We start from the raw sequence: 55,776 nt of genomic DNA, 5'->3' as shown, positions 1-55,776 counted from the left end.
CGGCCGCGCCGCCGGGGACGCTCGCGAGATGGAACACCGCATCGACGGGCGTCGCATAGGCCCGCGCGCGGGTCGCTGGATCGGCGATGCTGCCGCCGATCTGTGCGATGCGATCGTCTTCGGGTGGTGCGTCAAAGCGCAGGTCCATCAGCGTGAGCTTCGTCACGCGCGCGCCGTTGAGTCCGTCGGCGAGCAGGCGCTTGACGAGCGCCTGCCCGACGAAGCCTTGCGCGCCGGTCACGACGGCATGGGTCATTTCGCACCCCCCTTGCGGAACGGCAGCGTCGCGAGGAACGCGAGCTTCGATGGCCCGAGCATCTTGAGCCCCGCGCGGGCCGAGGCGGCGTCGAGCCGCGCCTGCATCGGCATCGTGCCGAAGCTCTTGCCTTTGATGACGAGCTCGTCGCCGACGCGCTCCATCGCTTCGACGTGCATCAGCTCTTCGTTGGCAGGGCCGCGCAGGACCATGCCGGACGGCCGGCCCCCGGAAGGCCGGCCCCCGGCCTTCGCGTTCGCCATCCCCGTGTCGTGCCGCGCGCCCGCGGCGACGCTCGCGAAGTCCATGCCGAGCTGCTCGAACATCCTCATCGCGGTCGCACGCCCCGCGCCGTAGACGCCGCCGCCCGGATGCTGGAACGGCCCCGCGAGATAAAGCCGCTCGACGCCAGGGACGGTGAACTGACCGAGGTCGGGCGTCGGCCTATGACCGGCGCTCTGATAGAAGTACGGCGCGACGCCGTGCACGTCGCCGCGCATCATGCTGTTCGGGCTCGAGCGTTCGAGATCGACGGGGCTCACGATGCTGCGCGCGATGATGTTCTCGCTCGTCAGGTTCGAGACGTACTTGCGATAGTGCGCAAGCGACAGGTCGCCGATCTCCTCCTTGAACTCGTCCCAGTGCTTACCGGCCCAGCGCGGGTCTTTCACCGTGTAGGGCGCGAACGTGATCCCATGGAACATGCCCGCGCCGGGCGGCACGCGCGTTTTGTCGCCGATGCTCTCGTCGCCGCCCGCGCAGAGGCGACGCTCGGTGATGAGGCCGCGCTTCAAGTCGTCGAAGTCGGCGAGCATCTCGTCGAGCTTGTCGGTGGCCATGAATTCGAGCATGGTCGCGTAGCCGACTTCCTCGCCCGCGTGGAAGCGCGCGTTTTCCTTCAAGTCGTAGTGGCTGACCATGATCGAGAAGGGCGCGAGCGTGGCGCGCTCGGCGCGCTGCATGACGGGCTCGGGCACCCCTTCGACGAACTTGCGGATCACGTGCGGATGGATCGCGCCGATCACGGCGTCTTTCGCGGCGATCATCTCACCGTCTGCGAGCTCGACGCCGATCGCGCGGCCGCCGCTCGTGAGAATCCGCGCGACCTCGGCATTGCAGCGCACCTCGCCGCCATGGGACTCGATGCAGCGCACGAGCGCTTCAGTCAGCTTGCCGCTGCCGCCGACGGGCTGCGATACGCCATAGGTGTGGATGATGCCCGGCATCAGCAGCACGCCCATGCCGGTGCCGAGCTCGTTGGGCGCCTGCAGGTTCTCGCTGACGAGCCGCAGCAGATGGATCTTGATCTTGTCGCTCTCGTAGAGCTGGTTGACGAGATCGAGGCAGTCGCGGTTCATGTAGTCGAGCATGAGCCGGCCTTCGTTGCTGCGGTCGAGCATCGCGACGAGCTCGCCGAGCGGAGGCGGCGGCGCGTAGAGGCCCGGCATGAACACCTGCAGCACCTGCTGGCTCATCTTCACGAAACTGCGGTACGTCTCGGCATCCTTTTGCGAAACCTTGGCGAAGCATTCGCAGGTCTTGTCGATGTCCTTGTAGGTGAAGAGCGCCGACTGGTCGGGGAAGATCGTCGCGTGCGGCACCGGCGAGTAGTGGTAATTCAAGCCGTGCTTGTCGATCAGGCCGAGCTCGTCCTGCCGCAGCATCGGATTGCCCTGAATCATGATGTGCACGCTCGAATGCTCGTCGTGCCAGTAGCCGGGCGTGTTGAGCTGGCGCGTGCTGACGCCGCCGCCGGGCCACGCCTTGCGTTCGAGCACGAGCACCTTCTTGCCGGCCTTCGCGAGATAGGCCGCGGCGACGAGGCCGTTGTGGCCGGCGCCCATCGCGACGATGTCGTAGGTCTGGCTCATGCTGCGGCTCCTGTTTGCGCATGCGCGCCGGTGTGTTCCGCCGAGGCCGAGGCGGCTTGCACGAAGCGATGGTCGATCGCGCCGAAGATCGATTGGCCGTCCTCGCCGAACATCTCGAAGCGCAGGCGTTCTCCGAAGCGCAGCCAGGGCGTCGTCGATTCGCCGGTCGCGAGCACTTCGATCGCGCGCCGCTCGGCGAGGCACGCGGAGCCGACGCTGCGATAGTCGGCGTTCGAGAACGTGCCCGTGCCGAGGATCGTGCCGGCGCGCAGGTTGCGGTTGTAGGCCATGTAGGCGATCAGCTCGTGGAAGCCGAAGCTCATTTCGCGGCCGTTCGGATGGCCGAATGCTTCGCCGTTGCGATGCACGTGCAAGTCGAGATGGACGCGTCCGTCACGCCATGCGTCGCCGAGTTCGCCGGGCGTCACCGCGACCGGCGCGAAGGCGGTGGCCGGTTTCGCGAGGATGAAGCCGAAGCCCATCCCCAGCTCGCGGAACAAGTGCTTGCGCATGCTGACGTCGTTGAAGAGCACGAAGAGGCGGACCTTCGAGAGCGCAGCGTCTTTTGTCGTGCCCATCGGCGTGTCGGCGAGCACGGCGCCGATCTCGCCTTCGAAGTCGCAGTTGTCGGCTTCGCCGGGGAACGGGTAGTCGTCGTGCGGCCCCGCGAAATCGTCGCCCTGGCGCTGGATCAGGATCGGAACCGATGGGTCCGATTTTTTCTCGGGGTGGTAGGCCTGCGTCATGATCCGGCCGTGGTTCAGGAACGCCGAGGCGTCGACGAACTGATGCGTGCGCGGCAGCGGCGCAGTGCAGGCGCTCGGATCGAACGGGAATGCGTCGGCAGCGTGACCGCTGTTGAGCGCTTCGTAAAGCGAGGCGAGCGCGGGCGCGGCGCGGTCCCAGTCGTCGAGTGCGGCACGCAGGGTTGGCGCGATCGCGCCTGCGTGGACCGCTTGCTTCAAGTCGCGCGACACGACTGTCAGTGCGCCGTCGGGATGGCTGCTTTTCAGCGACGCGAGTTTCATGGCGTCTGTCTCCTTGGTTTTATCGGAGCGGACGGCCGCCGTCGACGGGCAGCACGCATCCGGTTGTGAAGCGCAAATCGCGCGCCGCGGCGAGCACCGCTTGCGCGATCTCCTCGGGCTGCGCGAGCCGGCCGAGCGGCGTGCGGCTCGCCTGCTCGTCGCGCCATGCGGCGTCCATCGATTTGACGAACTCCGTATCGACGAGGCCGGGCGAAACGGACACGACGCGAATTCCCGGCGATAGCGCCCGCGCGAGCGATTTCGTGAGGTTGTCGAGCGCCGCTTTCGACGCGCAATAGATCACGTTGCTGCCCATCGCCGTTTGCGCGGCGATGGACGAGATGTTGACGACCACGCCGCCGCCCGGCGCGTCGCTCTTCGCGAGCAGAGGACGCAGCGCGCGCACCATCGCGAACGGGCCGCGGACGTTGGTTGCGAGCACGTCGTCGATCAGGGCGTCGTCGAGGCCGTCCAGATCGTCGTGCGCGACGAAGCGCGTGGTGCCCGCGCAGTTGACGAGCACGTCGCAGCGCCCGTGGCGTTCGCCGATATCGGCGGCGAGGCGGGCGAGCGCCGCGCTGTCGGTGACGGGCGCGGCGAGCGCGCAATGGCCGCTGCCGGGGAGCGTTTCGACGAGTGCGAGCGCCGCGTCGGCCGAGCTGCGGTAGCCGGCCGCAATGCGATAGCCGGCTGCGGCGAGCGTGCGGCAGATCTGCGCGCCGAGGCCGCCTGTTGCGCCGGTCACGACCGCGACCGGCTGCGTGCCTTTGCCGATGTCGCCATGCATCGTCGTCATCGTCATGTTCGTCAAGCCTGCTTGCCGAGACGGCGCACGCGGATGTCCGCCTGCTCCTTGTGACCGGAGAAGTGTTCGAGCGCGCAGAGCCGCGAGCACACCTCGCCGATCTGCACGGAGGCTTCGTCGGTCAGGATGCGCTGATAGCTGTGCGTCTTGATGAACTTGCCGACCCACAGGCCGCCCGTGTAGCGGCCCGCGCCCATCGTCGGCAGCGTGTGGTTGGTGCCGATCACCTTGTCGCCGTACGAGACGTTGGTGCGATGGCCGAGGAACAGCGCGCCGTAGTTCGTCATCCGCGTGAGGAACCAGTCGGGGTCGCGCGTCATCACCTGGACGTGCTCGGAGCAGAGGCGTTCTGCTTCCTGGAGCATTTCCTCGTCTGTGTCGCAGAGGATGATCTCGCCGTAGTCGCGCCACGCGATGCTTGCGACCGGCGCCGTATCGAGCCGCGCGAGCACCGCTTCGATCGCGGCAGGCAATTCCGCCGCGATCTTCCTGCTCGTCGTGATGCAGTAGGCGGGGGAGGTCGGACCATGCTCGGCTTGGCCGAGCAAATCGACGGCGACGAGTTCGGCATCGACCGTGTCGTCGCAGATCACGAGCGTTTCGGTCGGGCCCGCGAAGAGGTCGATGCCGACGCGGCCGTACAGCTGCCGCTTCGCCTCGGCGACAAACGCATTGCCGGGCCCGACGATCATGTCCACGGGCGCGATGTTTTCGGTGCCGAGCGCCATCGCCGCGACGCCTTGCACGCCGCCCATCACGTAGATCTCGTCGGCGCCCGCGAGCGCCATCGCGGCGATGATCTCGGGCGAGGGCTTGCCGTCGAACGGCGGCGCGCAGGCGATCACGCGCTTGACGCCGGCCACCTTGGCGGTCAGCACGCTCATGTGCGCGGACGCGAGCAGCGGATACTTGCCGCCGGGGATGTAGCAGCCGACCGAGTTGACGGGGATGTTCCTGTGTCCGAGCACGACGCCGGGCAGCGTTTCCACTTCGACGTCGCGCAGCGAGAGCAGCTGCACTTGCGCGAAGCGGCGGATCTGCGCCTGCGCGAACTTGATGTCCTCGATCGCCTGCGGGCTCAGCGCGTCGATGCAGCCCTGGATCTCTTCGGCCGTCAGGCGCAGCGACGGCGGGTTCCATTTGTCGAAGCGCTCGGAGCACTCGCGCACGGCGGCTTCGCCGCGCGCTTCGATGTCGGCGATGATCTTTTCGACGGTGGCTCGCACCTGTGCCTGATTGTCAGCTTTGACCTGGGCGCTTTGGCCGGTCTTGATGTAGTCGATCATGTCGGGGTCTCGTTCGGTTTTCGGTTGAGTAATTCGGAGAGTGGAGCGGCGGCGTTATTTGCCGCTTGAAAACACGCGCTCGTAGTGCAGCGCACTCGGCGGCGCGGCGAAGAACGGCGACAGCAAGGCGCGCCATTGCGCGAAGCGCGGCGATTCGCGAAAGCCCTGCATGTGGTCCTCGACGCTGCGCCATTGGACGAGCAGGCGGTATTCGCCCGCGTCCTCGATGCACCGGTCCAACTCATGACCGAGGTAGCCGGGCATGCCGGCGAGGATGTTTTGCGCGACTTCGAATGCGGCTTCGAATTCGATTTGGTTGCCGGTGCTGATTTGAAACGAGGCGATTTCGAGGATCATCACGACCTCCGGGTCCAATGAGCGAGCGGCAGGCCCGCGACCGGCGAGCGGAACGTCGCGAGCGTGGCGCCTGCGAGGCTGCCGAGATAGACGGTGCGCAAATCGGGGCCGCCGAACGTGATGCTCGCCATCATTGGCGCGAGCTTGCCGCGGCAGGCGCCCATCAGCTCGGGCGTCGTCGTGCCGTTCGCATAGTGCCCTTCGTAGCGGGCGATCGCCTCGGGATTGCCGTCGTCGAGCAGCGTCAGCACTTCGCCTTCAGGCGTGAGCGCGATCAGCCTCTCGTTGAGGATCAGCGTGATCCAGAGGTTGCCGTGCGCGTCGAAAGCGAAGCCGTCCGGGAAGCCGCCGAGATCGTGCGGGCCATAGATTTCGCGCTGGCTGAGCGAGCCGTCGTCAGCGACACGCAGTCGCGAGATCCGGCGCGCGTTGGTTTCCACCACATAGAGCCATTCCTCGTTCGCGTCGAGCCGGATCTCGTTGGTGCCGACGAAGCCGTCCGCGACGATGCGGATGCCGTTCTCATCGATCAAGCCGACGTAGCCGTCCGCGGTCTTCTCGTTGATCGAGCGGGTCCACGGCACCTGGCGCGTCGTCACCGTGAACCAGATGCGGTCCTTCGAGTCGGTCAGCACGAAGTTGGCCTTGCCGAGCGGCGCGCCGTCGATGCGGTCGTGGAGCGTGCGCGAGGCGCCGTCGCGCGTCATCAGCTCGATCGCGTCCGTGCCGAAGTTGGCGATCACGATGTTGCCGTCGCGATCGAACGCGAGCCCGTTGGGCAGCGTCTTGCCCATCACGAGCTGCTCGGCGTCGTTAGAAAGCGGCGCCGCGCCGCCGAGCTGCTGCGCGATCAGCGTCTGCTCGCCGTTCGCGGCGATGCGCATCACGCCGCCGCGCGCGTCGGCGGTCCAGAGCGTGCCGTCGGGCTCGGCGAGAATGCATTCGGGGCGCAGCAGGTCGTGGCCGGTCGTGCGGATCTCGCTGCGATCCACTTGCCAGCCGTGCAACGGGTTGGAAGGCGTTGTCATGTCGGGTTTGCGTTGAAGAGCGAAGGTGTGGGTGGCATGCGCCGCGCGAAAGCGCCTGTCAGCGCGCGTCCCGATCAGCGGCGAACGGCTCGAGCAATTCGATGAGATTGCCGCAGACGTCGCGGATGAACGCGGTCGGGTTGCCGTCGACCGTCACCTCGAACGCGATGTCCGCGCCTTGCTCGCGCAGCGCGGCGACCGCTTTCGGCACGTCGGGCACTTCGAAGCACATGTGCTTGTTGCCGTGCGTGCGCAAGTCGAGGTTCGGCACGCGGCGCTCGTCCGGCAGCGGCGCTGCGCCGGGCACTTCGAACAGTTCGATGCGAAAGCTCTCGCGGCGCAGGAAGGCGACGCGGGCGGGGATCTTGTCGATCGTCATGCGGGTTTCGAGCTGGAAGCCGAGCATGCGCGAATACCAGTCAACGGCGGCGTCGAGGTCCGGCACGCTGACGCCGAAATGGTGCGCGCGCAAGACGGGCAGCAGCGGCAGCCGCGCGGCGTGGCGTGGCGCGTGCTCGAGTTGCGGCTCTGCGGCTGGGGGCATGTTTCGTGTCTCCTTGCGTCCCGCTTACGGTGCGGGCGCGGTCTCGCTTGTCATGGAGGCACTGTAGAGCCGATCACCTGTCGAGACTATCAATTCCTAGTGGAAACACGCATTGATCGCGTCAAACGATCGCGCGACATTCGCGGCCATGAGACTCGGCCACTTCGACATGAACCTGCTCGTCGCGCTCGACGCGCTGCTCGACACGCGCAGCGTGACGCGCGCGAGCGAGCGCCTTCACATCGGCGCCTCGGCGACGAGCAGCGCGCTCGGGCGGCTGCGCGAATACTTCGGCGACGAACTGCTGATGCAGGTTGGCCGCCGCATGGAGCTGACGCCGCTCGGCCGCAGTCTCGCGCAGCCGGTCCGCGAGATCCTGCTGACCGTGCAATCGACGGTCGTGGCGCGCCTCGAATTCGACCCCGGCGAGGCGCGCCGCAACTTCGTCATCCGCGCTTCGGATTACCTGACGACGGTGCTGCTCGTCGACGTCGTGCAGCGCCTGCAGCGCGAGGCGCCCGGCATCACGCTGCACATCGCCAACATGACCGACGACGTGCCCGGCCAGCTCGAACGCGGCGAAGTCGATTTCGTCATCTATCCGAGCGCGTCGATGAATCCCGCGCACCCGTCGCAGGCGCTGTTCGAGGACACTTTTTCGTGCGTGGTCTGGTCGGGCAACGAGCGCGTCGGCGAGACGATCTCGCTGGAGCAGTACCTCGAGCTCGGGCACGTGGCCGCATCGTTCGGCGACAGCCGCAGCTCCAGCTTCGAGACGATGATGATGACCAACCTCGGCGTGACGCGCAGGGTCGAGGTCACGACGACGAACTTCAACACGCTGCCGCAGCTCGTCATCGGCACGACGCGCGTGGCGACCGTGCATACGCGTCTCGCGCGCATCTACTCGCATTACCTTCCCTTGCGCATGCTGCCGCTGCCGATGAACCTGCCGCCGCTCATCGAAGTGATGCAGTGGCATGTGATCAACAACGGCGATCCCGCTCACACGTGGCTTCGGAGCGTGTTGCAGGAGCAGGCGCGCACGCAGTCGGGCGTGGCTGCCTTGAACCTCGGCTGAGGGTTTGCATTGAGGCGGCGGCGTGCCGTGCTTGCCGCCGCGCTCGTTCGATTCCGTCGAATGGTCATGTCAACGCAATCTGATTGTGTCAAATGGTGTCAGCCGGAATGATTCGTCTCACACAAACGGACCACTCTCACGTTTCCCCCGCGCTGTAGCGCCGATTCGTAAGAGGAGTCCCTTCAAAACGGAGACGATCTGATGCACGTTCAAACCGAGCGGCGCGGCGCTGCGCCGTCCCACCGCGAAGCGACTTTCTTCCACGCGTTCATCCTGTTGAGCACCGTCATTTGCGGCACGCTCGCGCCCACCGTGATCGGCCCCGTGCTGCCGCAGATCCAGCACTACTTCGCGAACGTGCCGGGCATCGAGACGCTGGTGCCCGTGATCGTCACGATGCCGATGCTCGTGCTCGGCGCGCTCGCGGTCGTGATCGGCGCGATCAGCGACAAGGTCGGGCGCAAGCGCGTGCTGGTCGGCGCGCTCGTGCTGTACGCGGCGGCAGGCACGGCGCCGATCTATCTCGACTCGATCTACGCGATCCTCGCGAGCCGCGCGCTCGTCGGGCTTGCGGAGGCGGCCGTGATGACGGTGAGCACGTCGTTCATCGGCGACTATTTCAGCGGCGCGCGGCGCGACCGCTATGCGTCGCTGCAGACCACCTTCGCGTCGGTCTCCGCCTTCACGTTCAATCTGCTGGGCGGCATGCTCGGCGAGCACGGCTGGCGCACGCCGTTCATCGCCTATGCGCTGCCGCTTTTGCTCGCGCCTTTCGTGCAGGCCTGCATCTGGGATACGCGGCGCACCGCGGACGGGGCCGCGCCGGCCGCCGTTGCCGGGGGCGACGAACCCGAATTCAATGCCTGGCTGCTCGCGCTGATCTGCGCAGTGGCGTTCGCGGTCGGCGTCGTCTTCATGATCGTGCCGGTCCACTTGTCGTTCATGCTGGTCGAGCTCGGCACGCGTGCGCCGAACCAGATTGGGCTTGCCTATGCAATGAACAGCGCGGGCGTCATTCTCGGCACGGCGACTTTCGGCTGGGTGCTCGTGAGCCGGCTCAGCGTGCTGCAGCAACTCGTCGCGGGCTTCGCGATCTGCGGCGTCGGTTTCGTGACGATGGGCGCGGCGCATGACTACGCGTCGCTCGCGCTGGGCGGCGCGATCAACGGGCTCGGCTGCGGCGTGGTGCTGCCCGCGCTCATCAGCTGGGGGCTGCGCTCGCTGCCGTTCGCGCGCCGCGGCTTCGGCACGGGAGCATTCACGGCTGCCCAGTTCGTCGGCTACTTCTGCAGTCCGCTCTTCGTGATGCCGATGGTGGGGCATTTCGGCTCGCGCTTCGCGGTGGTCGAAGGGTGGGGCGCCGCGCTCGTCGTGCTCGCGCTGGCCGCCTTCGCCGCGTCGCGGCTCGGCATGCGCCGCCTGAAGCTGAGCTGACTCCCCGATTCTTCGCGAGACCCGCCATGAAGTCCGTTCTCAAGGATGCGCTGCCCGTGCAGGCGGGCAGCCGTTTGCAAGGCAAGGTCGCCGTGGTCACCGGCATCGGCAGCGGCATCGGACGCGCGTGCGCGCTGCTGTTCGCGGCACAGGGCGCAAGCGTCGTGGGCTGCGACATCGATGCGAAGGCGGCCGGGGAGACGCTCGAGATCGCACGCGCCCAAGGCCTCGCGATCGACAGCCTCCATCCCTGCGACCTCACCCAGCCCGCGAGCGCCCGGCAGCTCGTCGAATTCGCGCGGACGCGGCACGGCGGCTTCGACGTGCTCGTCAACGCGGCGGCCTTCGGAGCCTTCGCCTGGCTCCAGGAGATGGACTACGAGACGCAATGGCGCAGGACGCTCACCGGCGAGCTCGACATCGTCTTCCTGCTGTGCCAGGCCGCGTGGCCCGTGCTGATCGAGCGCGGTGGCGGCTCGGTCATCAACTTCGCGTCGGCCAACGCGGCCGTGGCGCTCGAAGGCTCGCCCGCGCTCGCGCATTGCGCGGGCAAGGGCGGCGTGCTGGCGATGACGCGCCAGCTCGCGATGGAAGGCGGTCCGCACGGCATTCGCGTGAACAGCATTTCGCCCGCGCTGGTCGAGACCTCGGCGACGCGCGCGCATATGCGTGCCGATCCGGCTTTTCTCGAACGCGCACTCGGCAAGCAGATGATCAAGCGCGTGGGCCAGCCCGAGGACATCGCCTGGTGCGCGCTGTTCCTCGCCTCGGATGAAGCAGGCTGGGTGACCGCCTCGGACTTCCCCGTGGACGGCGGCGCTACGGCCTGGTAAGGCGCCCAGCCTACACAAACCTCTTTCCCTCAACGACATGACCGCGCCTCGCGAGGCGCGGCAGGGGGCTCTTTTGCCCTCGCAAAACGAAACGACAAGGAGACATGCAATGAAGTCGATCGGAACGGGCGCTTTGCCCGCTGCTTTGTTCACTGCTTCGCCAAACTGGAAATCGGGCGCGGTGCGCTTTTCGTCGATCGCGTTCGCCGTGGCGATGCTCGCGAGCGGCGCGGCCTTCGCGCAGGAGAGTTCGAGCGCGCCGGCCGGCATCGCCGGGCCGGCGGGCGACGCCGCGAATCCGGCGCCGGGCGCCAGCAAGAAGGACCCCAGCGCGAAGCAGGACGCCAGCGCGAAGCCGCAGCGGCAAGCGCCGGCCACGGCCAAGCTCGCGCAAGCGAACGCGACCAAGGAGGCTTCGACCGATCGCCCGACCGCCACCCAGGGCATCCCTTCCACCGATCAGCTGGGCGTCTCGCACATCGGCAACGTGGCCCCCGAGCCCGCCGAGAGCCCGCGGCAAGGGCCGCTGTCGGGACTGGGCCAGAAGCTCAACGACTGGGGCTTCACGCCCGTGATCAACGCCGTGCAGATGTACTTGGCCAACCCGAGCGTTGGGCAGGAGACGGGCAATCACGAGGCGCTGACGTTCTTCTCGGTCGGCGGCGACTTCGACTTGCAGAAGATCGCCGGCTTCAACGGCGCGACGATCCACTTCCAGCAGCTGTTCGTGCCGTTCACGACGAACCTCGCCTGGGGCAAGCAAGCCGGCGACATCCTCGCCGGACAGCCGGGCCCTTACGTGCCCAAGGTCTCGCACCTCACGCTCTTCACCTGGGAGCAGAAGGCGTTCGGCGACAGGCTCGACGTCGAGGCCGGCAAGAGCAACCCGGGCCTCTACTTTGCGGCGCCCGTCTGCAACCAGGGCTTCGGCTGCCAAAGCGCGATCCTGCAGGACAACGCCGGGCTGAATCCGCCGATCTATTCGAACTGGGGCGCGCGCGTGCGCTACAGCTTCACGCCGGCGCTCTCGGTGCAGGCGGGCGTGTGGCGCTCGAACCCGGCGTTCCCGTTCACGAACGGCTGGGAGTGGACCGACAGCGTGCCGGACAGCAACTCGTGGCTCGCCAACGTCGTCTACCGGACGACATATCAGACCGATCCCTATCCGAAGAGCTATGAGCTGATGCTCTATCACAACACCGCGACGCAAACGGACCCGTCCACGTCGCAAACGCACAACGGCACCTCGGGGGTCTACGTGGGCGGGCGGCAGGTCGTCTACCGTCCCGACGGCGGCTTGAACGGCGTGCCCGATCCGACCGCGCTCAGCGTGTTCGGCAGCGTGACGGGCAGCCTCGACGCCCATTCGAGCACGGGCCTCGAAATGACGGGCAACGCGGGTCTCATTCTCGAGGCGCCGTTCCGCAGCCGTCCGCACGACAGCTATTCGGTGAAGTTTTCATGGGCGACCGTCACGCCGAGCGAGCAGCGCTTCCTGCAGCAGCAGAACCTCGCGGCGGGCGGCTCCGGCTATACGGTCGGACGCACCGAATACGCGCTCGGGCTCGATGCGAACTTCGCGATCACGCGCAGCATCATCGCGAGCCCGTTCGTGATGCGCACCTGGCGCACCGATGCCTGGGGCAATCCGTCGACCGCCATCACGCCGAAGAACGGCTTTGCGGCCGGGATTCTGGTCAGCTTCTTCGTCGACAAGATGCTCGGGCTGACGGATCACTGAGCCGAGCCGCGCCAGGCATTACGCGCTCAGCAGTATCCCGCTGCGGCTCGGCCGCGTGCCCGTGACGCGCCCGAGCGGCGCGCCGGCCGTCACGAAGCGGATCGCGCGACGCATGTAGAACACGCCGTCGGTGCGGCTGCGCACGGTGGTGGTCTCGTCGGTGAGCGGGTCGACGATGTCGAAGAGCGCATCGCCCGCGCGGATGCGCTCGCCCGTCGCCGCGCGGTGCACGAGGATGCCGCTGGCCGGCGCGTAGAACTGCTCGCTGCCGGCGAGCGGCGTCGGTTCGTGCAGCAGGGGCGGCAGCGGCTTCGGCTCGCCGCGCACGGCGCCGCGCTCGCGCAGGAATTCGATGATCGCGCCGGCGTCGCGGGTGGCTTCTTCGTACGAGACGTCGTGCTGGCCGCGGCATTCGATCGTCGTGGCGATCGTGCCCGGCGGCAGCAGCGAGGGATCGGCGAGCTGCTGTTGCAGCGTCCACCACGGCACGCTGTGGGCATCGTCGAACGACTGGCCGCCGGAATCGTTCGCGAGCAGCGACGCCTGTGCGCCCAGGTAGCGCGCGAGCGGCTCGAACTGCGGCCAGGCGGTGTCGGTCGTGTAGAGGTGCAGCGTCGCTTCGAGCGAGCAGTGCAGGTCGATCACCACGTCCGCGTCGAGCGAGAGATCGAGCAGCGCGCGCTGCAGCGAGTCGAATTCGGTGCGCGGCTTGTGCTCGGCGAGCGCTTCGCGCATCAGCCGCCGCACGGCGGCGACGTTCTGCCTGGGGTTCGTGCCGAGCGTGCCTTCGAGCGTGCCCGCGAGGCCGTCGAACGCCGGGAACTGCCGGTTGAAGTTCCGTCCGCTCGCCAGGTCGAAGCGGCCGACGAACTGTCCCAGCACATGCTGTGCGAGTCCGATCGGGTTCGCGACCGGCACCAGCACGACTTGCGCGTTCAGCGCGCCGGCCGCTTCGAGCTCGGCGAAGCGCCGCTTGAGCAGCACCGCGACGAGCATCGCGGGAATCTCGTCGGCGTGCAGCGAGGCCTGGATGTAGATCTTCTCGACACCGTCGGCCGGACCCTGCGGGCCGAAATGAAAGCTGGTGAGTTCGCGGCGCGTGCCGATGGCCGGGGGAATCAGAAAAGTCGAGCGCGTGTGCATGGGCGGATAAGCGGCAAAAAAACGAATGAGGGGCGGACGAGGGGGGATTCGTGCGCCATCGTAGAGCGCCGGCTCGCCGCTGCGAAGCGGCGTCGCGGCTATCATGATCGTTTTTTCCGATCGCCTGCCGGATTTCCCCTCGATGGCCTTGACCCTTGCCCAACTGCGCGTCTTTGCCGCCGTCGCGCAACACGGCAGCCTGCGCGGCGCCGCCCGCGCGCTCGACCTCGCTCAAAGCAGCGTCACGCAACAACTGCAGAATCTGGAGCTGGAGCTTGGCTCGCCGCTTTTCACGCGCTCGAACCGCGGCATTGCGCTGACCGTCTACGGCGAGCGGCTGCTGGCGCGCGCGGGCTCCATCCTCGGCGAATGCGAGCGGACCGAGCACGAGATGCGGCAGCTGCGCGGCGACTATGAAGGCAGCGTGTCGCTCGGCATGACCGCTGAGCCGATGATCGACACGCTCGCGCCCGTGCTCGCGCAATACCGCGCGCGCTTCGACAAGGTCCAGGTCCATCTCGTGAGCGGCACCTCGCGCAAACTGATCTCGTGGCTGCGCGGCGGCACGCTCGATTTCGCGGTTGCGTTGGCCGGGCCGCACACCGATACCCAGGATCTCGCGGTGACGACGCTCTATGCCTCCGATACCGCCGTGGTGTGCCGGCGCGATCATCCGCTGCGGCACGCGAAGACGCTCGCCGAGCTGGCCGAGTGCGAGTGGATCGGCACGCGCCAGCCGGGTCTCGCCGGTTCGCAGGGGACACCGCCCGCGAACCGGTTGATCGATCTGTTTGCCGGGCACGGCCTGCCGCCGCCGCGCGTCGTCGCCACGACCGAGGCGCTGCTCGACACGCTGCATCTCGTCGTCGAGACCGATTGGCTCTCGCTCGAGCCGTCGATCGTCACGCGGCACCGGCTGTTCGGCGGCGCGCTGGCGTCGATCGAGATTGCCGAGCGGCCGGCGGCGTCGAACGTCTGCGTGATGCAGCGCGCGAGCGTGCCGCTCACGCCCGCGGCGCAGGAGCTTGCCGCGATGATTGCGTCGTACGCGCGTATGATCAAACCCCGCGAACTTTGATTCGACCTCACCACACGACCCATGAATTCCACTCCCGAAGTCTCCCGGTCGCGCGCGATCCGCATCCTGAGCCCGCTCGAGGCGCGCGTGATCGGCGTGCTCGTCGAAAAGCAGCACACGGTGCCCGATACCTATCCGCTTTCGCTCAATGCGCTCACTTCCGGCTGCAACCAGAAGACCGCCCGTGCGCCGGTGATGAACGTGACCGAAGCGGAAGTGCTCAACGCGATCGAGGACCTCAAGCATTTGAGCCTCGTGTTCGAAGGCAGCAGCAGCCGCGTGCCGCGCTTCGAGCACAACCTCAATCGCGTGCTCGGGATTCCGAGCCAGGCGGAAGCGCTGCTGACCGTGCTGATGCTGCGCGGGCCGCAGACGGCGGCGGAGCTGAGGTTGAATTCGGCGCGGCTGCATGGGTTTGCGGATGCGTCGTCGGCGGAGGTGTTTCTCGAGGAGTTGGCGGAGCGGGAGCCGCCGCTCGTCGTGAAACTACCGCGCGCGCCGGGCGAGCGCGAGAGCCGCTGGGCGCATTTGCTGTGCGGCGAGGTGAGCGTTGTGCCGGCAATGGGCGCGGGCGATGCGGGTTCTGAGAGCGTGGCGCTCGAGGCGGGCCTCACGCTCGCCGATTTCGACGCGCTGCGCAGCGAGCAGAAGCGGCTTGCGGGGGAGGTGGAGCGGCTCAATACGCTCGTGGAGCATCTGGCGGCGGAGCTCGGGATTTCGATCGACGAGCTCGGGAAGCGGTAGCGGCTGCGTGGGCGGCTTCCGAGCCGCCCTGGACGCGTCTGGCCGAGCCTAAACGGCGGTAGCGAGCCAGTTCCACCAAAAATAGCCATAGAGGGCTTGAGAGCCCTGGATTCGCGTATACAGCGCGAAGCTCGTTGCAACGCCCTCCGTTCCCGTCGATATGACTCTGGCATCGAAACTGCGGAAAACCTGGGCTTGCGTCGAAAGGAGCAGGTCGCTCGGTGCTTCCGGGTCCGGCGATATAGCGTTGACGCTGGTCACTTGAACGGCGAATGGACTAAAGACATTGGCGCCGGAAAAGTGACGGAGGGTGTAGACGTCCACCACGTCTTTGGCGTTGTCGCTTATCGACGTTCCTCTAAAGGCCACGGAGTCCCCCACGTTCACGCGCAGATTCTGATCGCCGGTTCCGTCCCCGTTGCTATTGAGCATGTAGACAGCTCTGGAGCTGATGCCGGTCGGCCTCTGCCAACTCTTGCTCGGGTTGGGATACATCTTCTTGACGTATTCCGTGTTGACGACCGCAAGAATGTTGACGAGTTGGGCCGTTGCTTCGAAATTGACGTCGTTCAATTCGGATGTCATATCGAACCTCCATTGAAGGGTATAGGCAGCCGGGGCGGCATGCCGGGCGCGGAGAATATGCGCCGAGGCAAGTATTGCAGTCCTTGTTTGCCAATGTAGCTGTTAAATCAGATAGGCAAATTGCTTAATCACGGCGGCTGTCAGAGTTGGCAGGTAACGTTTTAATTTTCACCGTTCTTAGTATGATCAAAGAGGTAAATTGGATGGAAATTGGCTCGTTGCGATTGACGAGCTATTTGCCCTGACGCTGAAGTCAGATTTTTGACACAAAATCCAAATCGCATATGAACACAAAAGCTCACGGAATCGACGTGCTGTTGGTCATCGACGCGAAGCATGTCAAAAACGCTTACGGGCCAAACCAAGACCCGGCGCATCCGGTGCACATCGCGCCGGACTGCCTGTTCATGGTCTGCGCCGGATCGCGCAGCATCGCCGGTACGCAGGATCGGGCGGAAGCGGACATCCGGGCGAAAGCCGGCGACAGAGTGTCCCTCAGGGGGATTTCAGTGCAAGGCAACGCAGACGATGCCGTGATCCTTTACAAGGTGCAGCCAGCCTCGGGCGCTTGCGTGTTCGAGCGTTTCAAGCCGAACGTTCTTGTGAGGGCGCGCGCCGTGCAGCCCGATCCTGATTCGCCGGACCGCAACGGGTTGCCCTCACTCGAAAGCGAGGCCAGCTTCTCAAGCTTCGAAGCGAAGGTGAAGGCGCCTGGCAGCGATGTCCTCGAAATTACGTTTGCCCTCTACGCTCTCAACTCAACGAGAACAAGGCAGGAACCCTACGGCTACTACTCCTGTAATCGCATTGTCACTGTTCGCTAATCGGCTGCGCCGTGGTTTGGTATGAGATGTCATTTCCACTGGTCTATTTCAAGGTGGCGTTTATTCGATGCAGGAATATGGATTCCAGTTTTTCGCTGGTTTGTCATTCCAGGTAATAAAAAGATTCGCCTACCTGTTTACTTCATCAGCTGTATTTGTCCAAAAATAAGACGAAATTACGAGTGACGCGTTTATCACGCGTCTTCGAAATGGAATCGTCAACGTTGAAAAATGGAGGATTCTCATGGCAGATGTAAGTTTGGCGGCATCAACCGCGCACATCCAGATACTCGCAGTTATCGACACCGAGTACATCAAGGCGACGAGTCCCAATCCCAGCAAGGACTGGAAGAAACCGACCGGCCTTGCGCATATTGGCCAGTTCCTGCTCGTCACCGGCTCGCGAGGCGTTATCAGTGGACAGGGCACCGCCGATCTCGAGTTCAGGGCGTATCCGGGCGATCTCGTGTCGTTCACCGGCACATCGATTCAAGACAATTCCGATGACGCAGTGATCTTGTACAACATCGCGCGTTACTCGGGTGACGAGGTTTTCAACCCGTTCCAATACAACGGGGTCACCAGGAACGGCGCGGTGCAGCCCAACCTGGAATCGCCGGATCGCAACGGTCTGCCGGCGGTCCAGCGCGTAGAGAGTTTTGCGAGCTTCGACTCGAGAGTGAGGCAGAGCGGCCGGGAAGGGTTCGGCATCAGCTTCGGGCTTTATACGCTGGTCGGCGGGCAAAAGCAGGAACTGTTCGGGTACTACTGGTGGGACCCGTATATCACTGTCCCGGCGTGATGGGACTGTGGGCCGTGATTCCGCATTCGTGACTCACGGTGCGGAGACGCTACGGTAAGAAACGCCGGATGCGGGCAAACGCTGTCTGCGTCCGGTCGAGTGAACGTGTTTCTGTTTTACCCCCGCACCGGTTCCGCCCGGTTCGCCGCTTCGCGGCGGTACTGAATCGGCGAGATCCCACGAGCAGCCTTGAACGCGCGGCTGAACGAGAACTCCGACCGATACCCGACACGCGATGCGATCTCGGTGAGCCGCAGACTGGTTTCTTGAAGCAGCCGCGCGGCAACGCCCATTCGCCAGCGCGTCAGATAGCTATGTGGCGGCTCTCCCACCGAGGCGCTGAAGTTGCGGGCGAACGCAGCCCGCGACAAACCGGCTTCCTGCGCAAGTTGTTCCAGTGTCCATGCACGTTCGGGCGCCTCGTGCATGCGCGCAAGCGCCCGCGCCATGTGCGGCGACCGCACCGCCGAAAACCAATCGTTGGCCTCAGGAAGCGTCGTGTCGGCCCAATCGCGCATGAAGTAGACGAACAGGGACGAAAGCAGGTTGCGCACTACGATCTGATTGCCGAAGTTGGGCGTCTCCACTTCGTTGCGGAGCATGCGTAGCGTGTCGCTCAGCGGGGAACATCCAGGTTCTACGCCGGCGCGCAGCGACACGGCCTGCGGTAGCGCCCGCAAGGCGGGAAGCGCCAGTTGCTGATCCATGTTGAACTGTCCGCAGATCAACGTGACGGCCTTGGGATCACGATCGACGACACCATCGCGCCTGGCCAGGAACGCCTCCAGCGACGTGGTTTTCCCGCGCGCCGAATGCACCACTTCGTGCGCATCGCCACGCGGCAACAGGACCAGCTCGCCAGCCCGCAATTCCATGCTTTCCGTGTCCGGTCGGCGTATGAAGGCGCGTCCTTCCGCCACGAAATGGAACACCACCGCGTCGCTAGGTTGTACGGCAAACCCCCACGGGCCTGCCATGCGCGTGCGCGCCAGCACCAGTCCGTCGGCGCGCACCGCTTTCAGCCAACTGTTCAATGCATGCATGACCGCATCATCGGCAAAATGAGACGAATTGATATGTTATCGCACGTTATGCACATGGTTTGTCTTTCAAAAGATTGCTTCAATGACGAGGCCGACAAATCAGGAGTCAAATCATGAACAGAGAGCTCATCCAACACGCGCTCGACACCATCTACAACCACGTTTTCAACGAGGGGCAAGCCGACCGGCTGCCTGGCCTAGTTTCCGGACCATACATTCAGCACAACCCGCTGTTCCCGAATGGGCTCGATGGGATCATGGGCTACATCAAGCAGGCAGGGCGCATACCTTGCGAGGTGAAGCGCGTCGCCATCGATGGCGATCTGGCCTTTGTGCATGTGCGCTATTTGGACTGGGGCGGCCAGGAAACCGCGGGAGTCGACATCTTCCGCTTCGATGCCCACGGCAAGATCGTCGAGCATTGGGACGTGCTGCAGCCGGTACCGGCCTCCTCCAACAATGCCAACACCATGTTCTAGGAAATCACATGCCCGCTTCATCGCCCGACCCGATCAGCGACGCCGATCTCGTCGCAACACTGTCAGGTTTCAAAAACGCCTACGCCGAAGTCAACGGTATCCGCCTGCACTATGTGGAAGGCGGGGCCGGCGCACCGCTGATCCTGCTGCCGAGCTGGCCGCAGACCTGGTGGGAGTTCGGGCGCATATTGCCGAGGCTCGCTGAACGCCATCGTGTGTTCGCCGTCGACTTTCGCGGCATGGGCAGCTCCGGCAAACCCGACGGCGGCTACGACAAGAAAACGATGGCGTCCGACATTCACGCCCTCGTATCCCAGCTTGGCCTGGGCGCGGTGAATATCGCCGGCAACGATATCGGCGCGATGGTGGCCTACAGTTTTGCGGCTAACTATCCGGAGGCTACGCGTAAGCTGGTGATGATGGACTCGCCGCATCCATTCGCGGTATTCGAGCAGATCCCGCTACTGCCGGCGGCAGGCACCTACGATCTGGAGAATCCGGCGCGTGCGGTACACCCGTGGTGGTTCGCTTTCAACCAGATTCCCGGGCTCTCGGAACGCGTGTTCGCGGGCCGCTATGGCATCGTGCAGGATTGGTTGTTCGACTACTTGGCAGTCGATAAGACAGCAATCACCGCGCACGACCGCGCCGTCTATGCAGCAGCCTACGACAGCCCGGATGCGCTGCGCGCTGCCAACAGCTGGTTCTCCTCCTTTGCAACCGACATCGCCGATGCTGGCGGCTATGCGCCGCTGACCATTCCTGTGCTCGGGTTAGGCGGCATCAGCTACGACTTCCTCGCCGCGTTCCTCGGCACGGCTGCTCCCGACGCGACAGTGTTGAAGCTACCCAATACCGGGCACTGGATCCCAGACGAGCAACCGGAAGAAACCGTACGGTATCTCAACGAGTTTTTCGGGTAACGGCTGGGGCACTTCTTGGGAAATATCTGATGCCGTCCGTACTTTGTCCCTCGGCAGCGAATGGGACACAATGATCGAACCCACGGGCGCCTGCACCGCAGGTGTGAAGGTGCGCATCACTCGCCAGCGTATGGTCGGAACAATCGCCCGACACAGTGGCGCGGACATAGCAGCCGGAGTAACGCCCGGCCGCCCGTGGCAATCGGTTTTGCGATCCTTGGCAACTGGTTATCGAGCCGCCAAGACGTCAGGCCTCAAGTGTCAAGGCAGCGGATGCGCCTTGAAGAACGCGAGCATCTCATCGGCCAGCACCGCTTGCTGCGGCCAGCGAATGTGCCCGGTCTTCTTCGAGATCATCGAGCGGCGCGGAGAGGACGGTTTCGGCGAGGGCAATTTCAAGGCGCTGTTCGAATCCCAGGAGCAGGACCAGGCGCGGCGGGGATCGCTTGGCGCCAAGTAGCTCGGCCATTCACCTTTTTACTTTTTATCTTCCAAGGCACTTGTCATGCGTTCTTCCAAAACGACGGTCGTACTCGCGAATCCCCATCCCGTTCTCGGCAGCACCGAGGTCTTCAAGGCATTCAACTACGCGCCTGCCGTGGCCGCAGGCGGGCTGCTGTTTGTCGCCGGTCAGATAGGAATCCGGACCGATGGCACCATTCCCGAGCGCGTCGAAGAGCAGATCGATCTCGCGTTCCGGCGGTTGGGCGCGGTGTTGGCGGAAGCGGGGCTCGATTTCGGCGACCTCGTCGAACTCGTCACCTATCACGTCGATATCGATAAGCAACTGGCGGCGTTTCGCGAGATCAAGGACCACTACATCAAAGAGAATGCGCCTGCATGGACGATTCTCGGGGTGGCGGCGTTGGCCAGGCCGACCCTGTTGGTCGAGATCAAAGCGGTTGCTGCGATGCGCGGCGTGTGATCTTCGAGCGAGCCGGAGCGCCGCGAGCGGTCGGAATGGATCGATCGTTTCATGAGAGGCATGCCCCGGCTCGCTTGGGACTTTTGAGCAATTTATTCGGCTATTCGAGCATCAGCAAGCTCATCCGGCGGGCCTAAAGTGACGACTCCGCTTCAACGTTTGTACAAGGAGTCTCACCATGAGCCGCATCGCCATCCCCGTCATCCGCTCCGCGACCGGCGCCACCGCCGTGATCGCGCAGATTCATCGCTTTCTGGCGGCGCGCGCCGATTCGCCGGGGATTCGCTAGCGGTTGTTTCGCTGGCGGGTCGATGCTGTCCTCCCCGTGGCGCTTCGATCAAAACGAGGCTTTGCCTATGGACGCGCCGCCGTCCACATACAGCGTCTGACCGGTGATGAAGCCCGCATCTTCGGACAGTAGAAACGCAATCGCTGCCGCAATTTCGTCGGGTTTTCCGAAACGCCGCATGGGCACGGCGGCGAGGTAGCGTTGCTCGCCCTCGCTGCCCGGCGCGTTGTTGGCGCGGAACAGCTCCGTTTCGGTCGGACCCGGCGCCACGGCGTTGACGGTGATGCCGGTATCGGCCAGCTCCAGCGCCCACGATCGCGCGAAGCTCACGAGAGCGGCCTTTGCGGCTGCGTACGCGGTTCGCTGGACGATGCCGAGCACGGTCAGGCTGGAGATGTTGACGACGCGTCCCCAGTGACGTTCGCGCATGCCGGGCAGCAGCGCCTGGACGGTCTGCACGGCGGGATGCAGGTTGAGCGACAACACCTCGTCCAGATCGTCGAGATCGACGTTGCCGATGGACTGAGGGCGCACGAGGCCGACGTTGTTGACCACGCCGTCTATCGCATGACGGCGCGCCAGATCTTGCAGTGCGGCTGCGGTCGCATCGCGATCCGCGAGGTCGACCCGCACGAGCTCGCCGGGGAAGTCGGCATCCTCGCGCGCGAGACCGATGACACGATGTCCGCTGCGCGCGAGACGTTCGGAGAGCGCTCGTCCAATACCCTTGGTTGCGCCCGTGATCAGGAAGGTTCGTGCAGTCATTCGATGCTCCGAGTGAGCGTGAAGAACCGCGCCGTTGGGGCGGCGCGGGCAGACAATGCTTGGATGCGATCTTCGGGGAGCGCGCGTCGCGCGGGTAGGCGGCCGGGGCGAATAACTCCCATTCTTTGCAGGCATGGACGCCTGGTGCGCGCCAAGAAAAAAAATCTCGCGGACGCTATGCTTGCGTGAACAGTCAAGCCAGTACGCAAACGACCACATAACGCGGCGGGCGGGTTCACGCGGAATCCGCCCGGCATGCCGCGCCAGCCCGCGCGAGGTGATAGATGGACGAACGCGTTCGCGACGCAACCACGCCCCAACCCAAGCCCCCCGGCCCGGCCGTGCCCTCGACGCTGACCGGCCGCACCCGGCTCGCGATCCGCGAAGTGCTCGAGGGCCGCCGCACGGGCCTGTCGATGATCGTGCCGCTCGCGGGGCCGGCCGTGGTGGTGTCGGTCGCCTACATGGACCCGGGCAACTTCGCGACCAACATTCAGGCTGGCGCGCGCTACGGCTATGCGCTCCTGTGGGTCGTGCTGCTCGCGAACGTCGTCGCGATGCTGTTCCAGGCGCTGTCGGCCAAGCTCGGCATCGTCACGGGCAAGAATCTCGCCGAGCTGTGCCGCGCCTATTTCCCGACGCCGCTCGTGCTCGCGATGTGGGCCGTGAGCGAAATCGCCGCGATGGCGACCGATCTCGCCGAGTTCCTGGGCGGCGCGATCGGTTTGTCGCTGCTGATTCACGTGCCGCTCATCGCCGGCATGATCGTCACCGCGATCGTCACCTACGTGCTGCTGCTTTTCGAAAAGGCGGGCTTCAGGCCGCTCGAGCTCGCGATCGGCGCGTTGGTGGGGATCATCGGGCTCTCGTATATCGTCGAGCTCTTCATCACGAATGTCGCGTGGCACGGGGTGTTCGGCGGCATGTTCTCGCTGCGCCTGCCCGACGCGGACGCCGTGACCATCGCGGTCGGCATTGTCGGCGCCACCGTGATGCCGCATGCGCTGTTCCTGCATTCGGGGCTCACCAAGAACCGCGCGATCGCGAACACGCCCGGCGAGCAGCGCAAGCTCGTGAAGTTCTCGGACATCGAGGTGGTGATCGCGCTGACGGTCGCGGGTCTCATCAACATGGCGATGATCGTCATGGCGTCGGCGGCGTTTCATGCCGGACACCCCGAGGTCGCCGAGATCCAGACCGCCTATCACACGCTTGCGCCGCTGCTCGGCATCGGCGCGGCGGGGATCTTCCTGCTCGCGCTGATCGCGTCGGGCATCTCGAGCTCGGTCGTCGGGACGATGGCGGGGCAGATGATCATGCAGGGCTTCGTCGGCTTCCAGATTCCGCTCTGGCTGCGCCGCGTGATCACGATGCTGCCGAGCATCGTCGTGGTGGCGATGGGCGTCGACGCGACGCGCGCGCTCGTCGTCAGCCAGGTCGTGCTGAGTCTCGCGCTGCCGTTCCCGATGGCGGCGCTGGTCTGGTTCAGCTGCCGGCGCAACGTGATGGGCGAGCACCGCAGCTCGCCGTTCCTGGCCGTCACGGCGAGCGCGGCGGCCGCGGGCGTCCTGGCGCTGAACGTCGTGCTCGTGCTGCAGACGTTCGGCGTGAGCGTCCCGGGGTTGCCGGGCTGACGCCTGCGGCCGTCACGTCATGCGGGATTCAGCGCCGCCATGCCACGGCGCAGGTAGGTGATGAATTCCGCGTCGATCCAGCTCGATTTCAGGTCCGGCTCCCGCTCGAGCGCGAGGCGGATCTTCGCCTGCGTCTCGGGGTTGTCGGTCGCGTAGGAGCGGAACAGATCGAGCCAGCGCAGGCAGAGCGCGCGCATCCTCGGATCGTCGGGCGCCGTGCCTTTCTTCATCGCCGCGTGGACCTCGCCGATGAGCGGCGGCCACTCGCGCATGCGCTTGCCATAGTTCTCGCGCACGAAGCGGAACTCCTCGGGCGTCAGGCAGCGTTCGAAGACGGCCAGCTTGATCTCCTGGCTGGCTTCGAGAATGAACGCGCGCATCTCGGGCGAGATGCCGATGCGCTCTTGCAGCGACGGCTCGTTCAGGTACATCTCGTCGAGCTTCGCGAAGAGGGTGGCGCTGCCTGCGGTATCGCGCTCGAGCAACGCCATCCAGCGCCGCGCGAGCACCTGGGCTTCGGGCTCGCGCGGCGTGACGTTGCGCTCCAGCGCCTCGCGCACCTCTGCGGCCAGATCGCGCCATTCGGCCGCTTCGCGAGTGTCGGGATAGAGAAAGGCGAGCCGTTCGAGTTCGTCTTCGGAGAAATATTTGTCGTACATGGTCATCGATTCCAGAGTCGTCAGCCAATCGGCAAGCTCCGGTTCCTCCCCGCGCGTCAGCTGATCGCGCAGGCGCGACAGACGCTCGTGCAATCTGGTCGCCCGCTGGATCTGGTCTTCGAGCATGTGCAGCTGCTTGTCGACGAGCGACGCGAGAGGCAGGTCGGTGCCCGCCAGGAACGCCCCGATCCCGGCCAGCGACAGGCCGAACCGCTGCAACGCCTGGATCTGATAGAGCCTGGCGATGTCGGTCCGGTCGTAGAGGCGATAGCCGCTTTCGGTGCGGGCAGAAGGGGTGAGCAGGCCGATGTCGTCGTAGTGATGGAGCGTGCGCACGGTCAGTCCGCACTGCCTGGCGAGCTCGCCTATCTTGAGCAACATGGGGTTCTCCTTCTTCTCTTCTGCGTGCGATCAGGCTAGGGCCTCTCGTTACGTGAGGGTCAAGTGTATCGAATGACGCCAATCTGTCAGCCGCCTGTCGGCGCCGCCATTGTTTCTTTTGTTGAAAATGTCTCTTGTCGACTCAGTGATTTGTACCGCGTGTTTCCGCGCCTATTCTTGAGCCGTTCGCTAAGAACAAGGTGTTCGAAGCGGTTCAAAAATCATCTATCGAGGTAAATCATGAAGACTCAACTGTTCGCTGTTGCCGCTGCCGCCGTGCTGCTCGCTTCGCCGCTCGCTTCGTTCGCGCAGCAATCGGATGCGCCCGTCACGCGCGCCGAAGTGCGCCAGCAACTCATCCAGGTCAAGCAGGCCGGCTATACCGGCACCAACAACGTGATCTATCCCGCCGACATCCAGGCCGCCGAAGCGAAGGTCGCGGCCGCCAACTCCGACGCGCAGACCGGCTATGGCCCGGCGCTCACGAGCAAGACGCAGGCAGGCCCGGCCCGCGCAGACTCGATCGACGGCGTGAAGCCGGTCTATTTCGGCGGCCAGTAACGTGAGCCAAGCGCGGCGGGATGCCGGTTGGGCATCCTGCGCGCGCTCCTGAACTCGCGCGGCGTTCTCCCCGGCATTCCCCTGACGTTCCCATTCCCTCCCGCTTCTCCTCCAATAGCCTCGTCCGTCGGCTTATCGTAAGTTTGCGCGCCCGCGCGGCCCGGCATCGGCTTGTTTAATCCAACGCTCAAATATTCGCCTTAACGGATCCGCGCTAGGCGTATACGCGCGGTCGGCGATCGAAAAGCCCGGTTTCAAGCCGATATATGCGCTATGACATGTGCTGCATGCTCTCGGCCCGATGGGACGTGATGTTGTGTTCGCCTACCCTTCGCTACGGCAAAGTGCAATGACGGGGCTGACAGAAAAGCGCGTCCACAGCGCGACAACCACGACGACTCGCCCGTCCATAGACATTGCTGGCAAGCCTACTAGAGATAGATTCGAGACAAACCTGATGACGGCCCGCAGCGGCCGTTTCAGCATGCTGATAAAGGAGCAAGCTCATGAGTGATACCCAGGCGCAGCCGGTGGTCGGCGTCGGCGCGGAAAGCGACTTCGGCCCCAAGGGGGGCATCGATCGGTACTTCGGGATTTCCGCGCGCGGCAGCACGCAGCGCCAGGAAATCGTCGCGGGCATCACCACCTTCCTGGCGATGGTCTATTCGGTGTTCGTCGTGCCCGGCATGTTCGGCAAAGCCGGCTTCGACACGAGCGCCGTGTTCGTCGCCGTCTGTCTCACGACGGCCTTCGGCTCGTTGCTGATGGGCCTGTGGGCGAAGCTGCCGATCGCGATCGGCTGCGCGATCTCGCTCACCGCGTTCACCGCGTTCGGGCTCGTACTCGGCAAGGGCCTGCCGCCGGCCGTGGCGCTCGGCGCCGTGTTCCTGATGGGGCTGGTGTTCACCGCGATTTCGGTGACCGGCGTGCGCTCGTGGATCCTGCGCAACCTGCCCACGGGTGTCGCGCACGGCACGGGCATCGGCATCGGCCTGTTCCTGCTCTTGATCGCCTCGAACGACGTGGGTCTCGTCGTCAAGAACCCGGGCGCCGGCTTGCCGGTGTCGCTCGGTCATGTCACGTCGTTCCCCGTGATCATGTCGGTGATCGGCCTCGCGGCGATTTTCGGCCTGGTCCGCCGCCGCGTGCCGGGCTCGATCCTGCTCGTCGTGATCGCGATTTCGGCGGCCGGCGTCGCGTTCGATCCGGACGTGAAATTCCATGGCTTCTTCGCGCTGCCGTCGCTTTCCGCGCCGGGCCATGCATCGCTGATCGGCGCGATGGACATCAAGGGCGCGCTCTCGCTCGCCGTGCTGCCGAGCGTCCTCGCGCTCGTGATGACCGCCGTGTTCGACGCCACCGGCACCATCCGCGCGGTGGCGGGGCAGGCGGGCCAGCTCGACGAGAACGGCCGCATCGTCAACGGCGGCCGCGCGCTGACCGCGGATTCGCTGAGCTCGATCTTCTCCGGTTTCCTCGGCGGCGCACCGGCTGCGGCCTACATCGAATCGACGGTCGGCGTGGCCGCCGGCGCGAAGACGGGCATGGCGGCGGCGGTGGTCGGCCTGCTGTTCCTCGTCGTGATGTTCCTCTCGCCGCTCGCGGGCCTCGTGCCGTCGTATGCGACCGCACCCGCGCTGATGTACGTCGGCCTCATGATGCTCTCGAGCGTCGCCAAGCTGCACATGGACGATATGGTCGACGCGATGTCCGGTCTCGTCTGCGCGGTGTTCATCGTGCTGACCGCCAACATCGTGACGGGCATCATGCTCGGCTTCTCGACGCTCGTGATCGGCCGTGTGGTGAGCGGCGAGTTCCGCAAGCTCAATGTCGGCACGGTGGCGATTGCGGCGGTGCTGGTCGCTTTCTACGCCGGCGGCTGGGCGATCTGAGGCGATTTTTTTGGGCGTTGCCGTGACATGTGGGCGGCAACGCGCCGAGAGAACGTTGTCTCCTCCACCATCCTTTTCGTTGGTGGTCTTCAAAGCCTGGAATCCGTTTCCAGGCTCTTTTTATTGGGGCTTCGCCGTTTATCTTTTACAGAGCGAACTAGAAATGCCGCGCGGAAATAATTTCACGTGGCGAGAAGAAATTACCGTTATCCGGTTTGTATGTAAAACGAGAGGAATTAATTTCCGGATTCGGGTATTTTGACATTTTTTGATTGGCCGATTCTTCTGGTGTTTCGTAAAATCGCGCTCACGCGCGGGGGCGCGACAGCCAACAAGAAGAGGCGGTATGGGTGCGCAGGACGTGATTGGAGCGATGACCGGCGGGCTGCTGCAAAGCGACCGCCTGCTCAAACTGGATAATCCGCTGGGTAATAATGTTCTGCTGCCTCAGCGAGTCGCGGGTCATTCACGGGTTGGCCGTCATTTCGAATTCACCGCGGATGTCGTATCGACATCCGAGACCATCGAACTGAAGACGCTGATTGCCCAGCCGGTGACGCTCTGGATTCAGCAGAGCGACAAGTCCTATCTGCCTCATCACGGCTACGTGCATACGGTCCGCCGCCTTGGGTCTGATAGCGGCTTGACGAGTTATCAGATCGCCTTTGCATCATGGATGCACTTCCTGCGTTTTCGCACGGATGCGCGCATCTGGCAGGACAAGCCGGCCGACCAAATCCTGACGGATGTTTTCAACATGCATCCTCAGGCTCAAGGTGCATTTCGCTTTGCACTGAGCAAACCGCTGCCCTCCCGTTCGTTCTGCATGCAATACGAGGACGACTGGAATTTCGTTCATCGACTCATGGAAAGCGAGGGACTGTTCGGCTATTTCGAGCAGGCGAGCGACGGCAAGTCCCATACGCTCGTGGTCACGGATAACCTCGGTGCATTTCAGCCGCTCTCGCCACAGACAGTCGAGTTCTATCGCGCGGGCGCCAACAGCGAAACCGATGCGCTGGTGCAGTGGTCAGGCACGCGGACGCTGCAAAGCACGACGCTTACGACTCGCACCTTCGATTACAAGGCGCCGGGTTCTTCTGCCAATCCGAAGGGCACAAGCGTTCCCACGCTGCCTACGCAGGGAAATCTGCCCCAGCAGGCCGAGGTGTATGAATACACCGGCGCCTATACCTACGGCGACCAGGATCGGGGCGATGCGCTCTCGAAGATCCGTATGGAGGAGTGGGAATCGCGCGCCAAGCGGTTCCATGGTGCCGGTGGTGTGCGTGGTGCGGATGCGGGTCGTTGGTTCGAACTGGACGATCATCCTGGCCATGCGACAGATAGCCAGCAAAACCGGCAGTTCGCCATTGTCGAGACAGCGTGGTTCATCGAGAACAACCTCCCGGCATCGAGCCAGGCGGCCGATTATCCGCACAGCTTGAAGGCCAAACTGGCAAGTATCAAAGCCAATCAAACCGGCGCGATAGTCGCGCACGCCGATGGCAGTGAAGGATTCTTTCTCGTTGAGATCGAAGCGCAACGCAAGGCTGTGCCTTACCGCAGTCCGCTCGAGCATCACAAGCCGGACATGCACTTGCAGTCGGCGATCGTTGTCGGCCCTGCCAACGAAGAGGTCTACACAGACTCGCTGAACCGCATCAAGGTGCGCTTCCATTGGGATCGGCTCAATGACGGCGATGAAAAAGCGTCGTGCTGGGTGCGCGTCGCGATGTCCGATACGGGCGGTGGATACGGTAGCGTTCACGTACCGAGAATCGGCGAAGAGGTCTTGATCGATTGGGCCGACGGCGATTGCGACAGGCCCCTCGTAACAGGCAAGGTCTACAACGGCGCAACGCAACCTAACTGGCATTCCAACGGCCTGCTGTCCGGCTATAAGTCCAAGGAATATCAGGGCAGCGGCTACAACCAGATGGTGATGGATGACGCGACGGGGCAGAACCGCGTTCAGCTTTATTCATCCAGCGCCAATGCCCAATTGCATTTGGGTTACCTGATCGACCAGAGCGGCAATGCGAGAGGCCGCTATCTGGGCAGCGGTTTCGATCTCAAGTCCGATGCCTATGGTGCCGTGCGTGCGGGCCAGGGTTTGTATGTCACGACTTACCCGGCTGCCAGCCAGCCGCTGGATGCACGGGAAGCAAGCTCGCAACTGGTGAATTCGGAAAGCGTGCTTGAAGCGATGTCGGAGGCGAGCACTACGCATCAGGCCGAAAGCCTCAAGGATGGCTACGACTCGCTGAAGTCATTCACTGATGCGACGCAGAACACCGTATCGGGTTCGTCATCTGGGGGAAGCACGGCGGGCGGTGGAACGGGCAATGCCAATGCGTTCAAGGAACCGGTCATGCTGTTCGGCAGCCCGTCGGGCATCGCGCTGTCTACGCAGCAGTCCGTTCACATTGCGAGTGATGCGCAGACCAACCTCGTCAGCGGACAGAGCACACACATCGCGACAGGAAAATCGCTGATTGCGAGCGTGGCGGAAAAACTCAGCCTGTTTGTGCAGAACGCCGGGATGAAGCTGTTTGCGGCCAAGGGGAAGGTGGAGATCCAAGCGCACTCGGACAACATCGAACTGACCGCGCAGAAGACCGTAAAGGTGCTGTCTGCAACGGAAAAGATCGAGGCGGCCGCGAAGCAGGAAATCTTGTTGACCTCAGGTGGTGCGTATATCCGCATCAAGGACGGCAACATCGAGATTCACGCGCCGGGCAAGATCGATATCAAAGGAGGTCAGCATTCGTTTGCTGGTCCAGCGAGCAGCGACTACCCACTTCCTACCATGCCCGGCTCCACCGCATCAAAATCCGGAGCCTTCGATGAACAGGTTCATTTGAGCGATGGAAGGGGAGTACCTCTTTCGAATACCCCCTATACCATCAGAAAGCACTCTGGCGAAATTCTTCATGGCGTGACGGACAGTACAGGACACACGGAACGGCTAGCTACGGACTCTGCGGAGCCGTTCGAGGTCTATATCGGTCATCGGGAAGACCTGTGATTGGAGGTGTTGAGTATGAGTGATAATCCAAGTCCGGCGGCTACTCCGGTTACGAATACGACGCCGCATTCGGTGGTCAAGGCGCAGGTTTCGCGACTTGCAAAGCCATGGGCGATTTCTGCAGATGGAATTCAATTTGTTGCTGACTGGGAAGCGTTTAGGGCCCAACTCTACGATAACGATGGTGCCGGCCATAAGGGCAACACCACTATCGGATATGGGCACTTGGTGCATCTTGGTCCTATATCCGGTGCCGCTTCTGAGACTCCATTTAAAAAAGGGATGACCAAGACGGATGCCGCAGACTTGTTGAAGAAGGACCTGTCCGACGCAGAGCGTATAGTAAATGAAAAGGTGACCGTGCCACTCTATCAGTATGAATATGATGCGCTTGTCGATTTTATCTACAACGCACATTATCACGGTGTACCGCTACTCGAATTTGTGAATAAGGGGCAGTATGCCGACGTGACGAAAAAACTCAAGGAATACAATAAAGCAGGCGGCAAAGTGTCGAAGGGGTTGGGACACCGCAGGGATAGCGAGTCAGATCTGTTTGATAACGGAAATTATGATGCGAGCCATTGATTTTTTTATCTGTGCCGTTCTGTTGTCACCTCTTGCCTGTCATGCAAGTGAGGATTGCAGCTCCGACAAACTGAATCGCGAGCAGGAGTTGAGTTGCGCACACAACGAGGAGCTTCAAAAGGCGGTTCTTGCGGAGAGACTTTACGGAAGCATCCGTCACGGGCTGAGCGGGCCCCAACAGAGTCTTTTGGAAAAGAATCATTTGGCGTGGGTGAACAAAAGGGAAACGGATTGTGCGTTACAGCGGGATGCGTTCAACGATTGGGGGAAGGACAGTGTTCCGGATGCGGATTTCCAATATCAAGGATGTAAGAATAGCGTGCTCGACCAGCAGGTGCTGTTCTATGAGGGCCTAATATGTCCGGACTCGCTTGAAACAGGGGATAAGCCTGATTGCGAAAATCTGCAAAAGGTTTTGCGTCGCTGATCTAGGTTTTTTTGATCCAGGATGCGGGAATTTGGATAAGGGTTAATGCTTTGATCTGCAAGAGTCGATCGATGCAATCAAGGCGTTTATGGGCTCCGGTCCGAACGCAAAGTACGTCTACGATAATTTTCGTGCAGGCTCGACTGGTACGCATGGAACCACCATCGGCGGGTCTCGGTTTTGGTTGTCTAGCGTAGGAACGGAGCTGTCCGATGCGACGCCTTAAACATCTTTGTGTTGCACGTTCGGCAACCGTTTTGCTCGGTGGCGCCCAGAGCGCGTTTTCCGAAAACCCTGTCATGCAGCTCGACGTGGGGGAGTTGACGATTTTTCAGCAGTATGGCGAGTTCGTTAAATTTCAACTCAAGAATCGGCAACTCATTCAGATTTCGGACGGTGTGGAGTCCCCATACTCGGCTATTTCCTGGAGTGAGTCGCCTATTGGCGTGCGAGTGAGTTGGGAACTGGACGCGAAAGGAGGTAAGGTGGCACGCACATTCCGTTTGCTGGATATGGTCAAATGAAACGATGGTTTGCGTTAGTGTGCGGGTTAATCTTTGCCAGTTGCGTCAGCGCGCAAGAGATGACTCGTGTTCTTCGGTGTCCCTTGGGACACGACAAATCGAGATCGGTGGAACTTCTTCGAAGCCATCCGATTGCCGACACCAGCGTGTACTACCTGAAGCGAGGTACAGAACCGCCCGCACTCATCTATTCTGGCGACGAGGACCAGTCTCGCGGGGGGGATCTCAAGTCGGAGTGCTCGGGCTCGGGGGAGCGTGTCTTGGTTATATCAGGCGAATTCACGTCCAACTATATCCAGGGTGTAGCCATACGCTACAACGTAGAGACCAAGGAATGGGAGCGTATGGATTTTGCTGAGCGCGCGCGCCCGACGCGGGTTTATCTCGGTCGCGAGGGAATGAGAGTGGTCATTCGGAACCTAGGCAACGAGACGGATAAGAAATACATCATCTACCGATATGTTGCTGGCTCAGGACAAACATCCGAGCCGGAGACTTCGAACGAGATGCCGAGGAACGACCACGGTGAGGTCGTCACTTTGCATTAGCAGTGTGCCGTTTCGTTTAGGTCGTGCACAGGTCAATATGCAATTGGCAAGATTGTCGGAACGGTTGGGTTAGCGCTTTGCGCGCTTGCGGCCTTTTCGACGAACCATTCGCTATCGACTGCGGCAACCGGCCAGGAGGAACGGATCTCGCGAGCGCCTAAACAAACTATCAGTGTGCGGGAAAGGATAGAAAAGATGCTCAAAAAAGCGTTGCGTATTATCGGGCTTTGCGTGTTTGTGCTAGGCAACTGGATTGCTTTGTCGATGCCCTCACATGCAGCCTCTTGCAATTCACGCTCATTTGCAGACTATCCGGCTGCTTCCGGGAACGCGCAGCCGCAAGCAGCGACCCACCCGGTGCTCACCAGCAAAAAGGCTCAGCTGTTTCGAACGGTTATCCGTAACGAATTCTCTGAGCCCGCGAATTTTGCAGGCCACTATCGCGTGGCGATTTGGGGATGCGGAACGGATTGTCGCGATTTTGCGATCCTCGACAAGGATACGGGAAGTGTCTATACGATGCCGGGAGAGTCGGAGGTCAACGGTGTCATGGGTAATGACGATGAGCGAATCAATTTTAGAATGGACAGCAAATTGTTCATCATTTCCGGTTGTTTCAACGAGAACGAATCGTGTCTTAATAAGCCAGAAAAATTGTTTTATGAGTGGACTGGAAAAACATTGCGGTTGATTGGCCGATGTCGGCTGGACGTCGAAAGCGTGAACTGACTTGAAAAGTCGCCAACGAAAAATCCGTTCGGTAGCGATCCGATTTGGCTTGTCCTTTCTGTCACTCGTTAGTGCGACCTCGAGTAACGCGACAGATGGTGTCGGAGAGGAGACTCAGGTTGCGATCGTCGTTGGTTACCATGACCGTAACTTGGCCTCGTTGCATCAGCTTGAGGACGAGCTTGATGCCGTAGCGAGAGCGGCGCATACCGGGGAACTCGACGGAGACGAGGTGGCGTTGGATGGCAGTCAGGTGTCGATTTACATGACTGCCCGACAGGTCGACCTGCTGATAAAGACGATACGCCCTGTTCTGAAGGCACACGAATTCTCGCGCAATGCTCGTATTATTCCGGGTGGCTAAGCGCACAGCATTCCGGAAATGAATCGTCCGCTTATAAGAGGCACGGGAGGATCGTCTCGGGTCGGTTTCAGCCTATAAGAAATTTACCCGGACACCTTGGACACTGCCTTATCTGATAAGGGTTCCAGCCGTCCGGGTAGATGTCTGACGCTTTCTTAAGCGAGCGGGCGGCTCAAACGACCCTGTCCGCCTTGAGTCTTGAAATCTCTTCGGCCGAGATACCCAACTCACCCAACACCACCCCCGTATCCGCCCCCAGCACCGGCGGCGCGGTCCGCACTGGCAGACGCTCCCCATCGAACCGATAAGGCGGCGCGAGCACATCCACATGTCCCGCAACCGGATGCGCCTGCTTCGTCACCAGCCCCATCGACGTCGCACGTCCGGACGTCAACGCCTCGTGCAGCCCGAGCACTTCGCCGCATGGAATCCCGGCGGCGCCAATCGCCGCGAGCAGCTCCGCACGCTTCCTCCGCGCAAGCTCCCCGCGAATCTCCGGCAGCAGCACCTCACGATTCGACGAGCGCCCGAGGTTAGTCTTGAACCGCTCGTCAGCAGCCAGATCCGGCCGCCCGATCGCCTCGCAAAACCGCACGAACTGCGGGTTGTTTCCAACCGTGATGACGATCGGCCCATCGGCCGCATCGAACACGCCATACGGCACGATCGACGGATGCGCGTTGCCGTAGCGCGGCGGATCGTGCTCCAGCAGCAGCGCTTCGAGCCCGTAGTACGCGGTGATCATGAGGCCGCAGTCGAACAGCGCCATCTCGATGCGCCGTCCGCGGCCCGTCGTGGTGCGCTCGTAGAGCGCCGCGAGAACCGCCTGGGCCGAGTACATGCCGGTGAAGAGATCCACGGCCGCGACGCCGAACTTGAGCGGCGGCTGGTCCGCCTCGCCGTTGAGCGCCATCAGGCCCGCCTCGCCCTGCACGACGAGGTCGTAGCCGGGCCGTGCGGCCTCGGGGCCCGTGCGGTCGTAGCCGGAGATCGCGCAGTAGACGAGCTTCGGATTGATCGCGGCGAGCACGTCGTAGCCGAGTCCGAGCTTCTCCGCGCCGCCGAGCTTGAAGTTGTGGACGACGACGTCGGATTCCTTCACGAGCTCGCGCGCGATGCGCTGCCCTTCGCCGGTCTGCAAGTCGAGGCAGATCGAGCGCTTGTTGCGGTTCACGCTGTTGAAGTAGGTCGTCTCGGTCTGGCCGACCCGCAAGCCCCAGTCGCGTGTATCGTCGCCGCGGCCCGGATGCTCGACCTTGATGACGTCCGCGCCGAAGTCGCCGAGCACCATCGCGCACCACGGTCCCGCGAGCACGCGCGAGAAATCGAGCACGCGGATGCCGGCGAGCGGCAGCGCGGGCTTGTTGTCGTTATTCAGCATCGATGTCTCCTGTCGACCAGAGTTGGCGCTTTAGCGCTTACTCTGGTCCCATGCAAAGTTCCCTTCACATGCTCATTGCTTCGAAAGCGCGATATAGCGCGCGAGATGATGATCCTCGTCGCCGAGCTGGTGGTCGATCATCACGAGGCGCTTGGCGTAGTGAGCGAGCGGCAGCTCCCAGGTCATGCCGATGCCGCCGTGCAGTTGCACCGCCTCGGTCGCCACCAACGCGCCGACGCGGCCGATCGTGTACTTCGCCGCCGACACCGCGCGCCCGCGCGTCAAGCGCGGGGCGTCGAGCGCGGCGGCGGCGTTGATCACCGCCGAACGCGCTTGCTCGATCTCGAGCGCGACGTCGGCCATCCGATGCTGCAGCGCCTGGAAGCTGCCGATCGGCACGCCGAACTGCTTGCGCGTGCGCAGGTATTCGAGCGTGTCGCGCTGGGCGATCTCCATCGCGCCCGTCGCTTCGGCGCACAGCGCCAGCACGCCTGCGCCGAGCGCCGCTTCGAGCGTCGCAAAGCCCCTGCCTTCCGCGCCGAGGAGCGCGTCGGCGCCAATCTGCGTGTCCGTGAACGCGAGCTCCGCGCCGCGTCCACCGTCGACGAGCGGATAGCCGCGCAGCGTCAGGCCCTTCGCCTCGCGCGGGACGATGAAGAGCGAGATCCCGGCTTCGTCGTCGATGCCGCCGCTCGTGCGCGCCGAGACGACGAAGAAGTCGGCGTGCTCGCCGTGCGGCACGACCGCCTTCGCGCCCGAAAGCACCCAGCCGTCGCCGGCGCGCGCCGCGCGCGTGACGACGCGCGACGGCTCGTAGTGCGTGCCCGGTTCGCCGTGCGCGAATGCGGCCACGGCGCTGCCATCGACCAGCTGGGCGAGCCGCGCCTTTTGCGCATCGCTGCCCGCGAGCGAGATCGCGCGTCCGGCCATCAGCGCGCCGAGAAACGGCTCGACGACGAGCCCGCGTCCGAGGCATTCGAACACCACGGAGATGTCGAATGCTGCGCCGCCGAAGCCGCCGTCGGCTTCGGCAAAGAGCGCGCCGACGGCGCCCAGCTCGGCAAAGCGCCGCCACAGCTCGGGGCTGAAGCCCGTCTCCGAACGCGACAGCGCATCGCGCGTCTCGAACCCGTACTCGGCAGCGATGAAGCGGTCGAGCGTATCCGCCAGCATGCGGCGGTCTTCGGTGTGCTGGAAGTTCATGATGTGTTGCTCCCCCTCACAGTCCGAGGATCATCTTGGCGATGATGTTCTTCTGGATTTCGTTGGAGCCGCCGAAGATCGACAGCTTGAGGTTGTTGAAGTAGCTCGACGCGGCGCTCGCGGCCTCATGAGGGCCGATGGGCTCGCCGGTGTAATCGGCGTCGAGCGCGTCTTCGACGAACGGCTGCGCGTAGGGGCCCATTGCGCGGCGCGTGAGCGAGGCGATCTCCTGGCGGATCTCGGTGCCGCGGATCTTCAGCATCGAGCTTTGCGCGCCCGGCACGCCGCCGCCTGCGGCCGCCGCGATCGTGCGCAGGTTGGTGGTCTTCATGTTCTCGAGATCGATCTGCACGCGCGCGAGACGCGCCGCGAACAGAGGATCGTCCGCGAGCGGCCTGCCGTTCTTCGTCTGCGACGCGGCGATGCGCTGCAGGCGCTCGAATGCCGCCACCGAGAAACCCACGCCCGCGATGTTGGTGCGCTCGTAGGTGAGCAGGTACTTCGCGTAGGTCCAGCCCTTGTTCTCTTCGCCGACGAGGTTTTCCGCAGGCACGCGCACGTCGGTGAAGAACACCTCGTTGACTTCGTGCTCGCCGTCGAGCGTGATGATGGGGCGCACTTCGACGCCGGGCGTTTTCATGTCGATCAGGAGGAAGCTGATGCCTTCCTGCTTCCTCACGTCGGTGGCGGTGCGCACGAGGCAGAAGATCATGTTCGCGTAGTGGCCGAGCGTGGTCCACGTCTTCTGGCCGTTGACGATGTAGTGCTCGCCTTCGCTGTCGATGCCGCGCACGGCGCTCGTGCGGACCGACGCGAGATCCGAGCCTGCGCCCGGTTCCGAGTAGCCCTGGCACCACCAGTCCGAGCCGTCGAGGATGCGCGGCAGCCAGCGGCGTTTTTGCGTTTCGCTGCCGTATTTGATGAGCACGGGCCCAAGCATGTTCACGCCGAACGGCACGATGCGCGGCGCGCCGGCGAGTGCGCATTCGTTGTCGAAGATGAACTTCTGCGGCGCGCTCCAGCCCGGGCCGCCGTACTCGGCCGGCCAGTGGCTCGCGAGCCAGCCGCGCTCGTTGAGAATCGCGTGCCATTGCGCCATGTCGTCGCGCGTGAGGTGTTTGCCGTTCTTGCCCTTGCTCGCGATGCGCTCGGGCAGCTTGTCGTGCAGGAAGCGCAGCACCTCGGTGCGAAACGCTTCTTCTTCGGGAGTGAAATTCAGATCCATGGGGTCACCTTTTATCAGCCCGCTGCTTGATCGAGGCTCGCGAAATCCGCGCCGCGCTCCGCCAGCCCGACGATGAGCGGCGACGGCTTCCAGAACAGCGGGTCTTCCTGCTCGAACGCGCGCAGGTCGGCGAGCACGGCGGCGAGCCCCACCGTGTCCGCGTATTTCATCGGGCCGCCGCGATAGCGCGGAAAGCCGTAGCCGTAGATCAGCGTCATGTCGACGTCGAGCGGGCGCAGCGCGATCCCCTCGCGCACGATGTTCGCGCCTTCGTTGATGACGGCGGCCATCAGCCGGCGCACGATTTCTTCGTCGGTGTAGCTGCGCGGGGTGATGCCGACGCGCCGCCGCTCGGCATCGATGATCGCTTCGACTTCGGGATCGGGCGTGCCCGTGCGCGCGCCTTCGGGGTACAGGTAGAAGCCGCGTCCGGTCTTCTGGCCGAACCAGCCGTGTTCGCAGAGACGGTCGGCGATCTCGACATAGCGCGCTTTCGGATCGCGCGTGGGCGCGCGGCGCTTGCGCGCGGCCCAGCCGATGTCGCCGCCCGCGAGGTCGACGACTTGATACGGGCCCATCGGATAGCCGAAGTTGCGGATCGCGGCGTCGATCTGGTAGGGCGAGGCGCCGTCTTCCATCAGGTAGTCGGCCGCGGTCCGGTAGACGGCGAGGATGCGGTTGCCGATGAAGCCGTCGCAGACGCCCGCGCGCACCGGCACCTTGCGCAGCTTCTTGGCGAGCTCGAACGCGGTGGCGACGACGTCGGCGCTCACCTTCGCCGGCACCACGATTTCCAGCAGCTTCATGATGTTGGCCGGCGAGAAGAAGTGCAGGCCGATCACGTCGGCTGGGCGCGAGGTGCGGGCGGCGATTTCGTCGATGTCGAGGTAGGAGGTGTTGGTCGCGAGCACGGCGCCCCGCTTGCAGACGCGGTCGAGCTCGGCGAACACGGCTTTCTTGACCGCCATGTCTTCGAACACCGCTTCGATCACGAGGTCGACGCCGGCGAGGGCTTCATACGACGTGCTGCCGTTGAAACGGGTCATCACGGCGGCCTTGGCGTCGGCGCTCATGCGGCCTTTGGCGATAAGCCCGTCGTAGACGCGCTCGACATGCGCGCGGCCGCGCGCGAGCGCTTCATCGTCGCGCTCGATCATCGTGACGGGCAGGCCCGCGTCGAGCGCGGCAACCGCGATGCCGGCACCCATCGTGCCGCCGCCGACCACGCCGGCGCGCGCGATCTCGCGCGGCTTCGCATCGCGCGTCTCGGGCGCCTTGGCGACTTCGCGCTCGGCGAAGAACGCATGGATGAGGCCCGCTCGCTGCGGGCTGTCGATGCATTGCAGGAACAGCTTGCGCTCGAGCGCGAGGCCCTGGTCGAACGGCAGGTCGAGCGCCGCTTCGGCGGCTTCGACGATCTTCATCGGCGAGAACAGGCCGCGCGACTTGCGTTCGGTGTCCTTGCGGGCGGCGTCGATGGCGGCGCGGGCTGCATCGCGGTCGGCGAGCGCCGTGGCCGCGCGCGTCGGGCGCACGCCGGCGTGCGAGGCGAGCAGCGCCTGCGTGTAGGCGAGTCCTTCGGCGAGGATGTCGTCGCTTTGCGCGAGACGGTCGACGAGGCCGAGCTGGTGCGCTTCCGCGCCGCCGGCGTGGCGTCCCGACAGCATCAGCTCGAGCGCCGCGGCCGCGCCGATCAGGCGCGGCGCGCGCTGCGTGCCGCCCGCGCCGGGCATCAGGCCCAACTGCACTTCGGGCAGCCCGAGCTTCGCGCTTGCGACGGCGAGCCGGTAGTGTGCGCCGAGCGCGATCTCGAGACCGCCGCCGAGCGCCGCGCCGTGAATCGCGGCGACCACGGGCTTGCGGCACGCCTCGATGCGGTTGCAGACCTCGGGCAGCGACGGCGGCAGCGGCGGCTTGCCGAATTCGCGGATGTCGGCGCCCGCGATGAAGTTGCGCCCCGCGCCGACGAGCAGCACGGCGGCGACGTTCGCGTCGGCATCGGCGGCTTCGATCGCGGCGAGGAGCCCGCGCCGCACCTCGACGCCGAGCGCGTTGACGGGCGGATTGTCGATCGTGACGAGCAGGATCTTGCCGTGCATCGTGCGCGTGATGACCGGGGCGGAGGTGTCGGGGGAGAGGGGCGTCTCAGGCATGGTGTTGTCTCCGATCGTGGCTTTGGAGACGATTGTCGAGTGGCTAGGCACGATTGACAATCCAGGATCGGATTGACAGACTGTCAAATCAATTTTGACAACTGCGCGCCCAATGGACCTGAACTCCCTGTCCTTGCTCGTCGAGATCCTGGATGCCGGCAACCTCAGCGAGGCGGCGCGGCGTCTGAAGATGACGCGGGCGAATGTGAGCTACCACCTGAACCAGTTCGAGCGCTCGCTGGGCCTGCAGCTCGTGCGGCGCACGACGCGGCGTGTCGAGCCGACCGAGGCCGGCCTGCGCCTCTACGAGCACGGCCGCGCGATCCGCAACGAGCTGCTGGCCGCGCAGGAATCGGTCGCGACGCTGGGGTCGACGTTGCAGGGACGCGTGCGCCTTAGCGTGCCGAGCGGCTATGGGCAGCTCGTCATGTCGAGCTGGCTCATCGAGTTCAAGCGGCAGCATCCGGGGATCGTGCTCGACATCATGTTCGAGAACCGCGTCGAAGATCTGATGCGCGATGAAGTCGATATCGCCGTGCGTGTGATGTCCGAGCCGCCGCAGAACCTCGTCGCGCGGGACATGGGGCCGGTGCGCTATGTCGCGTGCGCGTCGCCGGCCTTCGCGGCCGAGCGCGGCATGCCCGTCGAGCTCGACGACTTGCGCACCGCGCCGGTGATCACGGCGGCGGTCGTGGGGCGGCAATTGCGCGTGGCGGCTTATCTTGGCGACGAGCGTCATGAGGTACTGCTCGAGCCGACGCTGATCTCGGAGAACTTCCTGTTTTTGCGGCAGGCGATTCTCGCCGGGCTCGGCGTCGGAATCGTGCCGGATTATGTCGTCGCGGATGTCTTGCGCAGCGGCGATGTCGTGACCGCGCTCGATGCGTGGCGCCTGAGCATCTTCGGCACGCGGATGTACATGCTCTACATGTCCAACCGCCACCATACGCGGGCGGCGAGCGCGTTTATCGAGTTCATGCTGGCCGAGGCGCGCGGGCAAGGCCGGGCTTAAGCGTTGACGGTTTTCGCACCGTTACCGGCGATGGCGCCCACCGGCAGCACGCAGCGGCCGTGTGCTTCGTCGATGCCGATGGCTACGTAAACAGAGCGTGATTTCGATGGACCTGAAGATATTGCGGGGCGCCTCAGCGTTCCGAGGCGTTCGCTACGTTGTCGTCTCTCCCGATCAACGGCTGCAGCGCCGGCGCCAGCGACTTGAGCAGCTGCACCGCCAGCGCGCTCGTATAGTCGTAGCGCGCCGCATACGGTTCGTGCACGTAGGCCGTCAGCGTGCCGAAGAAATGCTGGCCGATCTCGAACACGAACGTCGCCGTGCGGTTGACCTTGCGCGATTCGATCAGCCGGTGGCCTGGCGCGAACACTTCGAAGCGCTGGTCGCCGGTGCCGGTCTTGCCGTACACGTCGAGCGTCTTGCCGTTGGCGAGCGGCATGCCGCCCGCGAGGCGCCTCGCCGTGCCGCCCAGCACGACGTCGCGCAGCAAGCCTTGCACGACCGTGACGATCTCGGGCGGCAGCACGGCGTTGTCCGTATCGCTCGCGTGCGCGAAGTGCGTTTCGTAGGGAGTGCCGGTCGCGAAGTCGAGCGAGCTGATGCTTTCGGTCGGCTGCATCTTGCCGCCGCTCTCGATGATGCCGATCAGCTTCGCGAGCGCCGCCGGCCGGTCGCCCGACGCGCCGATCGCCGCGGCGAACGACGGCGTCAGCGATTCGAACGGATAGCCGAGCGCGCGCCACGACTGGCCGATCCGCTCGTAAGCCTGCAGCTCGACCATGTGCCGGATGCGGCGGTCCTGCGTCGCGTGGTAGCGCGTCTTGTAGAGCCACTTGTAGGTATAGAAGCGCACGTCGCGGCTCGCGTCCTGCAGTTGCTTCTCGGTCGCCTGCGGATGCGCGCGCAGATAGTTGACGGTCCACAGCTCGAGCGGATGCACGCGCGCGATATAGCCGCGGTCGTTGATGTTGAACTTGTCGATGCCGTATTTCTCGTAGAGGCGCGCGAGATCGTAGATGTCGAGCGAGGCATCGGGCGTGCCCTTGAGCGCCGCGCGCATCTCCGCGCTGAACCAGGTGAGCGAGGCATCGGGCGCGACGCTGCGCAGCACGGTCGCCACCTTCGCCGGCGACTTGTGCACGTGCGCGAGCAGCGTGGCGAGCGCGTCGTCGGGCGTCTTGCCGGCGTAGCGCGTGTAGAAGCGGTGCAGATAGACCTTGCTTTCCTTGTCGACGAATTGCGCGAGATAAGCCTCGCGCACCGACGGATCGGCGTACCAGCTCGCCGACGGCCCCGCGGCCTGGATCATCTCGTAGTGGACGATGTCGCGCATCAGCCGCACGAACACGAGGTTCACCGAATGCTGGAACGCGCGGTGCACGGTCAGGATCTGGCTGTTGTCCGAGGCCTCGAAGTTCGTGAACGTCTGCGCGCCGCCGCCCGTGTAGAAGAGTTCGCCCGCGCTCGCCGAGTACTTGCGCTCGATCGCCGCGTCGAGCATCGCCGGGAGTGAACGGTCCGGCGTGTGCTGCAGATAATCGATCGCCCAGCGCGTGAGCCCGTCGAGCGGGTCGGGCTGGACCTGTTTCAGCTCGGCGTTGCTCATCGGCGCATAGCGCGCATGTATCTCGGTCACGATCTGCAGATACGTGATGATCGTGCGCAGCTTGGCCGTCGAACCGAGGTTCAGGCGCGCGCCCTGGTTGATGTCGAACGGCTCGTTGACACTGTCGGTCTGCACGCGCATCAGGTTCTCTCCGTCGCGCCGCTCGAACAGCGTGAAGCTGAAGGTGATCTTCGACGGGTCGTCGCCGGGGCGCAGCATCTCGAAGCCGTAGAGGCCCGCGGCTTGCGCGCCGTCCTTGGTCGCGGCGAGCGCGAGCCGTGCGCTGACGGCCTGCTGCACGGCGTTGTCGAGCGTCGCTTGCGCGGTCAGGTCGAGGCGGTCGAGATCGTAGAGATTCCTCACCCCGAGCGTGCTCATCAGATGCGCGCGCAACGACGTGACGGCCTTGCGCTCGATGAACGACGCGGGGGGCGGCAGCGTCGTCCTGCGCCTCAACTCCAGGTGCGCGGCGAGCGCCGCGTCGCGCAGCGGCGCGGAGATCACGCCGTTGGCCGCGAGCACGCGCAGGTAGCTGTCGGTCAGGTGTTCGAGCGCGGGGCTGTCAGGGTGCAGGAAGTACGAGGGCGCGCGTTGCGCGACGAGCAGCGACAGCACTTGCTTGAAGGCCAGCGCTTGTTCTGCGAGCGCGCCCGGCGCGACCGGGCCGTTGCCGGTCTCGGCGTCGCTGTCGGCGAGCAGCCGGTTGATCTCGTCGAAGTCGCGTCCGTACCAGGTGGCGAGGCCGTCGCCGAGCCCCTCGATTTCGCCGATGCCGGGCTGCGCGGCGAGCGGCACGGTGTTCAGGTAGTGCACGACGATCTTTTTGCGCGCGGGCAGCGTCTCGGCGCCGCCCATATAGGCCAGCACCGACGCCGACGCGATCTGTCGCAGCTTCTCCGGCGGCGTCCCGGTGCGCCCGCCCGGCGAGTGGCGGAACTTCTCGATCTGCGTGGCGAGCGTGCTGCCGCCCGGTGTCGCCTGATGGCGGTCGACGAGCCGCATCGCCTGGTCCATCAGCGCGCGCGAGAAGCGTCCCCAGTCGATCGCGGGGTTGCGGTAGGGCGCGCCGGGGTCGAGCAGGTAGCGGTCTTCGATGAAGGTCAGCGCGTCGACGATCAGCGGCGGGACCTGCTCGAAGCTGTCGTAGGTGCGCGTCGGGTAGCGCGCGCTGTAGAGCGGCGCGCCCGCCGCGTCGAAGAGCTCGAGGCCGGCGCGGTCCTTTTCTTCGTAGGGGAGATAGAGTCCGCGCTCGGCGAGCGAGAGCATCGTCTTCGAATCGCGCACCTGGCCGGTGACCACGAAGCCGCGTGCGCGCAGGCGCGTTTCGAAGCCGGGCAGCGCCGTGTAGCCGAGACGCACGTCATAGGGGCCGCTGACGGGGTAGCGGATGCGGTCGCTCGGGCCGCGCTCGACGCTATAGGTGAGGTTGCGGGCGAGGCCGGAGAGATAGCGCGACTGCAGCCGCGAGGTTTCGATCTCGATGTCGATGAAATGCGCCGCGATGCCGATGAGGACGGCCGCGAGGAGCAGCAGGATCCACTTCACACGCCGGCCGAGCGGCATCGTGGCGATGGCGCGGAACGGCAATCGAGCGAGAGGACGGTTCATGGCGGCGATCCCCGGCAAGCCACGGTGCCGGTCTTGTTGCGGCAGCAGCGAGGCGCGGGGGTGTCGGCAACCGGTTGTCCGCGAGCAGAAGCCGGAGCCAGGACCCTCGCGCGCCGCGAAATCTGGCGCGCCCAGCACACTTGTCTTAGTTTAATCATGCCGGGTCGCGCTTGCAGCAGATGTGGGCTGGCGCACGCAGAAAAGAGGAGACAGCGGCTCCAAAACCCGCGCCGGGCGGCAATGTTGGCCGTCATCCGAATGACGCGACGGGCGCCGGCCGGTAATGTTTGCCGTGGCGCGAGCGCGACACCTGCTGCGGCATATTTCGCGCGATAGCTGTCAGAACTATCAGTTGTTGCCTTCTCCCACGGTGGGTGAAATGTCACGTTACGGTCGCAGATGGAACAGCGGCTCGTACGCATATCAATCGGATGTTTGCCACTGAAAACGGGGAGAGCCGCAATGGAGCTGAAAGCCCAGACCTTCGCGCGCAGTCGTCAATCCGGCTGGACTGACGAACTGCTCGCCGACGCATTTGCGGGCGAGGCGGCGTGCGACGCCGCCGAGGACGCCCTCACGCACAGCGGCGCCTATCCGCTCGAACAGATGCAGCAGGCGCTCGGCGCCTATGACCGCGCCGCGCTCGCGGTGCTGCGCCGCCATCGCGAGCTGCGCGTCGAGCCGTTGCCCGTGGTGGGCCCGCGAGCAACGGCCGCCGATACGCTGCTGTCGCTCTATATCAATGCCAACGGGCGTTTGCATATCCGCCCGGCCAGCCAGCCGAAGATCGATTGCGAGGGCGGCGCCTGGATCGACCTCGGCCAGGTCGTCGCGAGCGCGCCGGTGATGGCGGAGATCGACGGCGTGCATGCCGCGTGGCGGCGCAGCGAGGCGGAGTACTTCGCGCAGGTGCGCGCTGCGATGGACCGCCTCCGCCGCGAGGGCGGTCTGCCGCGCGCGGTCGAGCAGGTGATCGGCCAGCTCGACTACGTCGAATCGCTCTCCTTCTATGTGGGGGATCGCCATGTGACGCTCGTCGACGACGCGGGCCGGCCCACGCTGCTCTATGCGTTGCGCGAGAAACCCTACGAGCGCTGGTCCGACGATGACGTGCTGATCGTCGCGGCGCTCCATGTGCTCATGCGCTCGGGGCGAGCCGCGTGCTTCGACGAGTTCAACGGCGCATTGCTGACCGCGCGCGACCTGATCTCCCGCATCGACCATTGCTCGCATTCCGATGCCGCCCACGCATCGGGCGTGCACTACGCTTTTGAAAGCCTCGACTTGTTCGAGCGCGTCGCGAAGCTGCGTGAACTCAAGCGCCTCTGATTCCGCGCATTCCCATCTTCCCATCCTCGGCCGGCGGCGGCGCTGCAGCGTCCCGCCGCCGCTTGCCAGCATCCTGACGGCGCTGCCTTCGGTAAAGTAGGACCTGTCGCAACGTTTGCGATTCATCCTCAACCGGAGGCACATCATGATTCAGCACGCGCTGTTTGCACGTTTCGAAGCGAAGCCGGGCAAGGAGGCCGAGGTGGCCGCGTTTCTTCAGAAGGGACTCGAGATGGCGAACCAGGAAAGCACCACGCCGATCTGGTTTGCTCTGAAGATTTCCGATCACGTGTTCGGCGTGTTCGATGCGTTCCATAGCGAGGCGGACCGTCAGGCACACCTCGACGGCCCGATCGCCAAGGCGCTGATGGCCAACGCCGAGACGCTGTTCGTGGCGCCGCCTGCGATCGCGCGGATCGAGGTGCTCGGGATGAAGAACACATGAGCATCCGCATCGTCCAGCTCGGCTCTCCCCGCGCGGCCGGTGAGGGCACGCGCATCGGCACCGTGCGTCGGCCGCCGCGCGGCGTGCCCAAGACCGAATTCGCGAGCCGCGACTACTACGACGTCTGGCTGCCGATCCTTTCGCCGAGCGCGGAGCTGATGGCGCAAGGCAAGGCGGCCGACAGCGCCGCAGCCTGGGAGGCGTTCGCGCGCAAGTTCCGCGCGGAGATGGACGGCGGCGACGCGAGCAAGGTGCTCGACGTGCTCGCGGCGCTGTCGCAAGGGGCGCATTTCTCGATCGGCTGCTATTGCGAAGACGAGAGCCGCTGCCATCGCGGAATCTTGCGGCAGTTGCTCGCCCAGCGGGGTGCGTCGATCGAGTGAGCGCCCGCCAGGACGGCCGATGGCCGAGTTAGCGGCTTTCGCACACCGCCTGCAGATCGGCGGCGACCGCGTCGAGGATTTCCTTCGACTGCGCCTCGTCGCCGACGGCGCGCGCCATCACCATCGCGCCGACGAGCTCCGCCATCAGCGCAATCGCCGCGCGGCGGTTTTCGGCGCCTGGCTCGCCGGGCAGCATCTGCTCGATCGAGGTGAACGTCGACGCGATGCCCCCGGCAAAGCTCTTGCGGATCTCGGGACCCTGGCGCGCTGCGTCGCTCGCGAGCGACGCGAGCATGCAGCCTTTGCCGGGGCTGTCACGGTGGCGCTCGGACAAATACTGGCCGACGAAGGTCGCCAGCGCGTTGCCGGGCTGGTTCTCCCTGATGCGGCTCCAGGCCTGTGCCGTGCTCGCCATGGCCGCTTCGCTGGCTTTGGCGGCGAGGTCTTCCTTCGACGCGAAGTGCCGATAGAACCCGCCATGCGTCATGCCGGCGCCGTTCATGATGTCGGCGACGCCGACGCCGTCGAAGCCTTTCTCGCGAAACATCTGGCTCGCGACTTCGAGGATGCGTTCGCGGTTCTCCAGAAACTGTTCCCGGCTGACTTTCATCGTGGTGCTCCCTGATGTCGACTTTTTAGATTGTACAAAACATCAATAATCGATTAGATTTTCGTCGTCATCTATCATACGAGCCAACCATGAATACTTCCAACCCCGTTGCCGCCACGCTCGACGAGCTCGACGGGCTCGCGCAGTTGCGCCACATGATGGCGCTGGGGAAAAGGCCGGGCATCGCGGTGTCGCTCGACTTCGATCTCGTCGAAGCCGACGCCGGCCGTGCCGTCTTCGCGGGCAAGCCCGGCGAGCACGCGTACAACCCGCTCGGCACGATTCACGGCGGCTACGCGGCGACGCTGCTCGATTCGGCTTGTGGTTGCGCCGTGCATGCGTCGCTGTCGGCGGCGCAGTCGTATACGACGCTCGAATTGAAGATCGCCTATCACAAGGCGATGACGCGCGACACGGGCGTGGTGAGGGCCGAAGGGCGGGTGATGTCGATCGGGCGGCGCGCGGCCTTTGCCGAGGCCAGACTGGTCGGCGAGGATGGGACGCTGTATGCGTCGGCGACGTCGACGCTGATGGTGTTCGAGCGGCAGTAAAAGGACCGGCGAGAATTAGGCGCAAATCGCGCCGCCTGATTCGGGCTATCGGCTGCTGCGAGTCTTCAACGCCTCATCCGCAAAACGCGCTGTCCGATAGCAGCGTCAGCAGCGCCGCAGGCGCGAGGTAGCCCGCGAAGCACAACGCCGCGAGCGCGGCTCCGAGCACGGCCACGGTGCTTGTGATCAGCGCCCGCTGCCTCGCCGCGGATGCGGCGTCTCGCATGCCGCTCATGCCGGCTGCGCCAGAGGCTGCGCAGCGCGCGCGACGCACGTATCGTCGATCGGCAGATGCAGCAGGCCCGCCACGATGCCTAGCGCGATCGCGCCGTACCAGAGCAGGTCGTAGGCATGGGTCGCGTCGTACACGATGCCGCCGAGCCAGACGCCCAGAAAGCTGCCCAGCTGATGCCCGAAGAACACGAAGCCGAACAGCGTCGCGATGAAGCGCACGCCGAACACCTGCGACACGATTCCGTTCGTCAGCGGCACCGTGCCGAGCCAGATCAGGCCCATCAGGAACGAGAACGCGTAGACGCTCGCGGGCGTGAGCGGCGCGAGAAAGAACGCCGCCATCGCCGCGGAGCGAAGAAAGTAGATCGCCGAGAGCACGTATTTGCGGCGCATGAAGTCGCCGAGCCAGCCGCACAGGTAGGTGCCGAACACGTTCGCGAACGCGATCAGCGCGAGCGCGGCGCTCGCGTGCTTCGCGCTCAAGCCTTTGTCGAGCAGATAGGCGGGCATATGTGCAGCGATGAACGCGAGCTGGAAGCCGCACGCGAAGAAGCCAAAGTTGAGCAGCCAGAAACCGCGGTGCGAGAACGCCTCGCGGAGCGCGGCGCCGATCGATTGCGTGTGCGTGTCGTTCTGCGCGCGGCTTGCAGGACAGTCGCGCAGCCACGCCGAGAGCGGCGCGAGCATGACCATCATGGCGGCCAGCACGACGAGCGTCGAGATCCAGCCGATGCCGCCCATCAGGCTCTGCACGAACGGCACCATGCAGAACTGGCCGAGGCCGCCGATCGCGCCGGCCACGCCGAGCGCCCAGCTGCGCCGCTCGGCGGGAAAGAGGCGGCTCAGCGCGCCATAGACGGCGCCGAACGCGCAGCCGGAGAGCGCGACGCCCACCAGCACGCCGGTGCCGAGCATATAGACGCCCGTCGTGCTCGCGTAGGCCATCGTGACGAGGCCGAGCTCGTAGACGAGCAGGCCCGCGAGGACCACCCGGGCCGAGCCGAAGCGGTCGGCGATCATGCCGGTGAAGGGCTGGGCGATGCCCCAGAGCAGGTTCTGCAACGCGAGCGCGAGGCCGAAGGTTTCGCGCGACCAGCCGTGATCGAGCGTCACCGGCGTGAGAAAGAGCCCCTGCACGTGCCGCACGCCCAAGGCCGCGCCCATCACCACGCCGCCTGCGATGACCGGCGGCCAGCGATTGCGCCAGGTGTCCTGTTGTTCGGGGTGTGCGCTCATGATGTCTCCACGGCGGGTTGAAGGGCCATTAAAGACCGCCGCAAGACGTGCTTCAAACGCTACTTTGGAAGCGTTCGCATGCATACGATGCATGCGAGAAGAACAACCTCGACCCCCCGGTCTTGTCAGCCGCCGCCCTGCGCGGCCAGCACTTGGCTCACGGCGGCCTCTGCGGCGCGCGCCTCGGAGCGGATCCACGCGACGACATCGCTCACGTCCTGCCGCGGATTCGCTTCGGCCTGATAGAGCCAGTATCCATAGGCCGTGGTGCGGCCCGGGACGCTGTCGTCGAGCGCGGCGAGCTTGCCCTCGGCGAGCAGGGGCTCGATCAGCGCGATGCGGCCGATCGCGATGCCCTGGCCGGCGAGGGCGGCCTGAATGACCTGGTCGTATTGATTGAAACGCAGCATCCCTTTCGGCTTGACCTGCGCGAGCCCCATGGCGGCAAGCTGGTCGGCCCAGCGCAGGAGCGGCCGGCGCGGTCCGTCGAATTCGAGCAGCACGTGGGCGGCGAGCGCGCCGCGCTCGTCGAGCCGCGCGAGCTTCAGCGACGGATGCGCCACCGGCACCACCGCCTCTTCGAACAGCAGCACGGCGCCCGGGGGCGCGCTTTTGGCCGTGCAGTAGCGGATCCCGAGATCGATGCCTTCGGCGCGCAAGTCGAGGTTCTTGTCGATGGCGGCGACGCGCAGGTCGATATTCGGGTAGCGTTGCTGGAACCGGTTGAGCCGCGGCAGCAGCCAGAGCGCCGTTACGCCGATGCTGGCGGTGATCGTCACGGGCAAGCGCTCCTGCGCCTGGGTGAGGACTTCGAAGACCTCCTGCAATTGCTGGACGGCGCTGTCGGCGGTGCGGAACAAGCGCTCGCCCGCTGGCGTGAAGGAAATCGACCGGTAGCCGCGATGGAACAGCGCGGTGCCGAGCAGGTCCTCGAGCGCGTGCACCTGCCGGCTCAGCGCCGATTGCGTGAGGCACAGGTCCTCGGCGGCGAGCGTGATGCTCATGCGCCGGCCGACGGCCACGAAGCCGCGGATCAGGTCGAGCGGCGCGAGCCGGACCAGGGGAGTTGGCATGCGTCCTCCTCATGCGAAAGATGCGAGAAGGTTGGTTGAGCGCGGCGGGCGAGTCAAGTGCAATGGTGCGGATGGCTACTTGAGAGAGAGACGATGCAGGAGAGGCAAACGCGTGCTATCGAGCCGGAACCGGTGGCGCTCGCCGCCGCCGACGGCTGCCCGATCAACGGCTTCGTCTGGCGCCGCCGCGCGCCCGATGCAGGCCGGGCCGACCGTCCGGTGGTGATCGTCAACGCGGCGACGTCGGTGCGCTGCCGCTACTACTTCCGGTTCGCGGCGTTCCTGTTCGAGCACGGCCACGATGTCGTCGTCTACGACTACCGCGGCATCGGCGAGTCGCGGCCGTCGACGCTGCGCGGTTTTCGGGCCTCGTGGCTCGATTGGGGGCGGCTCGATTTCGAGGCGGTGCTGCAATACGCGGCGCGCGAATTCGCCGGGCAGCCTATCGATGTCGTCGCGCACAGCATCGGCGGTTTCGTCGCCGGACTTGCGCCGTCCAGCGCGCGGATCCGGCGCATCGTCACGATGGGCGCGCAGTACGCGTACTCGCGCGACTACGCGCCCGAGCGCCGCCGCGCGATGCTCTGGCGCTGGCATCTGCTGATGCCGGTATTGGCGGCGCTCTGCGGCTACGTGCCGGCCAAGCGTCTCGGCTGGATGGAGGACACGCCCAAGGGCGTCGCGCTGTCGTGGTGCCGCAGCCGGGCACGCTTCGAAGACACCTTCGGGCGCGGCCCATTCGCGCTCGACGAGGCCGAGCGCGCGCGCCTCGTCGAGCGGTTCGCAGCGGTGCGCGCGCCGCTGCTGGCGATCAGCGTCACCGACGACGAGTTCGGCACCGTCCCGGCCATCGAGCGTTTGCTCGCGTATTTCACCGGCAGCGCGGTGACGCATCTGCGGATTGCGCCCGAGCAGATCGGCGAGGCCGTGATCGGGCACTTCGCGTTCTTTCACAGCCGCTTCGAGGACACGCTCTGGCAGATCCCGCTCGGGTGGCTGAAGTCGGCGGCGTTGCCGGAAGACGCGCCGGGCAGCGTCGTCTTGCCGTCCTGGCGCGCCCGCTAGGTGGGACTCACATCGGATTTGGGAGCGGGCGCCGGTGACGGCGCCGGCGTGCCCTCCGCGCCATGGCAATCGTCGACGCCGCTCGCCATCGTGCGGTTGCGTCCCTCGGCCTTGGCTGCGTAAAGCGCTGCGTCGGCGGCGGCGATCAGCGCGCGAAGATCGGCGAATGAACGCCCCTCGGTGCTCGCCACGCCGGCGCTGACCGTCAGCACCTGATGCGTGCTCGCCACGTGCCGCATCCCGAGCGCCTGCACGGCCTCGCGCATGCGTTCGGCGACGGCCCGCGCGCCTGCCACGCCCGTGGCCGGCAGCAGCACGACGAACTCCTCGCCGCCGTAGCGCGCCGCGTGATCGGCGGGGCGCCGCAGGGTGTTCCTGATGCAGCGCGCGACGGCCATCAGCGCTTCGTCGCCCGCCGCGTGCCCGTAGAGGTCGTTGAAGCCCTTGAAGTGATCGACGTCGATCAGGAGCACCGAGAGCGGCTGTGGGCCGCGTTGCGCGAGGCGCCATTCGCGCGCGCCGATTTCGTCGAGCGCGCGGCGGTTGCTGAGGCTCGTCAGGCCGTCGGTGCGCGCGAGCATGCGCAGCTCGGCCTCGACGGCCATGCGGCGCCGCAGTTGCTGCGCGAACAGGAGCGCGAACCAGATGATGAGGACGTCGAGCACGCCGACGATGATCCCGAAGACCCAGGCGCGGCGGCGCCAGTTCGCGTAGATGTCGTCGGTCGAGAGCGCGACGTCGTAGATCAGCGGGAAGCGCGCGACGTGCGTGAACGCGTACCAGCGCTCGACGCCGTCGATCGCCGCGGTGCCGAAGAACGAGCCGCTCGGCGCTTGCGTGAAGCGCGTGTAGTTGGCCGTGTTCAGGAGGCTGCGGCCGATGATGCGAGGGTCGTACGGGCGGCGCATCAGCATCGTGCCGTCGGCGAGCATCAGGGCCATCGAGCCGTGCGGCCCGAGATTCATGCCGTCGAAGAGGCTGCGGAAGTATTCGAGCCGCAGCGTGCCGACGACGATGCCCGCGAAGCTGCCGTCGGGATTCGACAGCCGGCGGCTCAACGCAATGCTCGGGCTCTTGTCGGACAGGTGCGGGATGAACGGGCGGCTGACGTAGAGGCCGGCGCCGGGCGAATCGCGCTGGACCTGGAAGTAGTCGCGGTCCGCGACGTTGATCTGGCGCGGCGGCACGGCGCGCGAGTCGTAGACCGGATTGCCCTTGGCGTCGATGACGAGGAGGGAGCCCAGGTGCGAGGCCATCGCCGAGCCGTCGAACAGCATCATCTGGCGGATCCTGGGCGGCAGCTTGTCGACGCCGGGCTCATTGAGGCCGGCGATGACCGCCTTCAGCGACAAGTCGTAGATCTCGAGATTGCGCGCGGTATCGCGCTCGACGAGCAGGAGCAGGTTGGTGGCCGAGTCTTGGGCGTGCTGCAGCGCGTCGTGCCGCATCTGGAGCAGCACCGAGACGCAGATGGCGAGCACCGAGGCCGCCAGCGCGCCGCTGAACGCGACGATCAGGCCTGGGCGGCGCGTCAGCATCGCAGCAGCGGCGCCGCGAATTCGGCGCTAGGACGGTGGGGCTCCAGTTTCATCGGACCATTGTTGAGTTGACGGCTTGCCGGCGAGCGGTATCGGCGAGCGGGGCAGGAGCGGCGCTTGCAGCTACGGAAGCCCGGAAAGTATAGCGTCGAGGCGGCTGTTTGAAAGGGCTGAATTCGCCGGGGTTTACCGGGCGGTTCAACGTTTTTTGCGGCTGGGGTTGCGCGGGAGGGGAGGCGAAAGGGGAAGAGCGAGAAGCGAGCATATCGGAATTGTCCGATGGATATCTCGAATCCCGATCGACACAGTGGGGCTCCACCATCGACAGAAGAGGCTTCCACCTGACTAAATTGCTACGCAACGACGGATCCGTCATCGGAGCGCAAATCACGCTGGTCGCGGGCGACCTGCTCCCGTTTAAAGTCTCCGGATTGGGGCCGGACCGCAGACATCTGATTCTGATGAGCGACCACCCTGCCGCGAAAGTCATGCCCGTCAGCGTCAACCACAGGGACGTCGAGCAACGTCTCACGCTGAAAGTCAGTGGGTGTGGTGTTTCATGCCACCAAATTGCTCACGTGGAAGCCTACGTCAGCGATGAGCGCGGTCATCCGCTGAGCCGCGATCTCGACACGCCACGGCTCACCGTGCAGATACTCCCGAGACTCGAACTGCCGCCTGCCGTCACCGAGACGGGGATGTTGGCGCGAATGTTGATTTCGGAGAATGCGGGACCGGAAAATACCCGTTTCGTCAGCCTAGACGAGGCGCGGGAAGCAATGCAATGGATGGTCGTTGTGCTGAGAAACCGTCTCAAGCTTGGTGCTAGTCACTTCGCAGCGGGCCGAGACGTGAGCACCCTGGAGGCGTTGATCAAGGCGCCCAATCAAGTGGACGGATTTGAAAAATACCCAAGCATAGGATCTCTGCAGCAAAGATTAATAGACAAGGTAATCAAGAATGCAAATGACGGAACGCACAGGCTCAACAAGCAATATCGGGACTACCTTGAAACCGCATTGGCGGTGGCAAGAAGTGAGCTCTGGAGCGCGGACCCCTGTCCGACTGGCCTCTATGCGTGGCGTACTAACGAGGCAAAGTCACCTGGCAACAATTTCGTCCAATTCGCGACAAAAGGTGGACAGGACTTTTATACGTTGACGAATGATTTCATTTCGAAAGCGCAGTCTCGGGCGGAGGGGCGGCGATGAAACAGACAAACGCCGTGAGCTTCGTTGCCGCATTTATATCGGCCATGTTCATCTGCACGACAGGTTTTGCCGCGGACGATCTTCCCGAGGGATTCAACCGAAAACCCACTTCGAGATTCGCCGTATCCGACGATCTGTATTACAAAGATCCGCTGGTTGTCATGACGAACGCAGTCGCGTTTTTCAAGAAAAATCATCGAACCAATCATTTCTGCGTCGTCGGCTACCGGTGGCGGACCGGAAGCATGAATGTCTGGGTTCTTTGGAGAGAAGAAAAGCGGCTCCTTCTTTGGGACGGCGCGTTGGACCCCGACAGTCGAGCAGACACTTTGATCGGCGTTCACCGCAGCTTGAAACTCGGCAAAGACACGGTCAAAACCGAGGATGACATCAACGGCAGCACTTACCTCGTGACGGAGCAATGGTGGCACGCCGTCGCCGACGACTGCATGAAGCACGGCGAGAAATACGTCATCAAGCCCTTCAAGGTCGCAAAGCCCGCCAAGCCGTCCGATGACTAGCTCTGCCGTCCAAGGCAAAACGAGCGGAGTCGTCCGGAAATCGCCAGGCTTCTTGCGATTGCGCCGACGGTGCCCGCGCCCTGAGCGGCGCGGCCTGCGCGCTTGCGATGAGAAGCGCGAGCGGCCGGCAACCGGACAGCGGCGGCGCGTTGCCGCTGCGTCGGGGACGAAGCCGTCAGGATTGGGTCTCTTCGGCCTCCTCCGCGGGCTTGGCAGTCGTCCGTACCGCTTCGGCAAACCGGGCGAGCGCCGCGAGCGATCCACTGACGCTCACGTACTCCTCGCGCCCGATCTTGCCGTCGAGCAGAACGGCCATGCCGGACTCCTTTGCCAGTTCAATGATGTTCACGTGTTGTTCTCCGTGCGATTCGCTTGTCGTTCAGGGCGGCCGGATGGGTCCGGTCTCGTGCGGCGTCGAGCCGGTTCGCGGCGGTTGCCGCGAGCCGGTGTGGCGGCTCGATAGAGGTAAAGCATCGGCCGTGCCTGTTTGCGTCCGGCACCGCGCGCGAGCATTGCGGCCCGTCCGGCACCCGGATTCGCGCATTTGCGGTGCGCCGGCGCATCCATTCCGGTGCGCGCCGGGTGCTGTTCCGGTGCGCGCCGGGTAAGGGGGGCTGCGGGATGTGAAGTTCTTTCAAAACGGATGTGTCTAGACAAGTCGGTCGCTTTTTACTCAGGCGAGCCCAGGGGCCGGCGCGGCGGCCCTGAGTTTGTTGCAAGGCAGAAAATACGCGGGGTTGGATCAGCTCGATCGCCTCGCCATGCATTAGTGAAACCCCTTATCCCGAATTCGTAAAAACGAGTTGTATATACAAGCTGGCGGCGCTAGACTGCCTCCACGTTTTGCAGATGACAGGACCTTTCCTCCCATGATGACTCTCACGCCCGGCCACCTGACCCTTCCGCAGCTGCGCCAGATTGCCCGCCGTCCCGTCAAGCTCCAGCTCGACCCCGCCAGCTTCGCCGCGATCGACGCCTGCGCGCGCGCCGTCGCCGAGATCGCCGCCAAGGGCGAGCCCGCCTACGGGATCAACACTGGCTTCGGGCGCCTCGCCAGCACGCATATCCCCCACGACCAGCTCGAACTGCTGCAGCGCAACCTGGTGCTCTCGCATGCGGTGGGCGTGGGCGAGCCGATGTCGGCGCCCGTCGTGCGCCTCCTGATCGCGCTGAAAGTGTCGAGCCTCGGGCGCGGCCATTCGGGCATCCGCCGCGAAGTCATCGACGCGCTCGTCACGCTGTTCAACGCCGACGTGCTGCCCGTGATTCCCGTGAAGGGCTCGGTCGGCGCCTCGGGCGACCTCGCGCCGCTCGCGCACATGTCCGGGGTGCTGCTCGGGATCGGCGAGGTGTTCGTGCGCGGTGAGCGCGCGAGCGCCGAAGAAGGGCTGCGCGCGGCCGGACTCAAGCCGCTCACGCTGCAAGCCAAGGAAGGCCTCGCGCTCCTGAACGGCACGCAGGCGTCCGCGGCGCTCGCGCTCTACAACATGTTCGCGATCGAAGACCTGTATCGCACGGGGCTGGTCGCGGGCGCGCTGTCGGTCGACGCGGCGGCCGGCTCGGTCAAGCCGTTCGACGCGCGCATTCACGCGCTGCGCGGCCACCAGGGCCAAATCGATGCGGCCACTGCCTATCGCGCGCTGCTCGACGGCTCCGGCATCAACCTCTCGCACCGCGACTGCGGCAAGGTGCAGGACCCGTACAGCCTGCGCTGCCAGCCGCAGGTGATGGGCGCGTGCCTCGACCAGATGCGCCACGCGGCCGACGTGCTGCTCATCGAAGCGAACGCCGTCTCCGACAATCCGCTGATCTTCCCCGACACCGGCGAAGTGCTTTCGGGCGGCAACTTCCACGCGGAGCCGGTCGCGTTCGCGGCCGACAATCTCGCGCTTGCCGCCGCTGAAATCGGCGCGCTCGCCGAACGCCGCATCGCCTTGCTGATCGACGCGACGCTCTCGGGCCTGCCGCCGTTCCTCGTGAAGGACGGCGGGGTCAACTCGGGCTTCATGATCGCGCACGTGACGGCCGCCGCGCTCGCCTCGGAGAACAAGACGCTCGCGCATCCGGCTTCCGTCGATTCGCTGCCGACCTCGGCGAACCAGGAGGACCACGTCTCGATGGCGACGTTCGCCGCGCGCAAGCTCGCCGACATCGCGCAGAACACCGCGAACATCCTCGCGATCGAGCTGC

Annotated in this window: 53 protein-coding genes and 1 pseudogene (2 of these 54 running past the window's edge); 30 read left to right on the top strand and 24 right to left on the bottom strand. The window is 64.7% G+C overall.

The window, feature by feature from the left end; all coding sequences use genetic code 11:
* The 8 genes in view from FAZ69_RS19755 to FAZ69_RS19720 are tightly spaced (at most 58 nt apart) and all read right to left on the bottom strand, a layout consistent with a single transcriptional unit that may run on beyond the window.
* Positions 1-256 carry the start of an NAD-dependent epimerase/dehydratase family protein gene (locus tag FAZ69_RS19755; protein ID WP_136896764.1) on the bottom strand. 692 nt of this gene lie to the left of the window's left edge, so 256 of the gene's 948 nt are visible here — the first part of the coding sequence; the start codon lies at positions 254-256; its stop codon lies off the left edge, out of view.
* Complete coding sequence (locus tag FAZ69_RS19750) at positions 253-2,127, bottom strand: phytoene desaturase family protein (RefSeq protein ID WP_136896763.1); 1,875 nt, start codon at positions 2,125-2,127, stop codon at positions 253-255. Before FAZ69_RS19750 ends, FAZ69_RS19755 begins: the two co-directional genes overlap by 4 nt.
* Positions 2,124-3,155: a fumarylacetoacetate hydrolase family protein gene (locus FAZ69_RS19745; RefSeq protein WP_136896762.1), complete on the bottom strand. Its 1,032-nt coding sequence runs from the start codon at positions 3,153-3,155 to the stop codon at positions 2,124-2,126. The genes FAZ69_RS19750 and FAZ69_RS19745 overlap by 4 nt, the downstream gene beginning before the upstream one ends.
* A 19-nt stretch (positions 3,156-3,174) precedes the next feature.
* Positions 3,175-3,957 (bottom strand): SDR family NAD(P)-dependent oxidoreductase, encoded by a 783-nt coding sequence (locus FAZ69_RS19740; protein ID WP_240702345.1) that lies wholly within the window; start codon positions 3,955-3,957, stop codon positions 3,175-3,177.
* 5 nt (positions 3,958-3,962) lie between these two features.
* Positions 3,963-5,246, bottom strand: a complete 1,284-nt coding sequence (gene hisD / locus FAZ69_RS19735) for a histidinol dehydrogenase (RefSeq protein WP_136896761.1) — start codon at positions 5,244-5,246, stop codon at positions 3,963-3,965.
* Between the two features lie 54 nt (positions 5,247-5,300).
* On the bottom strand, positions 5,301-5,603 hold the full coding sequence (locus FAZ69_RS19730) for an antibiotic biosynthesis monooxygenase family protein (protein ID WP_136896760.1): 303 nt from the start codon (positions 5,601-5,603) through the stop codon (positions 5,301-5,303).
* Positions 5,603-6,631, bottom strand: coding sequence for an SMP-30/gluconolactonase/LRE family protein (locus tag FAZ69_RS19725; protein ID WP_136896759.1), 1,029 nt, complete (start codon positions 6,629-6,631; stop codon positions 5,603-5,605). The genes FAZ69_RS19730 and FAZ69_RS19725 overlap by 1 nt, the downstream gene beginning before the upstream one ends.
* Positions 6,632-6,689: 58 nt before the next feature.
* Positions 6,690-7,175 (bottom strand): VOC family protein, encoded by a 486-nt coding sequence (locus FAZ69_RS19720; RefSeq protein WP_169708705.1) that lies wholly within the window; start codon positions 7,173-7,175, stop codon positions 6,690-6,692.
* Positions 7,176-7,323: 148 nt separating this feature from the next.
* On the opposite strand from FAZ69_RS19720, the gene FAZ69_RS19715 reads away from it, so the two are divergent.
* The 4 genes from FAZ69_RS19715 (at position 7,324) to FAZ69_RS19700 (ending at position 12,264) form a co-directional block, all read left to right on the top strand.
* Positions 7,324-8,256, top strand: a complete 933-nt coding sequence (locus FAZ69_RS19715) for a LysR family transcriptional regulator (RefSeq protein ID WP_136896758.1) — start codon at positions 7,324-7,326, stop codon at positions 8,254-8,256.
* Positions 8,257-8,457: 201 nt separating this feature from the next.
* Positions 8,458-9,690, top strand: a complete 1,233-nt coding sequence (locus tag FAZ69_RS19710; protein ID WP_136896757.1) for an MFS transporter — start codon at positions 8,458-8,460, stop codon at positions 9,688-9,690.
* A 26-nt stretch (positions 9,691-9,716) separates the two neighbouring features.
* Entirely contained in the window at positions 9,717-10,523 is an 807-nt protein-coding gene (locus FAZ69_RS19705; protein ID WP_136896756.1) for an SDR family NAD(P)-dependent oxidoreductase, read from the top strand.
* 109 nt (positions 10,524-10,632) lie between these two features.
* A complete protein-coding gene (locus tag FAZ69_RS19700; RefSeq protein WP_136896755.1) occupies positions 10,633-12,264 on the top strand; it encodes a carbohydrate porin in 1,632 nt (543 codons plus the stop codon).
* Between the two features lie 18 nt (positions 12,265-12,282).
* On the opposite strand, the gene FAZ69_RS19695 is transcribed toward FAZ69_RS19700, so the two are convergent.
* On the bottom strand, positions 12,283-13,407 hold the full coding sequence (locus FAZ69_RS19695) for a succinylglutamate desuccinylase/aspartoacylase family protein (RefSeq protein ID WP_136896878.1): 1,125 nt from the start codon (positions 13,405-13,407) through the stop codon (positions 12,283-12,285).
* 142 nt (positions 13,408-13,549) lie between these two features.
* Between FAZ69_RS19695 and FAZ69_RS19690 the strand changes: the two genes are divergently transcribed.
* Both FAZ69_RS19690 and FAZ69_RS19685 read left to right on the top strand, forming a co-directional pair.
* A complete protein-coding gene (locus FAZ69_RS19690; protein ID WP_136896754.1) occupies positions 13,550-14,485 on the top strand; it encodes a LysR substrate-binding domain-containing protein in 936 nt (311 codons plus the stop codon).
* A gap of 21 nt (positions 14,486-14,506) precedes the next feature.
* Positions 14,507-15,229 carry a YceH family protein gene (locus FAZ69_RS19685; protein ID WP_136896753.1) on the top strand — a complete coding sequence of 241 codons (723 nt, stop codon included), beginning with the start codon at positions 14,507-14,509 and terminating at the stop codon, positions 15,227-15,229.
* A 48-nt stretch (positions 15,230-15,277) separates the two neighbouring features.
* On the opposite strand, the gene FAZ69_RS19680 is transcribed toward FAZ69_RS19685, so the two are convergent.
* Positions 15,278-15,814, bottom strand: coding sequence for an AidA/PixA family protein (locus tag FAZ69_RS19680; RefSeq protein ID WP_136896752.1), 537 nt, complete (start codon positions 15,812-15,814; stop codon positions 15,278-15,280).
* Positions 15,815-16,125: 311 nt separating this feature from the next.
* On the opposite strand from FAZ69_RS19680, the gene FAZ69_RS19675 reads away from it, so the two are divergent.
* On the top strand, positions 16,126-16,638 hold the full coding sequence (locus tag FAZ69_RS19675; RefSeq protein WP_169708704.1) for an inclusion body family protein: 513 nt from the start codon (positions 16,126-16,128) through the stop codon (positions 16,636-16,638).
* 244 nt (positions 16,639-16,882) lie between these two features.
* Complete coding sequence (locus FAZ69_RS19670) at positions 16,883-17,440, top strand: inclusion body family protein (RefSeq protein ID WP_136896750.1); 558 nt, start codon at positions 16,883-16,885, stop codon at positions 17,438-17,440.
* Between the two features lie 116 nt (positions 17,441-17,556).
* Here FAZ69_RS19670 and FAZ69_RS19665 read toward each other — a convergent pair whose 3' ends face one another.
* Positions 17,557-18,483, bottom strand: a complete 927-nt coding sequence (locus FAZ69_RS19665) for an AraC family transcriptional regulator (protein WP_136896749.1) — start codon at positions 18,481-18,483, stop codon at positions 17,557-17,559.
* A gap of 113 nt (positions 18,484-18,596) precedes the next feature.
* Here FAZ69_RS19665 and FAZ69_RS19660 point away from each other — a divergent pair, with 113 nt between their 5' ends.
* The 4 genes and pseudogenes from FAZ69_RS19660 (at position 18,597) to FAZ69_RS19645 (ending at position 20,810) form a co-directional block, all read left to right on the top strand.
* Positions 18,597-18,962: a nuclear transport factor 2 family protein gene (locus tag FAZ69_RS19660; protein ID WP_136896748.1), complete on the top strand. Its 366-nt coding sequence runs from the start codon at positions 18,597-18,599 to the stop codon at positions 18,960-18,962.
* An 8-nt stretch (positions 18,963-18,970) separates the two neighbouring features.
* On the top strand, positions 18,971-19,885 hold the full coding sequence (locus FAZ69_RS19655) for an alpha/beta fold hydrolase (RefSeq protein WP_136896747.1): 915 nt from the start codon (positions 18,971-18,973) through the stop codon (positions 19,883-19,885).
* A 337-nt stretch (positions 19,886-20,222) separates the two neighbouring features.
* Positions 20,223-20,345 (top strand): annotated as a pseudogene (locus tag FAZ69_RS34005) (4-hydroxyphenylpyruvate dioxygenase); the annotation flags it as partial.
* A 45-nt stretch (positions 20,346-20,390) separates the two neighbouring features.
* Positions 20,391-20,810, top strand: coding sequence for a RidA family protein (locus tag FAZ69_RS19645; protein ID WP_136896746.1), 420 nt, complete (start codon positions 20,391-20,393; stop codon positions 20,808-20,810).
* A gap of 337 nt (positions 20,811-21,147) precedes the next feature.
* On the opposite strand, the gene FAZ69_RS19640 is transcribed toward FAZ69_RS19645, so the two are convergent.
* Positions 21,148-21,864: an SDR family oxidoreductase gene (locus FAZ69_RS19640; RefSeq protein ID WP_136896745.1), complete on the bottom strand. Its 717-nt coding sequence runs from the start codon at positions 21,862-21,864 to the stop codon at positions 21,148-21,150.
* Between the two features lie 284 nt (positions 21,865-22,148).
* Here FAZ69_RS19640 and FAZ69_RS19635 point away from each other — a divergent pair, with 284 nt between their 5' ends.
* The gene (locus tag FAZ69_RS19635; RefSeq protein WP_136896744.1) at positions 22,149-23,498 is read left to right on the top strand and encodes an Nramp family divalent metal transporter; all 1,350 of its coding nucleotides are present in this window, start codon (positions 22,149-22,151) and stop codon (positions 23,496-23,498) included.
* Between the two features lie 17 nt (positions 23,499-23,515).
* Here FAZ69_RS19635 and FAZ69_RS19630 read toward each other — a convergent pair whose 3' ends face one another.
* Entirely contained in the window at positions 23,516-24,538 is a 1,023-nt protein-coding gene (locus FAZ69_RS19630; RefSeq protein ID WP_136896743.1) for a MerR family transcriptional regulator, read from the bottom strand.
* Positions 24,539-24,778: 240 nt separating this feature from the next.
* Here FAZ69_RS19630 and FAZ69_RS19625 point away from each other — a divergent pair, with 240 nt between their 5' ends.
* From FAZ69_RS19625 to FAZ69_RS19590, 8 genes are all read left to right on the top strand, one after another.
* A complete protein-coding gene (locus FAZ69_RS19625; RefSeq protein WP_136896742.1) occupies positions 24,779-25,099 on the top strand; it encodes a DUF4148 domain-containing protein in 321 nt (106 codons plus the stop codon).
* Between the two features lie 506 nt (positions 25,100-25,605).
* Complete coding sequence (locus FAZ69_RS19620) at positions 25,606-26,991, top strand: NCS2 family permease (RefSeq protein WP_136896741.1); 1,386 nt, start codon at positions 25,606-25,608, stop codon at positions 26,989-26,991.
* A 346-nt stretch (positions 26,992-27,337) separates the two neighbouring features.
* Entirely contained in the window at positions 27,338-30,022 is a 2,685-nt protein-coding gene (locus tag FAZ69_RS19615; RefSeq protein ID WP_240702344.1) for a type VI secretion system Vgr family protein, read from the top strand.
* 15 nt (positions 30,023-30,037) lie between these two features.
* Positions 30,038-30,610, top strand: coding sequence for a lysozyme (locus FAZ69_RS19610; protein ID WP_136896740.1), 573 nt, complete (start codon positions 30,038-30,040; stop codon positions 30,608-30,610).
* Positions 30,597-31,037: a lysozyme inhibitor LprI family protein gene (locus FAZ69_RS19605; RefSeq protein ID WP_136896739.1), complete on the top strand. Its 441-nt coding sequence runs from the start codon at positions 30,597-30,599 to the stop codon at positions 31,035-31,037. The genes FAZ69_RS19610 and FAZ69_RS19605 overlap by 14 nt, the downstream gene beginning before the upstream one ends.
* 212 nt (positions 31,038-31,249) lie before the next feature.
* Positions 31,250-31,561, top strand: a complete 312-nt coding sequence (locus tag FAZ69_RS19600; protein ID WP_136896738.1) for a hypothetical protein — start codon at positions 31,250-31,252, stop codon at positions 31,559-31,561.
* 743 nt (positions 31,562-32,304) lie between these two features.
* Positions 32,305-32,838, top strand: a complete 534-nt coding sequence (locus FAZ69_RS19595; RefSeq protein WP_240702342.1) for a hypothetical protein — start codon at positions 32,305-32,307, stop codon at positions 32,836-32,838.
* A gap of 1 nt (position 32,839) precedes the next feature.
* Positions 32,840-33,202 carry a hypothetical protein gene (locus FAZ69_RS19590; protein WP_136896737.1) on the top strand — a complete coding sequence of 121 codons (363 nt, stop codon included), beginning with the start codon at positions 32,840-32,842 and terminating at the stop codon, positions 33,200-33,202.
* A 172-nt stretch (positions 33,203-33,374) separates the two neighbouring features.
* Here the strand turns inward: FAZ69_RS19590 and FAZ69_RS19585 are convergent, their stop codons facing one another.
* The 4 genes from FAZ69_RS19585 to FAZ69_RS19570 form a co-directional block, all read right to left on the bottom strand.
* Positions 33,375-34,583 carry a CaiB/BaiF CoA transferase family protein gene (locus tag FAZ69_RS19585; protein WP_136896736.1) on the bottom strand — a complete coding sequence of 403 codons (1,209 nt, stop codon included), beginning with the start codon at positions 34,581-34,583 and terminating at the stop codon, positions 33,375-33,377.
* Between the two features lie 72 nt (positions 34,584-34,655).
* Positions 34,656-35,786 (bottom strand): acyl-CoA dehydrogenase family protein, encoded by a 1,131-nt coding sequence (locus FAZ69_RS19580; RefSeq protein ID WP_136896735.1) that lies wholly within the window; start codon positions 35,784-35,786, stop codon positions 34,656-34,658.
* Positions 35,787-35,802: 16 nt separating this feature from the next.
* Positions 35,803-37,011: an acyl-CoA dehydrogenase family protein gene (locus FAZ69_RS19575; RefSeq protein ID WP_136896734.1), complete on the bottom strand. Its 1,209-nt coding sequence runs from the start codon at positions 37,009-37,011 to the stop codon at positions 35,803-35,805.
* A gap of 14 nt (positions 37,012-37,025) precedes the next feature.
* Complete coding sequence (locus FAZ69_RS19570) at positions 37,026-39,164, bottom strand: 3-hydroxyacyl-CoA dehydrogenase NAD-binding domain-containing protein (RefSeq protein WP_136896733.1); 2,139 nt, start codon at positions 39,162-39,164, stop codon at positions 37,026-37,028.
* 112 nt (positions 39,165-39,276) lie between these two features.
* On the opposite strand from FAZ69_RS19570, the gene FAZ69_RS19565 reads away from it, so the two are divergent.
* Entirely contained in the window at positions 39,277-40,176 is a 900-nt protein-coding gene (locus FAZ69_RS19565; protein WP_136896732.1) for a LysR family transcriptional regulator, read from the top strand.
* A gap of 133 nt (positions 40,177-40,309) precedes the next feature.
* Here FAZ69_RS19565 and FAZ69_RS19560 read toward each other — a convergent pair whose 3' ends face one another.
* The gene (locus FAZ69_RS19560; protein ID WP_136896731.1) at positions 40,310-43,390 is read right to left on the bottom strand and encodes a transglycosylase domain-containing protein; all 3,081 of its coding nucleotides are present in this window, start codon (positions 43,388-43,390) and stop codon (positions 40,310-40,312) included.
* Positions 43,391-43,852: 462 nt separating this feature from the next.
* On the opposite strand from FAZ69_RS19560, the gene FAZ69_RS19555 reads away from it, so the two are divergent.
* The 3 genes from FAZ69_RS19555 to FAZ69_RS19545 all read left to right on the top strand — a co-directional run bounded on the left by FAZ69_RS19555 (position 43,853) and on the right by FAZ69_RS19545 (position 45,547).
* Positions 43,853-44,719 carry a hypothetical protein gene (locus FAZ69_RS19555; RefSeq protein ID WP_136896730.1) on the top strand — a complete coding sequence of 289 codons (867 nt, stop codon included), beginning with the start codon at positions 43,853-43,855 and terminating at the stop codon, positions 44,717-44,719.
* Positions 44,720-44,864: 145 nt separating this feature from the next.
* Entirely contained in the window at positions 44,865-45,164 is a 300-nt protein-coding gene (locus tag FAZ69_RS19550) for a putative quinol monooxygenase (RefSeq protein WP_136896729.1), read from the top strand.
* Positions 45,161-45,547, top strand: a complete 387-nt coding sequence (locus tag FAZ69_RS19545) for a DUF488 domain-containing protein (RefSeq protein ID WP_136896728.1) — start codon at positions 45,161-45,163, stop codon at positions 45,545-45,547. The genes FAZ69_RS19550 and FAZ69_RS19545 overlap by 4 nt, the downstream gene beginning before the upstream one ends.
* A 28-nt stretch (positions 45,548-45,575) precedes the next feature.
* On the opposite strand, the gene FAZ69_RS19540 is transcribed toward FAZ69_RS19545, so the two are convergent.
* Complete coding sequence (locus tag FAZ69_RS19540; protein WP_136896727.1) at positions 45,576-46,157, bottom strand: TetR/AcrR family transcriptional regulator; 582 nt, start codon at positions 46,155-46,157, stop codon at positions 45,576-45,578.
* 89 nt (positions 46,158-46,246) lie between these two features.
* On the opposite strand from FAZ69_RS19540, the gene FAZ69_RS19535 reads away from it, so the two are divergent.
* Positions 46,247-46,708, top strand: a complete 462-nt coding sequence (locus FAZ69_RS19535; protein WP_136896726.1) for a PaaI family thioesterase — start codon at positions 46,247-46,249, stop codon at positions 46,706-46,708.
* 73 nt (positions 46,709-46,781) lie between these two features.
* Here FAZ69_RS19535 and FAZ69_RS33320 read toward each other — a convergent pair whose 3' ends face one another.
* From FAZ69_RS33320 to FAZ69_RS19525, 3 genes are all read right to left on the bottom strand, one after another.
* A complete protein-coding gene (locus FAZ69_RS33320) occupies positions 46,782-46,943 on the bottom strand; it encodes a hypothetical protein (protein WP_169708702.1) in 162 nt (53 codons plus the stop codon).
* Positions 46,940-48,178, bottom strand: a complete 1,239-nt coding sequence (locus FAZ69_RS19530) for an MFS transporter (RefSeq protein ID WP_240702340.1) — start codon at positions 48,176-48,178, stop codon at positions 46,940-46,942. Before FAZ69_RS19530 ends, FAZ69_RS33320 begins: the two co-directional genes overlap by 4 nt.
* A gap of 125 nt (positions 48,179-48,303) precedes the next feature.
* Entirely contained in the window at positions 48,304-49,251 is a 948-nt protein-coding gene (locus FAZ69_RS19525; protein ID WP_136896725.1) for a LysR substrate-binding domain-containing protein, read from the bottom strand.
* Positions 49,252-49,344: 93 nt separating this feature from the next.
* On the opposite strand from FAZ69_RS19525, the gene FAZ69_RS19520 reads away from it, so the two are divergent.
* The gene (locus tag FAZ69_RS19520) at positions 49,345-50,316 is read left to right on the top strand and encodes an alpha/beta hydrolase family protein (RefSeq protein ID WP_136896724.1); all 972 of its coding nucleotides are present in this window, start codon (positions 49,345-49,347) and stop codon (positions 50,314-50,316) included.
* Here FAZ69_RS19520 and FAZ69_RS19515 read toward each other — a convergent pair.
* Positions 50,313-51,854 (bottom strand): sensor domain-containing diguanylate cyclase, encoded by a 1,542-nt coding sequence (locus tag FAZ69_RS19515; protein ID WP_136896723.1) that lies wholly within the window; start codon positions 51,852-51,854, stop codon positions 50,313-50,315. The genes FAZ69_RS19520 and FAZ69_RS19515 overlap by 4 nt on opposite strands.
* Before the next feature lie 161 nt (positions 51,855-52,015).
* Between FAZ69_RS19515 and FAZ69_RS19510 the strand changes: the two genes are divergently transcribed.
* Both FAZ69_RS19510 and FAZ69_RS19505 read left to right on the top strand, forming a co-directional pair.
* Positions 52,016-53,065, top strand: coding sequence for a hypothetical protein (locus tag FAZ69_RS19510; RefSeq protein WP_136896722.1), 1,050 nt, complete (start codon positions 52,016-52,018; stop codon positions 53,063-53,065).
* Complete coding sequence (locus FAZ69_RS19505) at positions 53,062-53,586, top strand: hypothetical protein (protein WP_240702338.1); 525 nt, start codon at positions 53,062-53,064, stop codon at positions 53,584-53,586. Before FAZ69_RS19510 ends, FAZ69_RS19505 begins: the two co-directional genes overlap by 4 nt.
* A 175-nt stretch (positions 53,587-53,761) precedes the next feature.
* Here FAZ69_RS19505 and FAZ69_RS33315 read toward each other — a convergent pair whose 3' ends face one another.
* Positions 53,762-53,935, bottom strand: a complete 174-nt coding sequence (locus FAZ69_RS33315) for a hypothetical protein (protein ID WP_169708701.1) — start codon at positions 53,933-53,935, stop codon at positions 53,762-53,764.
* Positions 53,936-54,455: 520 nt separating this feature from the next.
* Here FAZ69_RS33315 and hutH point away from each other — a divergent pair.
* On the top strand, positions 54,456-55,776 hold the 5' portion of the coding sequence (hutH, locus tag FAZ69_RS19500; protein WP_169708700.1) for a histidine ammonia-lyase. The gene runs 206 nt beyond the window's last position; 1,321 of the gene's 1,527 nt are visible here — the first part of the coding sequence; it begins with the start codon at positions 54,456-54,458; the stop codon falls past the right edge of the window.

It is taken from the genome of Trinickia terrae (genome assembly GCF_005144415.1).
GTDB lineage: Bacteria > Pseudomonadota > Gammaproteobacteria > Burkholderiales > Burkholderiaceae > Trinickia_A > Trinickia_A terrae.
The sequence above is the reverse complement of the archived record's forward strand: the minus strand, read 5'-3'. Positions and strand labels throughout refer to the sequence as shown.

Bases quoted from the DNA above. Each gene is read 5' to 3' on its own strand.
- FAZ69_RS19750 (WP_136896763.1), bottom strand. From the start codon at position 2,127: ATGAGCCAGACCTACGACATCGTCGCGATGGGCGCCGGCCACAACGGC.
- FAZ69_RS19745 (WP_136896762.1), bottom strand. From the start codon at position 3,155: ATGAAACTCGCGTCGCTGAAAAGCAGCCATCCCGACGGCGCACTGACA.
- FAZ69_RS19740 (WP_240702345.1), bottom strand. From the start codon at position 3,957: ATGACGATGACGACGATGCATGGCGACATCGGCAAAGGCACGCAGCCG.
- hisD (WP_136896761.1), bottom strand. From the start codon at position 5,246: ATGATCGACTACATCAAGACCGGCCAAAGCGCCCAGGTCAAAGCTGAC.
- FAZ69_RS19730 (WP_136896760.1), bottom strand. From the start codon at position 5,603: ATGATCCTCGAAATCGCCTCGTTTCAAATCAGCACCGGCAACCAAATC.
- FAZ69_RS19725 (WP_136896759.1), bottom strand. From the start codon at position 6,631: ATGACAACGCCTTCCAACCCGTTGCACGGCTGGCAAGTGGATCGCAGC.
- FAZ69_RS19720 (WP_169708705.1), bottom strand. From the start codon at position 7,175: ATGCCCCCAGCCGCAGAGCCGCAACTCGAGCACGCGCCACGCCACGCC.
- FAZ69_RS19715 (WP_136896758.1), top strand. From the start codon at position 7,324: ATGAGACTCGGCCACTTCGACATGAACCTGCTCGTCGCGCTCGACGCG.
- FAZ69_RS19710 (WP_136896757.1), top strand. From the start codon at position 8,458: ATGCACGTTCAAACCGAGCGGCGCGGCGCTGCGCCGTCCCACCGCGAA.
- FAZ69_RS19705 (WP_136896756.1), top strand. From the start codon at position 9,717: ATGAAGTCCGTTCTCAAGGATGCGCTGCCCGTGCAGGCGGGCAGCCGT.
- FAZ69_RS19700 (WP_136896755.1), top strand. From the start codon at position 10,633: ATGAAGTCGATCGGAACGGGCGCTTTGCCCGCTGCTTTGTTCACTGCT.
- FAZ69_RS19695 (WP_136896878.1), bottom strand. From the start codon at position 13,407: ATGCACACGCGCTCGACTTTTCTGATTCCCCCGGCCATCGGCACGCGC.
- FAZ69_RS19690 (WP_136896754.1), top strand. From the start codon at position 13,550: ATGGCCTTGACCCTTGCCCAACTGCGCGTCTTTGCCGCCGTCGCGCAA.
- FAZ69_RS19685 (WP_136896753.1), top strand. From the start codon at position 14,507: ATGAATTCCACTCCCGAAGTCTCCCGGTCGCGCGCGATCCGCATCCTG.
- FAZ69_RS19680 (WP_136896752.1), bottom strand. From the start codon at position 15,814: ATGACATCCGAATTGAACGACGTCAATTTCGAAGCAACGGCCCAACTC.
- FAZ69_RS19670 (WP_136896750.1), top strand. From the start codon at position 16,883: ATGGCAGATGTAAGTTTGGCGGCATCAACCGCGCACATCCAGATACTC.
- FAZ69_RS19665 (WP_136896749.1), bottom strand. From the start codon at position 18,483: ATGCATGCATTGAACAGTTGGCTGAAAGCGGTGCGCGCCGACGGACTG.
- FAZ69_RS19660 (WP_136896748.1), top strand. From the start codon at position 18,597: ATGAACAGAGAGCTCATCCAACACGCGCTCGACACCATCTACAACCAC.
- FAZ69_RS19655 (WP_136896747.1), top strand. From the start codon at position 18,971: ATGCCCGCTTCATCGCCCGACCCGATCAGCGACGCCGATCTCGTCGCA.
- FAZ69_RS19645 (WP_136896746.1), top strand. From the start codon at position 20,391: ATGCGTTCTTCCAAAACGACGGTCGTACTCGCGAATCCCCATCCCGTT.
- FAZ69_RS19640 (WP_136896745.1), bottom strand. From the start codon at position 21,864: ATGACTGCACGAACCTTCCTGATCACGGGCGCAACCAAGGGTATTGGA.
- FAZ69_RS19635 (WP_136896744.1), top strand. From the start codon at position 22,149: ATGGACGAACGCGTTCGCGACGCAACCACGCCCCAACCCAAGCCCCCC.
- FAZ69_RS19630 (WP_136896743.1), bottom strand. From the start codon at position 24,538: ATGTTGCTCAAGATAGGCGAGCTCGCCAGGCAGTGCGGACTGACCGTG.
- FAZ69_RS19625 (WP_136896742.1), top strand. From the start codon at position 24,779: ATGAAGACTCAACTGTTCGCTGTTGCCGCTGCCGCCGTGCTGCTCGCT.
- FAZ69_RS19620 (WP_136896741.1), top strand. From the start codon at position 25,606: ATGAGTGATACCCAGGCGCAGCCGGTGGTCGGCGTCGGCGCGGAAAGC.
- FAZ69_RS19615 (WP_240702344.1), top strand. From the start codon at position 27,338: ATGGGTGCGCAGGACGTGATTGGAGCGATGACCGGCGGGCTGCTGCAA.
- FAZ69_RS19610 (WP_136896740.1), top strand. From the start codon at position 30,038: ATGAGTGATAATCCAAGTCCGGCGGCTACTCCGGTTACGAATACGACG.
- FAZ69_RS19605 (WP_136896739.1), top strand. From the start codon at position 30,597: ATGCGAGCCATTGATTTTTTTATCTGTGCCGTTCTGTTGTCACCTCTT.
- FAZ69_RS19600 (WP_136896738.1), top strand. From the start codon at position 31,250: ATGCGACGCCTTAAACATCTTTGTGTTGCACGTTCGGCAACCGTTTTG.
- FAZ69_RS19595 (WP_240702342.1), top strand. From the start codon at position 32,305: ATGCTCAAAAAAGCGTTGCGTATTATCGGGCTTTGCGTGTTTGTGCTA.
- FAZ69_RS19585 (WP_136896736.1), bottom strand. From the start codon at position 34,583: ATGCTGAATAACGACAACAAGCCCGCGCTGCCGCTCGCCGGCATCCGC.
- FAZ69_RS19580 (WP_136896735.1), bottom strand. From the start codon at position 35,786: ATGAACTTCCAGCACACCGAAGACCGCCGCATGCTGGCGGATACGCTC.
- FAZ69_RS19575 (WP_136896734.1), bottom strand. From the start codon at position 37,011: ATGGATCTGAATTTCACTCCCGAAGAAGAAGCGTTTCGCACCGAGGTG.
- FAZ69_RS19570 (WP_136896733.1), bottom strand. From the start codon at position 39,164: ATGCCTGAGACGCCCCTCTCCCCCGACACCTCCGCCCCGGTCATCACG.
- FAZ69_RS19565 (WP_136896732.1), top strand. From the start codon at position 39,277: ATGGACCTGAACTCCCTGTCCTTGCTCGTCGAGATCCTGGATGCCGGC.
- FAZ69_RS19560 (WP_136896731.1), bottom strand. From the start codon at position 43,390: ATGAACCGTCCTCTCGCTCGATTGCCGTTCCGCGCCATCGCCACGATG.
- FAZ69_RS19555 (WP_136896730.1), top strand. From the start codon at position 43,853: ATGGAGCTGAAAGCCCAGACCTTCGCGCGCAGTCGTCAATCCGGCTGG.
- FAZ69_RS19550 (WP_136896729.1), top strand. From the start codon at position 44,865: ATGATTCAGCACGCGCTGTTTGCACGTTTCGAAGCGAAGCCGGGCAAG.
- FAZ69_RS19545 (WP_136896728.1), top strand. From the start codon at position 45,161: ATGAGCATCCGCATCGTCCAGCTCGGCTCTCCCCGCGCGGCCGGTGAG.
- FAZ69_RS19540 (WP_136896727.1), bottom strand. From the start codon at position 46,157: ATGAAAGTCAGCCGGGAACAGTTTCTGGAGAACCGCGAACGCATCCTC.
- FAZ69_RS19535 (WP_136896726.1), top strand. From the start codon at position 46,247: ATGAATACTTCCAACCCCGTTGCCGCCACGCTCGACGAGCTCGACGGG.
- FAZ69_RS33320 (WP_169708702.1), bottom strand. From the start codon at position 46,943: ATGAGCGGCATGCGAGACGCCGCATCCGCGGCGAGGCAGCGGGCGCTG.
- FAZ69_RS19530 (WP_240702340.1), bottom strand. From the start codon at position 48,178: ATGAGCGCACACCCCGAACAACAGGACACCTGGCGCAATCGCTGGCCG.
- FAZ69_RS19525 (WP_136896725.1), bottom strand. From the start codon at position 49,251: ATGCCAACTCCCCTGGTCCGGCTCGCGCCGCTCGACCTGATCCGCGGC.
- FAZ69_RS19520 (WP_136896724.1), top strand. From the start codon at position 49,345: ATGCAGGAGAGGCAAACGCGTGCTATCGAGCCGGAACCGGTGGCGCTC.
- FAZ69_RS19515 (WP_136896723.1), bottom strand. From the start codon at position 51,854: ATGCTGACGCGCCGCCCAGGCCTGATCGTCGCGTTCAGCGGCGCGCTG.
- FAZ69_RS19505 (WP_240702338.1), top strand. From the start codon at position 53,062: ATGAAACAGACAAACGCCGTGAGCTTCGTTGCCGCATTTATATCGGCC.